This window comes from Sphingomonas lutea, from assembly GCF_014396785.1.
Classification (GTDB): Bacteria; Pseudomonadota; Alphaproteobacteria; order Sphingomonadales; family Sphingomonadaceae; genus Sphingomicrobium; species Sphingomicrobium luteum.
The window spans coordinates 2,176,046-2,228,496 of sequence record NZ_CP060718.1; the positions used below are offsets into that span (position 1 = coordinate 2,176,046).

The 52,451-nt window shown below is 65.4% G+C and carries 64 protein-coding genes, 2 tRNA genes and 5 pseudogenes (2 of these 71 running past the window's edge); 26 read left to right on the forward strand and 45 right to left on the reverse strand.

The window, feature by feature from the left end:
- Together H9L13_RS11240 and H9L13_RS11245 are read right to left on the reverse strand one after the other, a co-directional pair.
- Positions 1-8 carry the start of a PspA/IM30 family protein gene (locus tag H9L13_RS11240; protein ID WP_235091339.1) on the reverse strand. The gene continues 610 nt to the left of window position 1, outside the view, so the window shows 8 of its 618 coding nt (coding positions 1-8); the start codon lies at positions 6-8; its stop codon lies off the left edge, out of view.
- 148 nt (positions 9-156) lie between these two features.
- The gene (locus H9L13_RS11245) at positions 157-294 is read right to left on the reverse strand and encodes a hypothetical protein (protein WP_187537774.1); all 138 of its coding nucleotides are present in this window, start codon (positions 292-294) and stop codon (positions 157-159) included.
- Between the two features lie 225 nt (positions 295-519).
- Between H9L13_RS11245 and H9L13_RS11250 the strand changes: the two genes are divergently transcribed.
- Positions 520-753, forward strand: coding sequence for a hypothetical protein (locus H9L13_RS11250; protein WP_187537775.1), 234 nt, complete (start codon positions 520-522; stop codon positions 751-753).
- On the opposite strand, the gene H9L13_RS11255 is transcribed toward H9L13_RS11250, so the two are convergent.
- Complete coding sequence (locus H9L13_RS11255) at positions 714-1,010, reverse strand: DUF3297 family protein (RefSeq protein WP_187537776.1); 297 nt, start codon at positions 1,008-1,010, stop codon at positions 714-716. The two genes, H9L13_RS11250 and H9L13_RS11255, sit on opposite strands and share 40 nt — an antisense overlap.
- Before the next feature lie 129 nt (positions 1,011-1,139).
- Between H9L13_RS11255 and H9L13_RS12625 the strand changes: the two genes are divergently transcribed.
- On the forward strand, positions 1,140-3,308 hold the full coding sequence (locus H9L13_RS12625; RefSeq protein ID WP_223176448.1) for a hypothetical protein: 2,169 nt from the start codon (positions 1,140-1,142) through the stop codon (positions 3,306-3,308).
- Complete coding sequence (locus H9L13_RS12630; protein WP_223176449.1) at positions 3,257-4,537, forward strand: amidohydrolase family protein; 1,281 nt, start codon at positions 3,257-3,259, stop codon at positions 4,535-4,537. Before H9L13_RS12625 ends, H9L13_RS12630 begins: the two co-directional genes overlap by 52 nt.
- An 11-nt stretch (positions 4,538-4,548) precedes the next feature.
- On the opposite strand, the gene H9L13_RS11265 is transcribed toward H9L13_RS12630, so the two are convergent.
- Positions 4,549-5,055 (reverse strand): phosphoglycerate mutase family protein, encoded by a 507-nt coding sequence (locus H9L13_RS11265; RefSeq protein WP_187537777.1) that lies wholly within the window; start codon positions 5,053-5,055, stop codon positions 4,549-4,551.
- Between the two features lie 52 nt (positions 5,056-5,107).
- Between H9L13_RS11265 and H9L13_RS11270 the strand changes: the two genes are divergently transcribed.
- From H9L13_RS11270 to H9L13_RS11280, 3 genes are read left to right on the forward strand one after another with little or no spacing between them, the layout of a single operon-like run.
- Positions 5,108-6,373 carry a thiamine pyrophosphate-dependent enzyme gene (locus H9L13_RS11270; protein WP_187537778.1) on the forward strand — a complete coding sequence of 422 codons (1,266 nt, stop codon included), beginning with the start codon at positions 5,108-5,110 and terminating at the stop codon, positions 6,371-6,373.
- 8 nt (positions 6,374-6,381) lie between these two features.
- A complete protein-coding gene (locus H9L13_RS11275) occupies positions 6,382-7,386 on the forward strand; it encodes an alpha-ketoacid dehydrogenase subunit beta (protein ID WP_223176512.1) in 1,005 nt (334 codons plus the stop codon).
- A complete protein-coding gene (locus H9L13_RS11280) occupies positions 7,386-8,693 on the forward strand; it encodes a dihydrolipoamide acetyltransferase family protein (RefSeq protein WP_187537780.1) in 1,308 nt (435 codons plus the stop codon). Before H9L13_RS11275 ends, H9L13_RS11280 begins: the two co-directional genes overlap by 1 nt.
- Before the next feature lie 49 nt (positions 8,694-8,742).
- Here the strand turns inward: H9L13_RS11280 and H9L13_RS11285 are convergent, their stop codons facing one another.
- Complete coding sequence (locus H9L13_RS11285) at positions 8,743-9,294, reverse strand: FMN-dependent NADH-azoreductase (RefSeq protein WP_187537781.1); 552 nt, start codon at positions 9,292-9,294, stop codon at positions 8,743-8,745.
- 124 nt (positions 9,295-9,418) lie between these two features.
- On the opposite strand from H9L13_RS11285, the gene H9L13_RS11290 reads away from it, so the two are divergent.
- Positions 9,419-9,793 (forward strand): winged helix-turn-helix transcriptional regulator, encoded by a 375-nt coding sequence (locus H9L13_RS11290; RefSeq protein WP_187537782.1) that lies wholly within the window; start codon positions 9,419-9,421, stop codon positions 9,791-9,793.
- A gap of 82 nt (positions 9,794-9,875) precedes the next feature.
- Positions 9,876-10,280: a JAB domain-containing protein gene (locus H9L13_RS11295; RefSeq protein ID WP_187537783.1), complete on the forward strand. Its 405-nt coding sequence runs from the start codon at positions 9,876-9,878 to the stop codon at positions 10,278-10,280.
- On the opposite strand, the gene H9L13_RS11300 is transcribed toward H9L13_RS11295, so the two are convergent.
- From H9L13_RS11300 to H9L13_RS11315, 5 genes and pseudogenes are all read right to left on the reverse strand, one after another.
- Positions 10,277-10,819 (reverse strand): class I SAM-dependent methyltransferase, encoded by a 543-nt coding sequence (locus H9L13_RS11300; protein ID WP_342354480.1) that lies wholly within the window; start codon positions 10,817-10,819, stop codon positions 10,277-10,279. The two genes, H9L13_RS11295 and H9L13_RS11300, sit on opposite strands and share 4 nt — an antisense overlap.
- Positions 10,798-10,980, reverse strand: a complete 183-nt coding sequence (locus tag H9L13_RS12960; protein WP_342354481.1) for a hypothetical protein — start codon at positions 10,978-10,980, stop codon at positions 10,798-10,800. The genes H9L13_RS11300 and H9L13_RS12960 overlap by 22 nt, the downstream gene beginning before the upstream one ends.
- A gap of 103 nt (positions 10,981-11,083) precedes the next feature.
- Positions 11,084-12,211: a peptide chain release factor 2 gene (prfB, locus tag H9L13_RS11305; protein WP_187537784.1), complete on the reverse strand. Its 1,128-nt coding sequence runs from the start codon at positions 12,209-12,211 to the stop codon at positions 11,084-11,086.
- Positions 12,212-12,247: 36 nt separating this feature from the next.
- Positions 12,248-14,840, reverse strand: a pseudogene (locus tag H9L13_RS11310) (penicillin-binding protein 1A).
- Between the two features lie 46 nt (positions 14,841-14,886).
- A complete protein-coding gene (locus tag H9L13_RS11315) occupies positions 14,887-15,762 on the reverse strand; it encodes an N-acetylmuramoyl-L-alanine amidase family protein (protein ID WP_187537785.1) in 876 nt (291 codons plus the stop codon).
- Positions 15,763-16,174: 412 nt separating this feature from the next.
- On the opposite strand from H9L13_RS11315, the gene H9L13_RS11320 reads away from it, so the two are divergent.
- The 4 genes and pseudogenes from H9L13_RS11320 to H9L13_RS12855 all read left to right on the forward strand — a co-directional run bounded on the left by H9L13_RS11320 (position 16,175) and on the right by H9L13_RS12855 (position 20,778).
- Positions 16,175-18,631 (forward strand): Rne/Rng family ribonuclease, encoded by a 2,457-nt coding sequence (locus H9L13_RS11320; RefSeq protein WP_187537786.1) that lies wholly within the window; start codon positions 16,175-16,177, stop codon positions 18,629-18,631.
- A 59-nt stretch (positions 18,632-18,690) separates the two neighbouring features.
- Positions 18,691-20,060: pseudogene (locus tag H9L13_RS11325) on the forward strand (M48 family metalloprotease).
- Positions 20,061-20,269: 209 nt separating this feature from the next.
- Positions 20,270-20,503 (forward strand): annotated as a pseudogene (locus H9L13_RS13085) (DsbA family protein); the annotation flags it as partial.
- A 41-nt stretch (positions 20,504-20,544) separates the two neighbouring features.
- The gene (locus tag H9L13_RS12855; protein WP_244954811.1) at positions 20,545-20,778 is read left to right on the forward strand and encodes a DsbA family protein; all 234 of its coding nucleotides are present in this window, start codon (positions 20,545-20,547) and stop codon (positions 20,776-20,778) included.
- A gap of 107 nt (positions 20,779-20,885) precedes the next feature.
- Here H9L13_RS12855 and H9L13_RS11335 read toward each other — a convergent pair whose 3' ends face one another.
- Complete coding sequence (locus H9L13_RS11335) at positions 20,886-21,575, reverse strand: RlmE family RNA methyltransferase (protein WP_187540383.1); 690 nt, start codon at positions 21,573-21,575, stop codon at positions 20,886-20,888.
- Positions 21,563-22,615: a Ppx/GppA phosphatase family protein gene (locus tag H9L13_RS11340; protein WP_235090961.1), complete on the reverse strand. Its 1,053-nt coding sequence runs from the start codon at positions 22,613-22,615 to the stop codon at positions 21,563-21,565. Before H9L13_RS11340 ends, H9L13_RS11335 begins: the two co-directional genes overlap by 13 nt.
- A gap of 155 nt (positions 22,616-22,770) precedes the next feature.
- Here H9L13_RS11340 and H9L13_RS11345 point away from each other — a divergent pair.
- Positions 22,771-22,844: transfer RNA gene (locus H9L13_RS11345), tRNA-Gln, on the forward strand.
- Positions 22,845-22,864: 20 nt separating this feature from the next.
- On the opposite strand, the gene H9L13_RS11350 is transcribed toward H9L13_RS11345, so the two are convergent.
- From H9L13_RS11350 to H9L13_RS11365, 4 genes are all read right to left on the reverse strand, one after another.
- Complete coding sequence (locus H9L13_RS11350) at positions 22,865-23,425, reverse strand: GIN domain-containing protein (RefSeq protein ID WP_223176451.1); 561 nt, start codon at positions 23,423-23,425, stop codon at positions 22,865-22,867.
- 244 nt (positions 23,426-23,669) lie between these two features.
- Entirely contained in the window at positions 23,670-23,882 is a 213-nt protein-coding gene (locus H9L13_RS11355) for a hypothetical protein (protein ID WP_187537790.1), read from the reverse strand.
- Between the two features lie 10 nt (positions 23,883-23,892).
- Entirely contained in the window at positions 23,893-24,414 is a 522-nt protein-coding gene (locus H9L13_RS11360; protein ID WP_187537791.1) for a response regulator, read from the reverse strand.
- Between the two features lie 232 nt (positions 24,415-24,646).
- Positions 24,647-25,348 carry a cell wall hydrolase gene (locus H9L13_RS11365; protein ID WP_235091342.1) on the reverse strand — a complete coding sequence of 234 codons (702 nt, stop codon included), beginning with the start codon at positions 25,346-25,348 and terminating at the stop codon, positions 24,647-24,649.
- 333 nt (positions 25,349-25,681) lie between these two features.
- On the opposite strand from H9L13_RS11365, the gene H9L13_RS11370 reads away from it, so the two are divergent.
- Complete coding sequence (locus H9L13_RS11370; RefSeq protein ID WP_187537793.1) at positions 25,682-26,092, forward strand: EVE domain-containing protein; 411 nt, start codon at positions 25,682-25,684, stop codon at positions 26,090-26,092.
- Between the two features lie 68 nt (positions 26,093-26,160).
- Entirely contained in the window at positions 26,161-26,604 is a 444-nt protein-coding gene (locus tag H9L13_RS11375; protein WP_187537794.1) for a hypothetical protein, read from the forward strand.
- A gap of 6 nt (positions 26,605-26,610) precedes the next feature.
- Here the strand turns inward: H9L13_RS11375 and H9L13_RS11380 are convergent, their stop codons facing one another.
- The 3 genes from H9L13_RS11380 to typA all read right to left on the reverse strand — a co-directional run bounded on the left by H9L13_RS11380 (position 26,611) and on the right by typA (position 29,136).
- On the reverse strand, positions 26,611-26,832 hold the full coding sequence (locus tag H9L13_RS11380) for a hypothetical protein (protein WP_187537795.1): 222 nt from the start codon (positions 26,830-26,832) through the stop codon (positions 26,611-26,613).
- The gene (locus tag H9L13_RS11385) at positions 26,825-27,046 is read right to left on the reverse strand and encodes a hypothetical protein (protein WP_187537796.1); all 222 of its coding nucleotides are present in this window, start codon (positions 27,044-27,046) and stop codon (positions 26,825-26,827) included. Before H9L13_RS11385 ends, H9L13_RS11380 begins: the two co-directional genes overlap by 8 nt.
- Before the next feature lie 260 nt (positions 27,047-27,306).
- On the reverse strand, positions 27,307-29,136 hold the full coding sequence (gene typA / locus H9L13_RS11390) for a translational GTPase TypA (protein WP_187537797.1): 1,830 nt from the start codon (positions 29,134-29,136) through the stop codon (positions 27,307-27,309).
- Positions 29,137-29,261: 125 nt separating this feature from the next.
- Here typA and H9L13_RS11395 point away from each other — a divergent pair, with 125 nt between their 5' ends.
- Positions 29,262-29,486 (forward strand): type II toxin-antitoxin system RelE/ParE family toxin, encoded by a 225-nt coding sequence (locus H9L13_RS11395; RefSeq protein WP_187537798.1) that lies wholly within the window; start codon positions 29,262-29,264, stop codon positions 29,484-29,486.
- Positions 29,487-29,488: 2 nt separating this feature from the next.
- Here H9L13_RS11395 and H9L13_RS11400 read toward each other — a convergent pair whose 3' ends face one another.
- Positions 29,489-29,992: a MarR family winged helix-turn-helix transcriptional regulator gene (locus H9L13_RS11400; protein ID WP_187537799.1), complete on the reverse strand. Its 504-nt coding sequence runs from the start codon at positions 29,990-29,992 to the stop codon at positions 29,489-29,491.
- 40 nt (positions 29,993-30,032) lie between these two features.
- Here H9L13_RS11400 and H9L13_RS11405 point away from each other — a divergent pair, with 40 nt between their 5' ends.
- Positions 30,033-31,214, forward strand: coding sequence for an MFS transporter (locus tag H9L13_RS11405; RefSeq protein ID WP_223176452.1), 1,182 nt, complete (start codon positions 30,033-30,035; stop codon positions 31,212-31,214).
- Here the strand turns inward: H9L13_RS11405 and H9L13_RS11410 are convergent.
- On the reverse strand, positions 31,177-31,776 hold the full coding sequence (locus H9L13_RS11410) for a cytochrome b (RefSeq protein ID WP_187537800.1): 600 nt from the start codon (positions 31,774-31,776) through the stop codon (positions 31,177-31,179). The genes H9L13_RS11405 and H9L13_RS11410 overlap by 38 nt on opposite strands.
- Positions 31,777-31,845: 69 nt before the next feature.
- Between H9L13_RS11410 and H9L13_RS11415 the strand changes: the two genes are divergently transcribed.
- A complete protein-coding gene (locus H9L13_RS11415; RefSeq protein WP_223176453.1) occupies positions 31,846-32,223 on the forward strand; it encodes a hypothetical protein in 378 nt (125 codons plus the stop codon).
- On the opposite strand, the gene H9L13_RS11420 is transcribed toward H9L13_RS11415, so the two are convergent.
- Positions 32,220-34,307 carry a 3-hydroxyacyl-CoA dehydrogenase NAD-binding domain-containing protein gene (locus H9L13_RS11420; protein WP_187537802.1) on the reverse strand — a complete coding sequence of 696 codons (2,088 nt, stop codon included), beginning with the start codon at positions 34,305-34,307 and terminating at the stop codon, positions 32,220-32,222. The two genes, H9L13_RS11415 and H9L13_RS11420, sit on opposite strands and share 4 nt — an antisense overlap.
- 185 nt (positions 34,308-34,492) lie before the next feature.
- Between H9L13_RS11420 and H9L13_RS11425 the strand changes: the two genes are divergently transcribed.
- The 3 genes and pseudogenes from H9L13_RS11425 to H9L13_RS11435 all read left to right on the forward strand — a co-directional run bounded on the left by H9L13_RS11425 (position 34,493) and on the right by H9L13_RS11435 (position 37,391).
- Entirely contained in the window at positions 34,493-35,011 is a 519-nt protein-coding gene (locus H9L13_RS11425) for a GAF domain-containing protein (protein ID WP_187540387.1), read from the forward strand.
- A pseudogene (locus H9L13_RS11430) lies at positions 35,001-36,169 on the forward strand (acyl-CoA dehydrogenase family protein). Before H9L13_RS11425 ends, H9L13_RS11430 begins: the two are co-directional and overlap by 11 nt.
- A gap of 97 nt (positions 36,170-36,266) precedes the next feature.
- Positions 36,267-37,391: an acyl-CoA dehydrogenase family protein gene (locus tag H9L13_RS11435; RefSeq protein ID WP_187537803.1), complete on the forward strand. Its 1,125-nt coding sequence runs from the start codon at positions 36,267-36,269 to the stop codon at positions 37,389-37,391.
- Positions 37,392-37,400: 9 nt separating this feature from the next.
- On the opposite strand, the gene H9L13_RS11440 is transcribed toward H9L13_RS11435, so the two are convergent.
- The gene (locus H9L13_RS11440) at positions 37,401-37,556 is read right to left on the reverse strand and encodes a hypothetical protein (RefSeq protein WP_187537804.1); all 156 of its coding nucleotides are present in this window, start codon (positions 37,554-37,556) and stop codon (positions 37,401-37,403) included.
- Between the two features lie 134 nt (positions 37,557-37,690).
- Between H9L13_RS11440 and purS the strand changes: the two genes are divergently transcribed.
- Both purS and purQ read left to right on the forward strand, forming a co-directional pair.
- Positions 37,691-37,930 carry a phosphoribosylformylglycinamidine synthase subunit PurS gene (gene purS, locus H9L13_RS11445; RefSeq protein WP_187537805.1) on the forward strand — a complete coding sequence of 80 codons (240 nt, stop codon included), beginning with the start codon at positions 37,691-37,693 and terminating at the stop codon, positions 37,928-37,930.
- Positions 37,931-37,972: 42 nt separating this feature from the next.
- The gene (gene purQ / locus H9L13_RS11450) at positions 37,973-38,641 is read left to right on the forward strand and encodes a phosphoribosylformylglycinamidine synthase subunit PurQ (RefSeq protein ID WP_187537806.1); all 669 of its coding nucleotides are present in this window, start codon (positions 37,973-37,975) and stop codon (positions 38,639-38,641) included.
- Between the two features lie 8 nt (positions 38,642-38,649).
- On the opposite strand, the gene H9L13_RS11455 is transcribed toward purQ, so the two are convergent.
- Positions 38,650-38,967 (reverse strand): hypothetical protein, encoded by a 318-nt coding sequence (locus H9L13_RS11455; RefSeq protein WP_223176454.1) that lies wholly within the window; start codon positions 38,965-38,967, stop codon positions 38,650-38,652.
- Entirely contained in the window at positions 38,964-39,704 is a 741-nt protein-coding gene (locus tag H9L13_RS11460) for a queuosine precursor transporter (RefSeq protein ID WP_187537807.1), read from the reverse strand. The genes H9L13_RS11455 and H9L13_RS11460 overlap by 4 nt, the downstream gene beginning before the upstream one ends.
- 59 nt (positions 39,705-39,763) lie before the next feature.
- Here H9L13_RS11460 and H9L13_RS11465 point away from each other — a divergent pair.
- A tRNA-Arg gene (locus tag H9L13_RS11465) sits at positions 39,764-39,840 on the forward strand.
- 120 nt (positions 39,841-39,960) lie between these two features.
- Here H9L13_RS11465 and H9L13_RS11470 read toward each other — a convergent pair.
- A complete protein-coding gene (locus tag H9L13_RS11470; protein ID WP_235090967.1) occupies positions 39,961-41,382 on the reverse strand; it encodes an FAD-binding oxidoreductase in 1,422 nt (473 codons plus the stop codon).
- Between the two features lie 81 nt (positions 41,383-41,463).
- Here H9L13_RS11470 and H9L13_RS11475 point away from each other — a divergent pair, with 81 nt between their 5' ends.
- Together H9L13_RS11475 and H9L13_RS11480 are read left to right on the forward strand one after the other, a co-directional pair.
- Positions 41,464-42,324, forward strand: coding sequence for a class I SAM-dependent methyltransferase (locus tag H9L13_RS11475; protein WP_187537808.1), 861 nt, complete (start codon positions 41,464-41,466; stop codon positions 42,322-42,324).
- Positions 42,321-42,809, forward strand: coding sequence for a dihydrofolate reductase (locus H9L13_RS11480; protein WP_187537809.1), 489 nt, complete (start codon positions 42,321-42,323; stop codon positions 42,807-42,809). The genes H9L13_RS11475 and H9L13_RS11480 overlap by 4 nt, the downstream gene beginning before the upstream one ends.
- On the opposite strand, the gene H9L13_RS11485 is transcribed toward H9L13_RS11480, so the two are convergent.
- From H9L13_RS11485 to rplV, 19 genes and pseudogenes are all read right to left on the reverse strand, one after another.
- A complete protein-coding gene (locus H9L13_RS11485) occupies positions 42,806-43,327 on the reverse strand; it encodes an SRPBCC family protein (RefSeq protein WP_187537810.1) in 522 nt (173 codons plus the stop codon). The genes H9L13_RS11480 and H9L13_RS11485 overlap by 4 nt on opposite strands.
- A 32-nt stretch (positions 43,328-43,359) precedes the next feature.
- On the reverse strand, positions 43,360-44,013 hold the full coding sequence (locus H9L13_RS11490; RefSeq protein WP_187537811.1) for an adenylate kinase: 654 nt from the start codon (positions 44,011-44,013) through the stop codon (positions 43,360-43,362).
- 68 nt (positions 44,014-44,081) lie between these two features.
- Positions 44,082-45,449 (reverse strand): preprotein translocase subunit SecY, encoded by a 1,368-nt coding sequence (gene secY / locus H9L13_RS11495; RefSeq protein ID WP_187537812.1) that lies wholly within the window; start codon positions 45,447-45,449, stop codon positions 44,082-44,084.
- Between the two features lie 128 nt (positions 45,450-45,577).
- Positions 45,578-46,126 carry a 50S ribosomal protein L15 gene (gene rplO / locus H9L13_RS11500; protein ID WP_187537813.1) on the reverse strand — a complete coding sequence of 183 codons (549 nt, stop codon included), beginning with the start codon at positions 46,124-46,126 and terminating at the stop codon, positions 45,578-45,580.
- Between the two features lie 30 nt (positions 46,127-46,156).
- Positions 46,157-46,432: a hypothetical protein gene (locus H9L13_RS11505; protein ID WP_187537814.1), complete on the reverse strand. Its 276-nt coding sequence runs from the start codon at positions 46,430-46,432 to the stop codon at positions 46,157-46,159.
- Between the two features lie 13 nt (positions 46,433-46,445).
- Entirely contained in the window at positions 46,446-46,640 is a 195-nt protein-coding gene (rpmD, locus tag H9L13_RS11510) for a 50S ribosomal protein L30 (RefSeq protein ID WP_187537815.1), read from the reverse strand.
- A 5-nt stretch (positions 46,641-46,645) separates the two neighbouring features.
- Positions 46,646-47,416, reverse strand: a complete 771-nt coding sequence (rpsE, locus tag H9L13_RS11515) for a 30S ribosomal protein S5 (protein ID WP_235090971.1) — start codon at positions 47,414-47,416, stop codon at positions 46,646-46,648.
- Between the two features lie 2 nt (positions 47,417-47,418).
- Positions 47,419-47,772 carry a 50S ribosomal protein L18 gene (gene rplR / locus H9L13_RS11520; protein ID WP_187537816.1) on the reverse strand — a complete coding sequence of 118 codons (354 nt, stop codon included), beginning with the start codon at positions 47,770-47,772 and terminating at the stop codon, positions 47,419-47,421.
- Between the two features lie 3 nt (positions 47,773-47,775).
- Positions 47,776-48,309: a 50S ribosomal protein L6 gene (gene rplF / locus H9L13_RS11525; protein WP_187537817.1), complete on the reverse strand. Its 534-nt coding sequence runs from the start codon at positions 48,307-48,309 to the stop codon at positions 47,776-47,778.
- A complete protein-coding gene (gene rpsH, locus H9L13_RS11530) occupies positions 48,309-48,704 on the reverse strand; it encodes a 30S ribosomal protein S8 (RefSeq protein WP_187537818.1) in 396 nt (131 codons plus the stop codon). The genes rplF and rpsH overlap by 1 nt, the downstream gene beginning before the upstream one ends.
- A 10-nt stretch (positions 48,705-48,714) precedes the next feature.
- On the reverse strand, positions 48,715-49,020 hold the full coding sequence (gene rpsN / locus H9L13_RS11535; RefSeq protein ID WP_187537819.1) for a 30S ribosomal protein S14: 306 nt from the start codon (positions 49,018-49,020) through the stop codon (positions 48,715-48,717).
- A 34-nt stretch (positions 49,021-49,054) separates the two neighbouring features.
- Positions 49,055-49,573 carry a 50S ribosomal protein L5 gene (rplE, locus tag H9L13_RS11540; RefSeq protein WP_235091344.1) on the reverse strand — a complete coding sequence of 173 codons (519 nt, stop codon included), beginning with the start codon at positions 49,571-49,573 and terminating at the stop codon, positions 49,055-49,057.
- A gap of 151 nt (positions 49,574-49,724) precedes the next feature.
- Positions 49,725-50,045: a 50S ribosomal protein L24 gene (gene rplX, locus H9L13_RS11545; protein ID WP_187537821.1), complete on the reverse strand. Its 321-nt coding sequence runs from the start codon at positions 50,043-50,045 to the stop codon at positions 49,725-49,727.
- A gap of 2 nt (positions 50,046-50,047) precedes the next feature.
- Positions 50,048-50,416, reverse strand: coding sequence for a 50S ribosomal protein L14 (rplN, locus tag H9L13_RS11550; protein ID WP_126718414.1), 369 nt, complete (start codon positions 50,414-50,416; stop codon positions 50,048-50,050).
- 171 nt (positions 50,417-50,587) lie between these two features.
- Positions 50,588-50,833 (reverse strand): annotated as a pseudogene (rpsQ, locus tag H9L13_RS12860) (30S ribosomal protein S17); the annotation flags it as partial.
- Between the two features lie 14 nt (positions 50,834-50,847).
- Positions 50,848-51,072 (reverse strand): 50S ribosomal protein L29, encoded by a 225-nt coding sequence (rpmC, locus tag H9L13_RS11560; protein ID WP_187537823.1) that lies wholly within the window; start codon positions 51,070-51,072, stop codon positions 50,848-50,850.
- Position 51,073: 1 nt separating this feature from the next.
- On the reverse strand, positions 51,074-51,508 hold the full coding sequence (gene rplP / locus H9L13_RS11565) for a 50S ribosomal protein L16 (RefSeq protein WP_187537824.1): 435 nt from the start codon (positions 51,506-51,508) through the stop codon (positions 51,074-51,076).
- A 21-nt stretch (positions 51,509-51,529) separates the two neighbouring features.
- Positions 51,530-52,243, reverse strand: coding sequence for a 30S ribosomal protein S3 (gene rpsC / locus H9L13_RS11570; RefSeq protein ID WP_187537825.1), 714 nt, complete (start codon positions 52,241-52,243; stop codon positions 51,530-51,532).
- Positions 52,243-52,451 carry the 3' portion of a 50S ribosomal protein L22 gene (gene rplV / locus H9L13_RS11575; RefSeq protein ID WP_187537826.1) on the reverse strand. The gene runs 169 nt beyond the window's last position, so 209 of the gene's 378 nt are visible here — the last part of the coding sequence; its start codon lies beyond the right edge, outside the window; it ends in the stop codon at positions 52,243-52,245. The genes rpsC and rplV overlap by 1 nt, the downstream gene beginning before the upstream one ends.

Sequence of the window (52,451 nt, forward strand, 5' to 3'; positions counted from 1 at the left end):
TCGGTCATGTTCGCCGCGAAGATATCGCGAGCGCGGCTGAACACCGGGCCGCTGAGCCAGCTTGCCACCGGCGAAGTGCGCTCGGCAGGGCTCACGCGCTCGACTTCGGCGAGGCGCGGGGTGCGGACGGGGACCTGGGCTTCAAGAACTTCGAGGTTAGGCATTGACGGTAACTTTCATGGGGCTTGCAACGGCCTGGGCCGGGCCGACGGCAGCGCCAACCGCGACGGTGCTCATGGCGAGCGCCCCGGCGATGGCGACGAGGGTGCGTTGGAATTTCGAACGGCTTTGCATCTTCAGTCTCCCTTTTTGCCCGCTGGTTCGGTGTGCGGGTCGATGCCCACTCCCAATCAAGACTCGTGCCATTCCCGGAAAACTGCGAAAAACCACTTCTCGCCTACCGGTATTGGGAATTTGCGCCACCCAAGGCTTGGGACATTTCACCATCCGGCGGTTGGGAACATTCACCAGCCCCGGCGCGTCATTGCGGCAGCGTTATTTGAACAGGAGTATCGGGTGATGTTGGGCAAGATCGCAGGCGCATGGCTGGGCAGCAAAGTCGCCGGCCGCCATTCAGGCGCCAAGGGCGCCGCGCTGGGTTATGGCGCAGCGGCGCTCGCCCGCCGCGGCTTTGGTCCGCTTGCGCTTGGTGCGGGCGCTCTTTGGGGCTTCAACAAGCTGCGTGAACGCCGCGCCCGCCGGCGCGGTACGGTCTATCCTTCGGACGCGACCCCGTCGTCTCCGGACGCCTGAGCGACGTCTTCGAAATAGGGCTCGACCTTGCCGTTGAGCTTTAGCGTCATCGGCTGACCGAAACGGTCGCGGCTTTTGCCGGCCGCGACCTTGATCCACCCTTCCGAGATCGAATATTCGATCACGTTGGTCTTTTCCTGGCCGTTGAACTTGATCCCGACCCCGCGGTTCAGCACCTCCTCGTCGAAGTGCGGGCTGCGCGGGTCGAGCGACAGCCGGTCGGGCATCGCGTCGGTTTTTGGCGTTTCGTCGGTCATGGGCGTCGCGGCTAGTTAGCGCGGGCGCCAAGGTCAACCGGCGGTACGCTGGCTTCGACGAACGGCCTGAAAACGCGTTGCGATTTGGCGCGGCCCTGTCCAAGAATCCCCCACGAGGGGAGTTCATCCATGGTTCGTCGTTCGCTTTTGCTTGCCGCCACTTGTGCCTTCGCCGTCGCGGCGCATGCCCAGCCCGCACCGTCGCCGGCGCCGACCCCGCCGGTCGCGCCGCCGCCGTCCCAGACGGATACCAAGGCCGATCCGCTCCAGCCGCAAAAGGCCGAGCAGGAACCCCGCCCCGTCAGCCAGGAATTGCAGAAGCAGTCCACTCAAGGCGGCCCCGGAGCGCCCGTCGCGGCGACCCCCGATCCCAAGAAGTGGGATGTCAATGCGCGCCACGCCCCGGGCCGCGACGTTCCGATCGACACGCGCGAAGGGACGTGGATGTCGCTCGACGTCTCGCCCGACGGCAGTGAAATCGTATTTGACCTGCTCGGCGACATTTATGTGATGCCGATGACCGGCGGCGCGGCGCGCGCGCTGACCACCGGCCACGCGTGGGACATGCAGCCGCGCTATTCCCCCAGCGGCACGGAAATCGCCTTCACTTCCGACCGCGGCGGGGGCGACAATATCTGGATAATGGGTCGTAACGGCGCCGCTCCGCGCGCCATTACCGAGGAGAAGTTCCGGCTGCTCAACCAGCCGGAATGGACCCCCGATGGCGCCTTCGTCGTGGCGCGCAAGCACTTCACCGGAACGCGCTCGCTCGGCGCTGGTGAAATGTGGCTCTATCACCGTTCCGGCGTGACCGAAGGCGTGCAGATGACCAAGGCGCGCACCAAACAAAAGGACACCAACGAACCCGCCTTCTCGCCCGACGGCCGCTACCTGTATTTCTCCGACGACACGACGCCGGGCGAAATCTTCGAATATTCCAAGGATCCCAATGGGCAGATCTACGTCATCCAGCGGCTCGACCGGCAGACCAATGAGGTCGAGCCGTATGTGACGGGCCCGGGGGGCGCGATCCGCCCCACGCCCTCCCCCGACGGCAAGAGCTTGGCCTTCATCCGCCGTGACCGGTACAAGTCGACCATCTATCTGCTCGACATTGCGTCTGGCCGCGAGACGCCGCTGACCGACACGCTAGACCGCGACATGCAGGAAACCTGGGCGATCCACGGAGTCTATCCGGGGATGAGCTGGACGCCCGACAACCGCTCGATCGTCTTCTGGGCAGGGGGTAAGATCAAGCGAGTCGACGTCGCTTCGCGCGCGGTCAGCGACATCCCCTTCCACGTCACCGGCACACGCTTCGTCGAAGATGCGGTGCGCACGCCCAAGGCGGTCGCGCCGGACAGCTTCGAAGTTAAGATGACGCGCTTCGCACGCACCAGCCCTGACGGCCGCCGCGTCGTTTACGAGGCGCTCGGCCATTTGTGGATTCGCGATCTCACCGGCGGCGCGCCACGCCGTCTGACCCGCGCCAATGACGAGTTCGAGCTGTACCCGGCCTGGTCGCGGGACGGGCGCAACATCGTCTACGTCAGCTGGAACGACCAGAATGCCGGACGCGTAAAGGTGGTCGGCGCGGGCGGCGGCACCGGTCGTGCCGTCACCACGGAGCCGGGACATTATCTCGAGCCCAATTTCTCCCCCGACGGCCAGACCATCGTCTTTCGCAAGACCAACGACGGCTATCTTACGACGCCGCTGTGGGGCCGCGATCCCGGCATTTACGTCGTACCCACCCGCGGGGGTGCGGCCAAGAAGGTGCGCAAGGACGGTACGCTGCCGCACTTCGGCGCATCGAACGACCGTATATTCTTCATGGCCAATGAAGCCGAGGGCAAACGGTCGCTGCGTTCCGCCGAATTGTCCGGTGCGAAAGAAATGACGCACCTCATTTCGCAGGACGCGGCCGAGTTCGCGATTTCGCCCGACGAGCAGTTCGTTGCCTGGACTGAACGCTACCAAGCCTATGTCATGCCCTTCACGCTGACCGGCCGCTCGCTCGACGTCTCCCCAAGGGCAAGGCGGTGCCGCAGGCGCGGGTCAGCACCGATTCGGGTGATTGGGTGCATTGGTCGGGCAACGGCCGCAGCCTGTTCTGGACACAGGGGCCCAACCTGTTCCGCCGCGACCTGTCGCCGCAGAATGCGTTCGCACCTGCTGCCAAGGAGCCGGCGCCCGCCGTTAGCTACCCGCTTGGCTTCATGCAGGCGGCTGCGCGCCCGCAGGGCATGCTTGCCATCACCGGTGCGCGGATCGTCACCATGCGCGGGCAGGAGGTGATCGAGAACGGCACCGTGCTCATCGACGGCAACCGCATCGCCGCGGTCGGCCCGACGGCGTCCATCAGCTATCCCGCCGGAACGCGGACGATCGATGCCAGCGGGAAGACGATCATCCCCGGGCTGATCGATGCGCACTGGCACGGCTCGGTCGGTTCGGAAGAAATCGTGCCCCAGCAGAATTGGGTGCTGTTCGCCGGCCTCGCCTATGGCGTGACGACCGCGCACGACCCGTCGAACGACACCAGCGAGATGTTCGCTGCCTCCGAAATGCAGAAGGTCGGCATGATCGTCGGTCCGCGCCTCTTTTCAACCGGCAACATCCTTTACGGCGCAACTACGCCCTACACGGTGCAGATCGACGGTATCGACGATGCGCGTACGCACCTCCGCCGCCTGAAGGCGTCGGGCGCCTGGTCGGTGAAGAGCTACAACCAGCCACGGCGCGAGCAACGCCAGCAGATCATCCAGGCCGCGCGCGAGCTGCAGATGGATGTCGTGCCCGAAGGTGGATCGCTCTTCATGCCGAACATGACCATGATCGCCGATGGGCATACGACCATTGAGCATTCGCTCCCCGTGGCCAACATCTATGACGACGTCCTGCAATTCTGGCGCGGGTCGGGCACCGCTTATACGCCCACGCTCGTGGTGTCTTACGGCGGGCGTTTCGGCGAACATCATTGGTATGAGAAAACCAATGTGTGGGAAGAGCCGATCCTTTCGCGCTGGGTGCCGCGCCGGCTGCTCGACGCGCGCTCGCGGCGGCGCACGATGATCCCGCCCGAAGAAGAGAATCTGATCTCGATCTCGCGCACCGCCAAGCGGATCAACGATATCGGCATCCCGACCTCGATCGGCGCACATGGCCAGCGCGAGGGCTTGGGGGCGCACTGGGACATTTGGAACTTCGCGCTCGGCGGCATGGGGCCGCATCAGGCCCTGGCTACGGCAACCACCAATCCAGCGCGCGCGCTCGGCCTCGATCGGGACATCGGATCGATCGAGCCCGGGAAGCTGGCCGATCTCGTCATCCTCGACGCCAACCCGCTGGAGAATATCCGCAACACGACCAGCATCCGCTACACCGTCGCCAACGGGGTCGTGTACGACAGCAACATGGACCAGGTCGCGGGCGGATCGAAGCGTCGCCTGCCCTTCTGGTTCGAACAGTCGGCGGGGGGCAGTTACACGGCGGGCGCGACGCAGACGCTACCGCACGAAGACTAATCGCCGTCCGGTCATCTGCCCCGTTCAGGACCGGACGGGGCAGGCGACACCGGCATTGTGACGACGTCGGTGGATCCCGCCTTGACCACGTAGATCGTCCCGTAATCGGCTTCGGTCAGCGGGGCGGGTTTCGTCCCGCCGAACGCGGCGACAAGATCGGGCACGGTGTTGCTGTGACCAACCACTAGGACGTTGCCGGAAATCGCGTTCACTGCCGCCACCAGCGCCGGGACGTTGCGCGGGTCGTAGGTGGTGACGGTCAGGCCCTGCGCCCGCGCCAGCGGCTCGCCGGTTTGTGCCGCGCGCCGAGTTGCCGTGGCGAACACGGCCCTGATCCTAGAATTCGCGAGTTGTGCGGCGAGCCCATTCGCGTTTGCCACGCCTTCCGGGGTCAACACTGGGTCGTCGCCCGTCGCCTTCTGCAAGTGGCGCATCACGTAAACCACGTCCGCAGCCATTGCGGGAACGCCGAGCGCGCTCATCAGTAACAGCAGCAATGCTGCGATCGTCCTGCCCATATGGCCTCCCATTGCTCCTGCCGCCGCTCCGCTTTAAGCGCTCGCTCCAACCATGAGTGATAAAGACCCAGCGCTGCGCCGCAATGCGCCAAAGCTTGCGCTCCACGTTCCGGAGCCGAAATTCCGGCCCGGCGACACGCCCGATTTCTCCGGCATCGTCATCGCCGCCGCGGGTGAAGCGCCACGTCCGGATACCAGCGCACCCGCCGCCGAAACGCACCCCTTGGCGACATCGCTGGTACGCGTGCTCGGCGATGACCATCGCGCAGTGGGGCCGTGGGATCCGAAGCTCGACGCCGATACGCTGCGTAAGATCCTGTCCGACATGGTCACCGTGCGCACGTTCGACGATCGCATGTACCGCTCGCAAAGACAGGGGAAGACCAGCTTTTACATGAAGTGCACCGGCGAGGAGGCGATCGCCACCGCGACCGCCGCCGCCATGTCGCGCGACGACATGCATTTCCCGACCTATCGGCAGCAGGGCCTGCTCGTATCGCGGGGCTATCCGCTGGTCGACATGATGAACCAGATTTATTCGAACAAGGGCGACCGGCTGAAGGGCCGCCAGCTGCCGATCATGTATTCGGACAAGGCGCACGGTTTTTTCTCCATCTCCGGCAACCTTGGCACGCAATTCCCGCAAGCAGTCGGCTGGGCGATGGGGGCGGCGATCAAGGGTGACAGCCGCATCGCGATGGGCTGGATCGGCGACGGCGCCACGGCCGAGGGCGACTTCCACAGCGCGATGACGTTCGCCGCAGTCTACAACGTGCCCGTCATCCTCGCCGTTGTGAACAATCAATGGGCGATCTCGAGCTTCTCGGGCATCGCCGGCGCAGAGCGCGCCACATTCGCCCAACGCGCCGTCGGCTACGGCATCGCCTCGTTGCGGGTCGACGGAAACGACGCGCTAGCGGTTTACGGTGCAGTGCAATGGGCGGCGGAGCGGGCGCGATCAAACAACGGCCCCGCGCTGATCGAGTTCTTCACCTACCGCGCCGAGGGCCACTCGACCTCCGACGACCCGTCGGGCTACCGCCCCGGCGACGAAGCCAAGGCGTGGCCGCTGGGCGACCCGATCGAGCGGCTGAAGGCGCATCTCTTTGCGCTCGGCGAATGGGATGAGGACCGCCACGCGGCGCTAGCCGCCGAGGCCGACACCGCGGTGCGCGCCGCGCAAAAGGAAGCCGAAAAAATCGGCATCCTGCCGCAGCAGGGCAAGGACGATATCGGCAGCATGTTCGACGACGTTTACGCCGAGGTGCCGTGGCACATCGCCGAGCAGCGCGACGCCGCGTTGGAAGAGTCGCGCTGATGCCGACGATGAACATGATTCAGGCGCTGAACGACGCGCACAAGGTCGTCATGCGGGCCGACGAGGATGTCGTCGTCTTCGGTGAGGACGTGGGCTATTTCGGCGGGGTCTTCCGCGTCACCGAAGGGCTGCAAAAGGAATTCGGCAAGACGCGCACGTTCGACGCGCCGATCAGTGAAGGCGGGATCGTCGCGACCGCGGTCGGCATGGCCGCCTACGGCATTAAGCCGCTGATCGAAATCCAGTTCGCCGACTACATTTACCCGGGCTACGACCAAATCGTCAGCGAAGTCGCCAAGATGCGCTATCGCACCGGCGGCGAATGGACGATGCCGATGGTCATCCGCACGCCCTATGGCGGCGGCATTTTTGGCGGGCAGACGCACAGCCAGAGCCCGGAAAGCCTGTTCACCCACATCGCAGGTTTGAAGGTGGTCGTGCCCTCGACACCCTACGACGCCAAGGGCCTGCTGATTGCGGCGGTCGAAGACCCCGATCCGGTAATCTTCTTCGAGCCCAAGCGCATCTACAACGGACCGTTCGACGGCCATCACGACCGCCCGGTGACGCCTTGGTCGAAGCATCCCGCAAGCGACGTGCCCGAAGGCCATTACACCGTCCCGCTGGGTAAGGCCGTGATCGTCCGCGAAGGTGCCGATCTAACCGTGCTCGCCTATGGCACGATGGTTCACGTCGCGCTCGCCGCGGTGATAGAGCAAGGCCTGGATGCCGAGGTGATCGACCTGCGCACGCTCGTCCCGCTCGACATTGAGACGATCGAGGCGTCGGTGCAGAAAACCGGCCGCTGCCTCGTGGCGATGGAAGCGCCGCGCACATCCGGCTTCGCGTCCGAGCTGGTGACGTTGGTACAGGAACGTTGCTTCTATCATCTCGAAGCGCCTGTCGAGCGCGTGACAGGTTGGGATACGCCCTACCCGCATGCCTACGAATGGGCCTATTTCCCCGGTCCGAAGCGCATGAAAACGGCGCTAGAAAAGGTCATGGCCGACTGATGGCGAACTACGAATTCAAGCTGCCCGACATTGGCGAAGGCATTGCCGAGGCGGAGATCGTCGCGTGGCACGTCAAGGTTGGCGACGTGATCGGCGAGGACCAGCAGATCGCCGACATGATGACCGACAAGGCGACGGTAGAAATGGAATCGCCGGTCGCCGGCAAAGTCGTGAAGCTGGCGGGCGAAGTCGGCGACCAGATTCCGATCGGGTCGGTGCTGGCGGTGATTGAGACCGACGCGGCGGACGATGCGCCAGTTGCGGAAGAAATGCCGCTGGCCGACGGCGCCGAAGCCCCGACGAACGCGCAGGAAGATGCCTTGCCGACCATGGCTGTCGAGGAAGCTCCCGCATCCGTTCGTACTGAGCGGAGGGCGGAGCCCGAGGTCGAAGCGCGCCAGACAGGGATGCTCGAGGAACGCCCTTCGACCTCGCTCAGGACGAACGAAGATAGGCACCAGGTTCTGGCCTCCCCCGCCGTCCGCGCCCGTGCCCGCGATCTCGGCATCGACCTTGCCGAGGTGAAGACCGCGAGCGACCGCATCCGTCACGCCGACCTTGATGCGTATCTGCTCTACAATGGCGGCGGCGTGTCCGTGCGCGGCGCGGCGCCGCGCCAGGACGAGACGATCAAGGTCGTCGGGCTGCGGCGCAAGATTGCCGAGAACATGCAGGAGGCCAAGCGCCGCATCCCGCATTTCACCTTGGTCGAGGAGTTCGACGTCACCGACCTCGAAGACACGCGCGCGATGATGAACCGTGACCGCGGTTCGAACCCCAAGCTGACGTTGCTGCCCTTCCTCATCACCGCGATGGGCAAGACGCTGCCCGACTTCCCCATGCTCAACGCGACCTATGACGACGATGCCGGCGTCATCACGCGCCACGGCGCCCTGCATCTCGGCATGGCGACGCAGACGCCCAACGGCCTGATGGTCGCGGTCATTCGCGATGCGCAGGGCAAAAGCGTCTGGCAGCTGGCGTTCGAGGCGCTCCGCCTGGCCGATGCCGCGCGCAGCGGCAAGGCGGCGCGGGAAGAGCTTTCCGGATCGACCATCACCTTGTCCTCGCTCGGCCCGATGGGTGGGATCACCTCGACCCCGGTGATCAACCGCCCCGAAGTCGCGATCATCGCTGTCAACAAGGTCGAAGAGAAAGTCGTCGTCGTCGACGGCGAGATCGAGGTGCGCAAACGGATGAACCTGTCGCTCAGCTGCGATCACCGCGTGGTCGACGGCTGGGACGCGGCGAGCTTCATGCAGGCGCTCAAATCCTACATCGAGAACCCGCTGCGGCTGCTGAGCTAAGAGCGCTCGCGTCCTGGAGTGAGCGAAACGAGCGGGAGCGCTCGTCCGCCTAAGCGGCCAACCGCAGCGTTTCGCCGAGCGCGGCCTTGACCGACGCGTCGCGCTGCTCGGGGCCGAAGTTCAGCCCATCGGCAGCGACGAATTCGGGCGTGATTCCGATGAAATCGAACACGCCGCGCAAATAGCTTTCAAGATGCTCAAGCGCCGAAGCGGGCGAGCCGGCGTCATAAATCCCTCCGCGGGCCATGGCGACGATTACCCGCTTCCCTCCTGCCAGGCCCTCCGGGCCGTTGGCGGTGTAGCGGAAGGTCCGTCCCGCCACGAGGATTCGGTCGATCCAGGCCTTGAGCTGGCTCGGCAACGTGAAATTGTACATCGGTGCGCCGATCACCACGGTTTCCGCCGCAAGGAATTCATCGAGGGTCGAACTGTCGGCGAAATCCTCGAGGGTCAGGTGGTCGAGCGGCTGGCTTGCTAGGTCGCGGTAAATCACTCGGGCAGATGGATCGGCCCGGGTCAGCCTGCCGACAATCGTGCTCGTCAACTGGCGGCTCACACTGTTCTCACCGGTAATGCTGCTGTCGATGTGCAAGACGGTCACTATTGCCTCCTTGGTATGGAATTGTTACCGAGGCAACTTAAGTAACCACGGACGAAGCCGTCGCAAGAACGCACTTTTTTGTGGCCCGGACACAAATATGTGCTCGGGCACCTGGAGAGAACCGATGAGAGACCCCACCAACCCCGTATGCCGGACGATCAGCACGCTGCTGTCGCGGATCGGCGACAAGTGGACCGTGCTGGTGGTGCAGACGCTTGGCCAGGGGTCGCACCGCTTCAACGAGCTGCGACGCGAGATCCCCAGCGTGTCGCAGCGGATGCTCACGCTTACGCTGCGCAACCTCGAGCGCGACGGGCTGGTCAGCCGGACGGTGACCCCGAGCATCCCGCCGCGCGTCGACTATGAGCTCACCGAGCTCGGCAAATCGCTCCAGAAGCCGATCTGCGGCCTGGTGACCTGGGCAATGGACAATGTCGGGTCGATCCATGCCGCGCAGGCGCGCTTCGATGCGGCACAGGACAAGGCCGTGGCCGCCTAGCTTTCTCCGCATTGGAGGAATGCTGGGCCAGGCTCGACCCAGTTTCGGTCTCGGCACCGGCCGCCCCGGGTAATGTGGCGGCATGCGCTATCAGCGTGCCGAATCTCCGCTCAAGCTCGACGGCCTTGTCGCCGCCCGCACCTTCTTCGCGGGCTGCATTGCCGATGCGGACCCTTCCCGCGAAAGCTTGTGGGTCGCGCATGTCGACGAGCAAGCACGCTGCCTGCACGTCAGCCGGCACGACGGCGACGCAGCTTTCGCCGACTTCCCCCTGCGCGACATCGTGATTGATGCGGCAAAGCACGGGAGTGCCGGCATCGTTCTTGCGCATAACCATCCCAGTGGTGACGCTTGCCCGAGCGAGGCTGATCGGCGCGCCACCCGTCGTCTCGCCACGGCGGCGGAGGCGCTCGATTGTACTGTGCTTGACCATCTGGTTTTTGCAGGCGTGGACTGCACCAGCTTTCGTCAGATTGGATTGCTTTAGCCCGAGCGTGCGCTCCGGTCGCGGCACGGCCGGATTTGCTGTGGCGCCGGACGCGTGCGGGCGGCGCGGAAGGCGGCATAATAACTGTCCCCGCCGACCAACGCCTGGAATTTCACGGGTTCGAGACCGATTGCGGCCAGTTCGCAGCGTAACTGCCGCGGCGGAATGCCGTGGCGCCGCACCTGCCGGTTGGAATCCACCACGATCACCAAGCCGTCGGGCTTCAGGCCATCGCGCAGGTGCCACAGGAACGCGTAGGGCGACTGCACCTCATGGTACATATGGACCATGAAGATCCGGTCGAACGACCGGTGCGGTAGCAGCGGGTTGTCGGGCGTTCCCAGTTTCACGGCGACATTGTCGAGCTTTTGCCGTTGCACGCGGTCGCTGAGCGCATCACGCACGCCAGGAACAATATCTTCGGCCAAAACACGGCCGTTGGGCCCGACGGCACGCGCCAGGCGGACGGTGTAATAGCCTTCGCCCGCGCCAACGTCCGCAACCCACATGCCCGGCTTCACGCCGGCCAGCGCCAGCACCGCTTCAGCCTCCCTACCCGGTCGCGGGCATCCTCGGTCGAAAAGGCATCGCTGACGATCGGCGCGACGTCGCGCTGCGCCTTGGGGAACGGCGTTTCCTCGGGCTGCGCGCGGCACGCGGTGAGCGCGAGAACCACGAAGAGCAAGATCTTCCCCGGCACGGGGACGTGGCGAGCCGAAGGCGTGATTGAGCGGGCCCGTAAGCCGGCCCGCCGACCTATCCACCCCCTTGCGGGTGATTCCCCTCCCCGTTCCGAAGAGGATCTAATCGACATCTTCCACTTCCACCGTTTCGCCCGTGACGCGCTGCGACAGGGCCGCGGCCATGAAGCGGTCGAGGTCGCCGTCGAGAACGTCGGCGGGTGCGGTCGAGGTGACGCCGGTTCGCAAATCCTTCACCAGCTGATACGGCTGCAGCACGTAGGACCGGATCTGGTGGCCCCAGCCGATGTCGGTCTTGGCGGCGTTGGCGGCGTTGGCTTCGGCCTCGCGCTTTTGCAGTTCGGCTTCGTACAGCCGCGCCTTCAATTGCTTCATCGCCGACGCGCGGTTCTTGTGCTGCGAGCGTTCGTTCTGGCAGGCGACGACGATGTTGGTCGGAATGTGCGTGATGCGCACCGCGCTGTCGGTTGTGTTGACATGCTGCCCGCCGGCGCCGGAAGCGCGGTAGGTGTCGATGCGAAGGTCGCTTTCGTTGATGTCGATCTCGATATCGTCGTCGACTTCGGGATAGACCCACACGCTCGAAAAGCTGGTGTGGCGCCGCGCGTTGCTATCGTACGGGCTGATCCGCACCAGCCGGTGGACGCCGCTCTCGGTCTTCAGGTTACCGTATGCGTTCTCGCCCTTGACCAGGATCGTCGCCGACTTGATGCCCGCCTGCTCACCCGAATGATGGTCGATCATCTCGACCTTGTAGCCGTGCCGTTCGCCCCACCGGCTGTACATGCGCAGCAGCATTTCGGCCCAATCCTGGCTTTCGGTCCCGCCCGCGCCCGCATTGACCTCGACGTAGCTGCTGTTGGCGTCCGCCTCCCCGGCAAGCAGCGCCGCGACCTTGTCGCGCTCGGCGCGCTCGGCAAGCTCGGCCAAGCTCTTAACGGCGTCGTCGACAAGCCCAGTGTCGCCCTCGGCCTCGGCCATTTCGATCAGCTCGACGGTGTCCGCCAGCTCGGTTTCGATCGCTTGCGTGGCGCCGATCGCCTGCTCGAGCCGCTGGCGCTCGCGCATCACTTCCTGCGCGGCCTTGGGGTCGTCCCACAGGCTGCTGTCTTCGACCTGCGCGTTGAGTTCGCCGAGCCGCCGCTGCGCGCGGTCCCAGTCGAGGAAACGGCGCAGCAACGCGGTCGCGGCGTTAATCTGGTCGATATGGGCCTGCGCTTCGGCGCGCATTGTCGCAAAACCTTCGAGGGTGGGTGAAAAGGCCTATTAGACCCCGTTCTGGGTTGGCAAGTCCGCTGGCGCCAGCTGGGCCGCCGCTGGCGCGGGGCGGCGGCGGCGCACCACCGGCTGCGGCCGAACCGCGGCGATCGACTGGCCGGGCTGCGCCTCATCCTCCTCGCCATAAGGATTGGCCGACCGGCGATAGGCGCGCCGCGGTTCGGTTTGCGGCTGAAAGGCTTCCCAGATGACCGACGATTTCGGGTCTTCCTTGGTCGGGAACACGCCGAACACGCGCTTGCCGCTGGCGCGATCGATGCGCACCCAGCGGATGCCTTCGGGCGCGACAAACGGAGTCTTCGGCTGATTCTTGAGCGCGGTCTGCGCCCATTGCTTGAAGATCGGCGCGGCGATCCGTCCGCCCTGCGCGGCGTGGCCCATGGGCCGCGGCTGATCGTAGCCGATGTAGACGCCGGCGACGATGTCGGGCGTACCACCGACGAACCACACATTGGTCGGGCCCGACGTGGTGCCGGTCTTTCCGAACAGCGGTCGGCCCAGCTCTCGCAACGTGGTTGCCGTCCCGCGCTCGACAACGCCCGTGAGCACATGGACCATTTGGAACGCCGCCATCGGATCGATCAGCTGACGGGTGCGGGTTGGCGGGCGCGGCATGCCCTTGCCGTCCCAAGCGGCGGCGTTGCAATTTTCCATCAGCGCGCAGCGATTGTCAGAGCGATAAACGATCTTGCCGTTTCGATCCTGGACATAGTCGATCAGCGATGGACGCACGGAGCGGCCATGATTGGCCAGGATCGCATAAGCGTTGACCAGCTTCAGCACCGTTGTGTCGCCCGCTCCAAGCGCGATCGACAGGTAGTTGGGATAGTCGCCTACGCCGAGCTTCTTGGCTGCGGCGATCACCTTTGGCATGCCGGTTTCCGACGCGGCACGCACCGTCATCAGATTGCGCGATTGCTCGACGCCCCAGCGCAAGGTCTTCGGCCCCGAGTAGCGGCGGTCGAAGTTGACGAAGCATTTGTTGCCCAGCCCCGCGCCCTGCCAGACGCAGAAGGGCGCATCGACGATGATCGAGGCCGGGGTCATGCCGTTTTCCAGCGCGGTCGCATATACGATCGGCTTGAACGCCGAACCTGGCTGACGCTGCGCCTGAGTAGCGCGGTTGAAATCCGAGCCAACTACGTCGAATCCGCCCTGCATCGCGAGCACGCGGCCGGTATGCACCTCCTCCGCGACGAAGCCGCCGCCGATCTGCGGAACGGAGCGGAGGACGTAATTGCCCGGACCTTCTTCCTTGACGATGATCACCATGCCGGGCCGCAGATAATCGAAGGCCACGCCGCCCACGCCGCGCTTGGGCATCGCCGCTGCCGACCGCGGAAGCGTGCCTTCCGAGCCGTTGGTGAAGCCGATCGTCGCGCTCGACCCGGTCTTCGTCAGCACCACGGCCTTGCGCCAGTCGGCGAAGCCCACGCCGACCGGCGTGCGGTCCAGCCGACCGGCCCAGTCGCCCTCGATCTCGATGCTCTTTTCAAGGTCGATCCAGCCGCGGCCCGTCCCGTCGAACCGTGCCAAGCCCTCGCGCAACGCTTCGGCGGCGGCGTTCTGCATCACCGGATCCATCGACGTGCGAACCCACAGGCCGCCTGCGTACACGCTGTTGGGCCCGTCTTCCGCCTTCTCGCCGAAGTCCTTATTGTTCATCAACGTGCGGCGGACTTCCTCCATGAAATAGCCGCCCTGCTGGCGGAACTTCTCGCTGCTGCCGTATCGGATGGTGCCCAACGGCGCGGCGGCCGCCTGCGCGCGCTGCTCGGCGGTGATGTAGCCGTTATTCTCCATTTCCCGCAGGACGTAATTGCGGCGGTCGAGCGCGCGCTGGGTCGCGCGCACAGGATCGTAATTGGACGGCGCCTTGGGCAACACCGCCAGGTAGGCTGCCTCGGGCAGCGTCAATTCCGACACGTCCTTGTCGAAATAAGCGCGCGATGCTGCCTGGACGCCATAGGCAGCGGCCAAGGAAGATCGAGTTGAGGTAAAGCTCCAGGATCTGCTGCTTGGACAGTGTCGATTCCAGGCGGAATGCAAGGATCGCCTCACGGATCTTGCGCCCGATATTGTAGCTTGAATCTTTGAGCAGATATTTGGCGACCTGCTGGGTGATGGTCGATCCGCCGCGCGCCCTCCCGCCGCCAGTCACGGTCTTGGCGGCATAATCGCCGACCGCGCCGAGCAAACCGATGTAGTCGATGCCGCCGTGGCGGTAGAAAGTCTTGTCCTCCGCCGACAGGAAGGCGTTCAGCAGCAGCGGCGGATATTCGTCATAATCAAGCTCGACCCGCCGCTCGCGTGCGAACGTCTGGATCGGCGTCCCGTCATAGCCGCGAACGTTGGTCGGCAACGGCGGCTGATAAGCCAACAGCTTCTCAGACGACGGCAGTCCGCTCGCGAAATAGAGCCAAACGACGGCGAACAACGTGAACAGGCCAAGACCGGTCCACGTCCCGCGGCGGACCCATTTTCGCTGCCACAGCGGGGCGAACCGATCGCGCACCCTCGCGTTGAAGGCGACCAGATCGGGGAGCGGCAGGGCAGGAACGTTGAGACGCGCGAGCTTCATCAAGCGCCTGCTCTAGCCCTTTCGTCCCGCCGCTGGAAGTTGCGAATTAGCGTTTGAGGCGCGACGCAACGTCGGCTTCGACCGCTTGGGCGAGCGCCTGCACGATCGCGCTGCGATGCTCGGCCGAGCGCAGCAGCAGTTCGTCATCGGCATTGCTGATATAGCCGGCCTCGAACAGGACGGCGGGCGTATCGGCGCGCTTGAGGACGTGGAAGGCGGCGAAGCGATGCGGGTCGGGTCGAAGCTCGAATTGGCCGGCCGAGCGTTTGACCAGCCGTCCCGCGAAGGCCGCCGACCTTTGCATTTCCGACCGCATGGCAAGGTCGGCAAGGATCGCGCGCACCGACCCGTCGGCTTGGCCAACAAGCTGCATCGCGCCATCGCCATTTGCATTTTGCGCCGCGGAAAGCCGGGCAGCCTCTGCATCGGACGCGACGTCGGACAGGGAATAGACGGTTGCGCCGCGGGCCAGCGGATTGGGCGCGCTATCGGCGTGGATCGACAGGAACAGACTGGCGCCGAGGCGGCGCGCGACGGCCGTTCGTTCCTCAAGGGTCAAATAGCGGTCGTCTTCCCGGGTCAGGGCCACGCGCACGCGGCCGCGTTCGACCAGCCGGTCGCGCAATTCCGTGGCCAGCTGCAACGTCAATGCCTTTTCGTGCACCGCGCCGGAAACGCTCACGGCACCGGGGTCGCGTCCGCCATGTCCAGCGTCGATGACGATGATCGGCCGTCCCGCGGCATTCGCACCGCCATAGATGCGATTGGTGACGGCGGCGGGAACGTCGAGCGTCAGGCTGGCCTGACTCGCTTCGCCAAGGACGGGAGACAAGGCGCCACCGCGACCCGCAAGAGCAAGGGCCAGCGCAGCGATTGCCGCGACGCCCAGGCCGATCCCGGCCAGCGTCCGTCTGTCCCCCAACCCCGTCACTCTATCGGCCCGCCAACCCGTTGAACACAAAGCATAGTATCACGCGCAAAAGGTTAAGGTGAAATTATCCATGTTTTCCGCAGATTCGGCACCCCGCCGCAGTTGCGGGACATGTGTCGCGGTGCTACTTCATTGCGTCCCCGGCCCCTGCCGGGTTTCCACGCCGCGGCCCGGATCGGCGCGCGGCTTCACGAGGTTGACGCTCGCATGACGCCACAGAACGCCCTTCGTCCGCTCTTCGCAGAAGCGGCGAACGCGTTCCGCGCCCACAGGGACGCGATGGTCCAGCGAGCAGAGGCGCTTTCCGTAAATCCCGCCACCGATGCCGGCCACGTGCCGGCGCGGACGGCATCACATATCGCGCGGCAGCGACACGTTCCGCAGCCGCGCCGGAGAATTTTCAATGTCCATGCGCATGCTGATCGACGCGCGCCACCCGGAGGAAACCCGGGTCGCCGTGGTCAAGGGAAACCGGATTGAGGAGTTTGACTTCGAATCCGCTGAGCACAAGCAGCTCAAAGGGAATATCTATCTCGCCAAGGTAACCAGGGTCGAACCGTCGCTGCAGGCGGCCTTCATCGACTATGGTGGAAATCGTCACGGCTTCCTTGCCTTCAGCGAAATCCATCCGGATTATTACCAGATCCCCAAGGCCGACCGTGAAGCCTTGCTTCGCGAAGAGGCCGAGCATGCCGCCGAGGAAGAGCGGCTGCGCGCGGAGATCGATGCCGCCCATTATGACGACGAGGACGATGCGAACGGCGATGAACTCGCCGGCGACGAATCCGTCGGTGAGGATGGTGACTCGACGACCGAGGCCGGCACATCGTCGAGCCGATCGCCGGTCGACGAAGCCGCCGCCGATGAGCTCCGCCGCAAGCGCCAGGAACTGCGCCGCCGTTATAAGATCCAGGACGTCATCCAGCGCCGCCAGGTGCTGCTGGTCCAGGTCGTCAAGGAAGAGCGCGGGAACAAGGGCGCGGCACTGACGACCTATTTGTCGCTCGCCGGCCGCTATTGCGTGCTGATGCCCAACACCAGCCACGGCGGCGGCATTTCGCGCAAGATTTCCAATGGCGCCGACCGCAAGCGGCTGAAGTCGATCATGTCGGACTTGAAGCTGCCCTCGACCATGGGGCTGATCGTCCGCACCGCGGGCCTGCAGCGCACCAAGACCGAGATCAAGCGCGACTTCGACTATCTCGCCCGCCTGTGGGACGAGATCCGCGAGCGCACGCTGACCAGCGTCGCACCGGCCTTGATCTACCGCGACAGCGACCTCATCAAGCGCGCCATCCGCGACCTCTATCATCGCGAGATCGACGAAGTGCTGGTCGAGGGCGAGGACGGCTACAAGGCGGCGCGCGGCTTCATGAAGCTGCTGATGCCGAGCCACGTTCGCCGAGTGCAATTGCACAGCGAAACCACGCCCCTGTTCCAGCGCCACGGCGTCGAAGATCAGCTTTCCGCCATGTACCAGCCGATCGTCCAACTGAAATCGGGCGGCTATCTGGTGATCAATCCGACCGAGGCGCTGGTATCGATCGACATCAACTCGGGCCGGTCGACGCGCGAGCACAATATCGAACAGACCGCGTTCAACACCAACCTTGAGGCCGCGCAGGAAATCTCGCGCCAACTCAGGCTGCGCGACATGGCCGGGCTCGTCGTCATCGACTTCATCGACATGGAACAGAATAGCCATGTCCGTAAGGTCGAGAAGGCGATGAAGGAGGCGCTCAAGAACGATCGCGCGCGCATCCAGGTTGGCCGCATCTCCAGCTTCGGCCTGATGGAAATGAGCCGCCAGCGCCTGCGCACCGGCGTGCTCGAAGCCTCGACCAAGCCGTGCGCGCATTGCGAGGGCACCGGCCTGATGCGCACTGCCGCCTCGGCGGGCCTGTCGGCCCTGCGCATGATCGAAGACGAAGCGACGCGCGGTCGCGGCGACAAGATCCTGCTCCGCGCCGGCCGCGAAGCCGCGGTCTATGTGCTCAACAAGAAGCGCGCCGAGCTGGCCGAGATCGAGCAGCGCTACGGCGTGTCAATCGATGTCGCGATCGACGAAAGCTTCGAGGGCGCGCGCATGGCGGTCGAAAGCTCGGGCCCGCGCCCGCAGCCGATGCCGCGCAGGGAGATGGTCGCCGCCCCCGAGCCGGAAGAGCTCGAGGTCGATGAGATCGAGGAGGAGGACGAAGAGGAATCCGAAGCCGCCGAGCGTGCCGAGGGCGAAGACAGCGAAAGCGACCGCCAGGGTCGCCGCCGCCGTCGCCGTCGCCGTGGTGGACGCGGGCGCTCGCGCCGGGACGGCGACGGCCCGCGCGTCGATGACCAGGCCCCGGCCGAATTTGCCGAGGACGGCGGGCAGCCGGCCGCAGCCCCCGAGCCTGCGGCCACTCCTGAAGCGGACGCGGCGCCTGCGCCGAAGAGCGGCGACCGCCGCCGCCGCCGCTCGCGCAAGCCGGCTGCGACCAGCGAAGGCGCGGTCGAGCCCGACAGCTCGCCGATGGTCGAACGGCCGATCGATGCCGAGCCCGCGATCGCGGACACTGCGCCCGCCGAGGAAGCCGCTCCGGAGAAGCCGAAACGCCGGCGGTCGAAGAAAGTCGAGGCTATCGTTGAAGCGCCCGTCGAGCCAGCGCCCCCACCCGCGCCCGAGCCTGCGGTCGCCGACGCTGAGCCCGCACCGGCCAAACCCGCGCGCAAGCGCCGCACCAAGGCCGCTGTCAAGGATGCGGCACCTGCGGAGCCGACCGCAACAGAGCCGGTCGCCGTTCCCGCCGCCGCCAACAATGATTCGGCGTCCGACGAGATCGATGGCGAACCGCGCCGCGGCTGGTGGCAGCGAACCTTCGGCTAGAGCAACGCGGGAGCGATTTTCATCGCGCGTTCAGCCGATGGGATGGTAGACCGACCGCGATGAAAGTTTTCCTTTCGCGCGGTGCGCGCCTCGTCATGGTCGCGCTCCTCCTCACCGTTGCGGCCGTTCGTCCCGCGGCGGCGCAATCCGCGCTGCGCGATGCCGAAACCGAAAAGCTGTTCGAGGATCTGGGGCGGCCGCTGATTACTGCGGCCGGCCTCGACCCCAAGTCCACCAAGATCGTGTTGCTCAACGACCCGGAGATCAACGCCTTCGTCGCCACCGGGCAGACCGTCTATCTCCATTCGGGAATGCTGACCGCGTCGGACAATGTGAACCAGGTCCAAGGCGTCGTCGCGCACGAGCTGGGCCACGTTGCCGGCGGCCACTCGATCCGCATTCAGGACGGCATGAAGCAGGCCACGGGCGTGACCATTGCAACGATGGTGCTGGGCGCGCTGGCAATGGCCGCTGGCGCGGGCGAAGCCGGCATGGGCATCATGGCCGCGGGTCAGCAGGCCGCGCTTGGCAGCTTTCTGTCGTTCAGCCGCGCGCAGGAAACCGCGACCGACAGCGCCGGGGCCAAGTATCTCTCGACCGCGGGCATAAGCGGCAAGGGCAGCCTGGAATTCTTCAACAAGCTGCAGACGCAGGAATACCGCATCGGGGTCTATGCCAAGGACAGCTATTCGCGCACCCACCCCTTGTCCCGCGATCGCATCACCTCGCTAGAGGCGATCTATCGCAAGGATCCGGCGTGGAACAAGCCGTCCGACCCGACCTCGAAGCGCGCTTCCAGCGCGTGAAGGCGAAGCTCATCGGCTTTGTCCAGCCGAGCGAGGCGGTGAAGAAGTATCCGGAATCCAACAAGAGCATTCCGGCGCATTACGCACGCGCATATGCTTATCACGTCAGCGGTTATCCCGATAAAGCGCTGGCGGAGGCGGACGCGCTGCTCGCGCTCGTGCCCAACGATCCTTATTTCCTCGAACTCAAGGGTCAGGTGCTGCTTGAAAGCGGCAGGCCCAAGGATGCGCTCCCGCCCCTGCGCGCGGCGACGGAAAAGTCCGCCGACAACCCGCTCATCGCCTCGATGCTCGGCCATGCGCTGGTCGCGACGGAGGACCGCAAGAATTTCGCCGAAGCCAAGCAGGTGCTGAAAACCGCAGTGACTCGCGATAATCAGAACCCGTTCGCCTGGTACCAGCTGGGTATCATCTATGACCGCGAAGGCGACATTGCCCGCGCCGCGCTGGCCACGGCGGAACGCAGCAACCTTGAAGACAAGCCCAAGCTCGCGCTGGCCAGCGCGGAGATGGCGATGAAGGGTATTCCGCAAGGCTCGCCCGACTGGCTTCGCGCGCAGGATATCGCCATGGTGTCGCGCGCCGAGCTCAAGAAGAACAAGAACAAGGAAGATCGGAAATAGTGGACGAGACCAAAGCGGCGCCGCCTCCTGGGGGGAAATTGGGAGCGGCGATCGCAGGCGGCGTAATCGGCGCGCTCCTCGTCGCTGCCGCGCTCATCTTCATCGCCCCGCAATTCCTGAGCAGCCGGATCGTGCGCGAAGGCCTGTTGTCCGAACCGCAGATCCTGTCCGACGCTGCCGACGCCTTGCGCGACCAGCAGTTCGCTCCGGTGATCAACGCCCAGCGCGCGGCGATCGAAACGCCCTTCGCCAGCTCGTGGAAGGGCGCTTCCAAGCCGGACGTCACGATCGTCGAATTCTACGATTACGCCTGCCCCTATTGCAAAGCGAGCAACCCCCACGTCGACCGCCTGATCGCCGAGGATAAAGGCCTGCGCATCGTCTATCGCGAATTGCCGATCCTCGGTCCCAACAGCCTGACCGCGGCGCGCCTGGCGCTGACCGCCTCGAAGCAGGGCCGCTTCATGCAATTCCACGATGCTTTGTGGGCGGCGGGACGGCCTTCCCCGAGACCCTGGCCAGGGCCGCGGAAGCCTCGGGCATCCGTCCGGTGGCGCAGGAAGACCCGGCGATCGAGGCCGAGCTGCGCAAGAATTTCAAGATCGCCGGCGAACTCGGCGCGACCGGCACCCCGGTGTTCATCGTCGGCAACCGCGTGATGAACGGCGCGGTGGGGTATGAGGCGCTGAAGAAGGCGGTCGAGGACGCCAGAAGCTAGCGGTCAGGCCGTTTCCTTTCATCCCGCTCATCCTGAGTAGGAACGGAGCGTAGCGAAGGCCCGTATCGAAGGACGCACCACGGTCCTTCGATACGCCGCTGACGCCGCTACTCAGGATGAGTCGTGTTGGGTGTGGGATCGGCGTATGGTCGTTCGCCCTTGAACCCCTGCGCGACGACATACCACTCGCTCGACCCCTTCCGGCTCGCGGGAGGCTTGGCGTGCTTCACGGTGGTGAAGTGCCGCTTCATCGCCGCCACCAGCTGGTTGTCGGCGCCGCCCGCGAGCACCTTGGCGACATAAGCCCCGCCCGGCTTCAGCACCTCGACCGCGAAGTCCAGCCCGGCCTCGACCAATCCCATCGTCCGCAAATGGTCGGTCTGCTGATGTCCCACGGTGTTCGCCGCCATGTCCGACAACACCAAATCCGCCGGGCCGCCAAGCGCGTCCTTGAGCCGCTGCGGCGCGGCTTCGTCCATGAAATCCATTTCGAGGATCGTGACGCCTTCGATCGGATCGGTCGGCAGCAGGTCGATGCCGACGATGCGTGCCTTGGGCGTCGTGCGGCGCACCACCTGGCTCCATCCGCCCGGCGCAATGCCGAGGTCGACTACCGCCCCGACGCCTTTCAGCAAACCGAACCGTTCGTCGAGTTCGACCAGCTTGTAGGCCGCGCGGCTGCGGTAATTCTCGGCCTTGGCGCGTTGGACATACGGATCGTTAAGCTGCCGTTCGAGCCAGCGCGTCGACGAAATCTTGCGGCCCCTGGCGGTTTTGACCCGCTTCACAAGACCCAGCCGTCGCGTGCCATCAGCGAGCGCAATATGCCTTCGCGAATGCCGCGGTCGGCGACGCCGAGGTTCTTGGCCGGCCAGATCTCCATGATCGCCTCGAGGATGGCGCAGCCCGCGACGACCAGGTCCGCGCGCTCGGAGCCGATGCACGGCAGCGTCGAGCGTTCCTCATAGTCCATGCCCGCGATCATCGTGCTGATCGACTGCATCGCCTCGATTGGCACGTGAAGGCCATCAACCGCGCGCCGGTCGTAGGACGGAAGCGCCAGATGGACGCTGGCGAGCGTTGTCACGGTGCCGCTGGTGCCGAGAAGACGTATCCCCTCTTTCTCTTCGGGCAGCATGGTGGCGAAGCGGGCAAAGGCATGGCGGGCGCGTTCGCGCATGCGGCCGTAGGCGGCAACCCGGTTCGGTCCCTCGATATGCTCGCGCCCTTCGCTTTCGGTGAGCGACACGACGCCCCACGGCGCGCTCCACCAGGCGCGGATGCGCGGCGTGCCGTCTTCCTGGTCGATCAGCACCAGTTCGGTCGATCCGCCGCCAATGTCGAAGATCAGCGCCGGGCCATCACCGGGCTCTAGCAATTTGTGGCAGCCGAGAACCGCCAGCCGCGCTTCTTCCTGCGGCGGGATGATGTCGAGGACGATGCCCGTTTCATTGCGGACGCGGTCGGCGAACTTGTCCCCATTGGTAGCGCGGCGGCAGGCCTCGGTCGCGACCGAACGCGCGATCGACACATTGCGCCGGCGCAACTTGTCGGCGCAGACCGCGAGCGCGCCGACCGCGCGGTCCATCGCCTCTTCGGACAGCTCGCCAGACTGCGACAAACCCTCGCCCAAGCGGACGATGCGTGAAAATGCGTCGATGACGGTGAAGCCCTCGGCATTGGGGCGCGCGATCAATAGCCGGCAATTATTGGTGCCAAGATCGATCGCGCCATAGGTATGACGAGAGCTTTCGCGCCGCCGCGGCGGTCCTGCCGGCCTGCTGTCCCCCGGGTGACCGTGGACCAGAGCCGGCGCACTGGCCACACTCTGTGCCATGTCCCACGCCCGTTTCTGTCCTTCACCGCGCATTTCACGCGGCTGACTTGACCGGGGTTAAATCACATTCGAGGGGTTAACTGCAAGGGCGAGGGCGGAATGGACCCCGGCGTTGACACGCCGGAAGCCGATTTCTATCTCGCCCGCTCGCCGATTGCCCCGTCGTCTAATGGTAAGACTACGGACTCTGACTCCGTCAATTGAGGTTCGAATCCTCACGGGGCATCCACGCGACCTCAAGCACTCGGGTCATGATCCCGGCTGCACCGTGCCGCCACCACGCACCGCCATCGACACCGCAGGATTGCCGAGATAGCGTACGGCGCCGCCGCCGTTGACGGCGGCCTGCAAGTGACGCTGGGCGCGTACCAGGATCTGCCCGCCGCCGTTGACCGCCGCCGTCACGTTCGCGGCATTGACGGCGCGCGCGTCGATTACCCCGCCGCCGTTGACCGCTGCGGCAAGATGATCGTCGGCAAAGCCGCCCGCGGTTCGGATCGTCCCGCCCCCGCTGATCGCCAGGTCGGGCACGCGCGGAGTCTGGATCTCGACGCGAAGTCGATAGCGCTGCGGACAGCGTCCTTCGCAGACGCTGATGCGCAGCTGACCGTTTCCGTCGACACGGAAGCGTGTGATCTGGCTGCTGCCCTCGACTAAGGTCACGCGCTGCACCGGGCCGGGGCGGACGGAAACCTCGCCGCCGCCGTTCAGTTGCACGGCGCGAAAGCCGGGCACGTTGACGGTCTCGGCTGGTAGTGCGGGCGCCGCGGCGGCAAGGGCGGCGGCGAACAAGGGAAGGGTCGAACGCATGATCGTCATCCTCAACTGATACGCTACATTTGTAGCGTATGTAGCTGCGCTTGTCCAGCCCCGTTGCAAGTCTTGGCACGAATGCTCCTGCACGATCGGATGATGAGCGCCGGGACGACGATGCTTGCTGCTTTCGAGCATGTTCACGCAGCGCGGAAGATCCGACGCCGCTGCGGGGTCGCTTGCCGCCGAGGCGCCGCTGACGCTCGAGACGCGCGATGCACGACGCGCCTTGATGCAACCTTTAGTGCTTGTGGCCGGGCGCGTGCCCCGGATGATTACAGCTGGGCTTTTCGATCGGACGCGGCTTTTTGGCCTTGGCGGCCGGGGCCTTGTCGTTCGCTGCTTTCGCTACCGGTTTGGTCAGCGTGAACGGCTTCGCGTCGCACTTGATCGGCGTCGCCTGAACGGTGGACGCCGGGGCTGCAGCCAACAGGATCAACGCAAACGCCATCATTCGCAACGCTTTAGCACGCCCGTTGCGAACCACCCAGTGGGCCGGAAATCCAATGTTCGAAGCGGGTGCGGATCGACCGTTTAGACGGGATATATCCGACTTCCACCGACGCCTCGGCCTCCGCGGGCTCGTAAAGTGTGAGGTTCTCCGGAATCCGCGGGCGGAGCGTTTCACGGCCGCGCAACAGGTCCTCGGCCATCGCCAGGGACCGGTGCACGTCCTCGGCCGTGAAGGGCTTCATCAGGCATCCGAGCGCAAGGTCGGGCATCGGAAAGCGCGGCGCCTTGCCGCTGACGAACAGGCACGGCACGCCTTGCTCTGTGAGGCGCGCAGCGACGGAGAAGCCGGTCGTGCCGTGCGCCAGGTGAAGGTCAAGCAGGACCAGGTCGGGATGATGCTCGGCCGCCGCGGCAATGGCGGAGTCGGCGTCTTCGGCGCTTCCGACGACGCGATAGCGCGGATTATCCTCGACCAGATATTTGAGCGTTGCGGCCAGCTGGCTGTCGTCTTCGACGATCAGGATCTTGAGCATGTGCGAGCCTTCCCCGAACTCGGCGCCTTGGAATTCCCCCCGGAAATTCCGTCACTTGACGGTCGCACGAGACAGAGTCGCGTGCGAATCCCCCGTGAACGAAGTTTACGACGAACCGACTCCGCCCAACGCCAGGACGAGAAAAAGGCCGGGATCGCCCCTCCGCGCCCCGGCCCCTCCCCTCACCTGAACCTGCGCCCCCGCAGGTCCCGGCTTCTGCAACGCCCGATTATCAGGCGCGGTAGAAGATGTGCGTACCGATCTTCTGCACAAAGCTCAGCCGGCGGCCCCATGAAGGTGCAACATAATCCGCATGGTACCACAGGACGTCGTTCGACAGCGTCGGCACCGCGTTCGCGACAGCCAGCTTGGTGATCGCCACAGCCTTGCGCCATGCGTTGCTGTTGGTGTCGGTGTAAGGAAACGCTCCGCTGCGCGGATTGACGAACGAAAACTGCCAGGGCTGCTTCACCGTGGCGCACCAGCTGGACGGATATTTGCCCGAGGCGGCGCGGTTCATGATCACCTTCGCGACCGCAAGCTGTCCTTCGAGGTTCTCGCCACGCGCTTCATGATACACCGCGACCGCGATGCACCGCGACTGCTCGTCGAGCGCGTCGCCCGTGTCCGCAAACCGATCGACCAGCGCGTAGAGCTGCCAGCCGGCGCTGCGCAGCCAAGCGGCTTCGCTCGCAACATTGTTGAGCTTCACGGTGACCGAAGTTGCAGGCTGCGACTGGTAGATGGTGCCGTTGCCAAGCGTGACCGCAGTCGTCGTCGCGACGGCCTTCTGCAGCACCGCGCCGGCCTGGGCCAGCGACGGCTTGCCGGCCGCTTCGGCCTCCACCGCCTTGACCGCCGCCGAGACATTCAGCCCGGAAATGCCCTGCGCATTGGCTCCGCTCGAGCCGACCGCCAGCATGAATACTCCCATCACCGCGGACGCGCCGCGGTTACCCAGAAACTTGATCAAACCTTTTGCCCTCAATGGCGGACGAGAGACTGAGCCTCGTGATCGTCCGTCTTGCTCTCGAGCCCGCGGCGTCTAAACGCGCCCTTGCGGCCCACTCGCTTCGTTCTGTGCGAGCGCCAATATGTTAACCCGTTAAACCCGCCAAGCGTTTGGCGGTAAACGGTTGGAGTCGTGCGGTAGAATCCGGAACTCTTTCATTTTGTTCAGTTTTTCGCCTCTTACTGCTCAACTCAACGCGGCTGGCACTCGGTTCACCGGCACGGCTATCGCATTTAACGAGAGGGGTGTCCCGGCATGGCACATTGGCTGATGAAATCGGAGCCCGAGAGCTACAGCTGGGCCGATCTTGAGCGCGACGGCGCGACCGAATGGGACGGCGTGCGCAACAATGCCGCGCGGCTGCATCTTCGCGCGATGCAGCCGGGCGACGAGGCCTTCTTCTATCACAGCATGTCCGACAAGGCGGTGGTCGGCGTGATGCGCGTAACGCGCGCCGCTGAGCCCGATCCCAAGGCGCCCGACTGGGTCCGCGTCCGCGTCGAGCCGATCCGCAAGCTGGCGCGGCCGGTGACCCTGGCCGAGATCAAGGCCGAGCCCGCGCTGGCGAAGATGGAGCTGATCCGCCAGTCGCGCCTCAGCGTCGCCCCGGTCCGGGACGCGGAATGGGTAAAGGTACTAAAAATGGCGGACCACCCACGAAAATAGTGCGACGTCAGACACTTGACATCGGTTCGGCTGCAATCGAGCGTGCCTGCCGAAGGGGTGGGGGTTTCATGGACAAGAGTTTGATGGCGTGCGCCGTGGCCGTGGGCGTGTTGGTGCAGGGCTGCTCGTCGCGGCCGCGCGAGTTCACGCCGGCGCTGGCTGCGGCGCCGGTCGACCAGGCCAGGTTCAACGCCGACCTTGCCGAGTGCCGCGAGCTTCTCGTCGCGGGCAAGCTCGACGGCAACGGCCGGTTAGGCTCGGCAGGCGCCGGCGCCGCGGCGGGGGCAGCGACGATGGCGGGCGGCGCCGCACTGGCGACCAGCGCCGGGCTCTACACCGGCGCCGCGATCGCCAGCGCCACCGTCGTCGCCATCCCGTTCGTCGCCATCGCCGGGGCGATCGGCATGGCCAAGGCCAAGCGCAACAAGAAGGAGCGCGCGATCCAGCAGGCGATGGCCGGCTGCCTCGAGCAACGCGAGTACCGCGTCACCGGCTGGGACCGCGCGAAATAGGCAGACCTACCGCCCCAAGAGGTCGAGCGTCGCCATCACCGCCGCAACTGCGCTGGCGCCGACCGCCATCGCCAGCAGCCGCGACGCAAGCTTAGCCCGATCCTCGTTGACGACCGAGCCGTCGAGCCGACGCAGCGCCGGCCGGCGAAAAATCCGCGCCCAGGCCGCGACGGCGATGATCAGGACGACTCCCGCGGCGACGGCGAGGATCCGCGCGCCCTCAAGCATCGTCGCTCTCCGTGGCGGCCGCGCGGGGCATGATCGCGAAAATCGGCGGGGGCAGCGAATCCACCAGGTCGACCGCGCGCAGGGACGCGGTCGCCGCCTTCACGCTGTAGCGCCCGGCGAGGTCGAAATGGATCAGCCGCGCTTCCGAGCTTGCAGCGTCCGCCGCCGACTTGAGCGAGGCCCGCTTGCGGCCGAGCCAATAGGTCTGTTCCATCGATCATCTCCCTCGCGAGCGAGAGCAGTGCGTGTCTCTCTGTCACAGGGCGCTCGGATGTGTCGGCTCAGGTGATGCGCCGGTATGGCGCAGCGGTGATGAATGAGGTGTGGACGTGGGGCCGAATGCGGAGGACGGTGCGCGTTTGGCCTGCTACGCGGGCTCGCGGCGCGAAAGGTCACGGAAAGTCGCACCCGCTTCTCGCACAAGGCGACACCATGGCGTCGTACTCACCCGCCCGCGATTACGACTTCGCCCAGCTACGCCGCCTCGAGCTTCCGCGCGTTCTTTTTCCGCTCATGCGGGTCCAGATACCGCTTCCGGATCCGCACCACCTTGGGCGTGACCTCGACCAGCTCGTCGTCCTGGATGTAGGCAATGGCCTGTTCGAGGCTCATGCGGCGGGGCGGGGTCAGGCGGATGCCCTCGTCCTTCGGTCCTGACGCGCGGAAGTTAGTCAGTTGCTTGCTCTTGAGAGGGTTCACCTCCAGGTCCTGGGGCTTGGCGTTTTCGCCGATGACCATACCTTCGTAGAGCATCTCGCCCGGCGAGATGAACAGCACGCCTCGGTCTTCCAGCGCGCTCAGCGCGTAAGCGACGGCGGCGCCTTTTTCCATCGAGATGAGGACGCCGTTCTGGCGGCCGGTGATCGTGCCCTTGTAGGGGCCGTAGCGTTCGAACAGGCGGTTCATGATGCCCGTGCCGCGCGTGTCCGAGAGGAATTCGCCGTGATAGCCGATGAGGCCGCGGCTGGGGGCGCTGAAGGTCAGGCGGGTCTTGCCGCCGCCACTCGGGCGCATGTCGAGCATTTCCGCCTTGCGCAGCGCCATCTTGTCGATGACGGTGCCCGAGAATTCGTCGTCCACGTCGACCACGACGGTTTCGTACGGCTCCTCGCGGCCATTGGGGCCGTCACGGAACAGAACGCGCGGGCGGCTGATCGACAGCTCGAAGCCTTCGCGGCGCAAAGTCTCGATCAGCACGCCGAGCTGGAGCTCACCGCGGCCGGCGACTTCGAAGCTGTCGTTGTCGGCGGCCATGGTGACGCGGATCGCGACATTGCCCTCGGCCTCGCGTTCCAGGCGCTCGCGGATGACTCGGCTCTGCACCTTGTCGCCGTCGCGACCGGCATAGGGGCTGTCGTTGACGGCAAAGCTCATCGCCAGCGTCGGCGGATCGATCGGGCGGGCCTTCAGCGGCGCCTGCACAGACGGGTCGGCGAAGGTGTTGGACACGGTCGCCTTGATAAGGCCGGCGATGGCGACGATCTCGCCCGCTTCGGCGCTGTCGACGGGCACGCGCTCGAGCCCGCGGAAGGCGAAGACCTTGGTCGCGCGTCCTTCCTCGACCAAGTTGCCGTTCACGTCGAGCGCCTTGATCGGCATGTTGGTGGTCAGCCGCCCGCTTTCGATGCGGCCGGTGAGGATTCGGCCGAGGAACGGGTCACGGTCGAGCAGGGTAGCGAGCATGCGGAACGGACCGGCGTCGACGCGCGGCGGGGGGACGTGGCGGACGATCGTTTCGAACAAGGGCGTAAGGTTGCCTTCGCGAACATCGTCGGTGAGGCCGGCATAGCCCGCGCGGCCGCTGGCGTAGAGCGTCGGGAAATCGAGCTGCTCATCACTGGCCTCGAGGTTGAGGAACAGTTCGAACACTTCGTCGAGCACTTCGGCGGCGCGCGCGTCGGGGCGGTCGATCTTGTTGACGACGACGATCGGCTTGAGGCCGAGGCTGAGCGCCTTGCCGGTGACGAACTTGGTCTGCGGCATCGGACCTTCGGCGGCATCGACGAGCAGGATGACGCCGTCGACCATGCTAAGGATCCGCTCGACCTCGGCGCCGAAATCGGCGTGGCCCGGCGTGTCGACGATGTTGATGTGCGTGGCTTGGCCGTCATGCTCCCATTCGACGCTGGTGCATTTGGCGAGGATGGTGATCCCGCGCTCCTTTTCCAGGTCGTTCGAATCCATCGCGCGCTCTTCCACGCGCTGGTTGTCGCGGAAGGTGCCCGACTGGCGGAACAGCTGGTCGACGAGGGTCGTCTTGCCGTGGTCGACGTGCGCGATGATTGCGACGTTGCGCAGATTCATGTCTTCGATGTCCTGAGAAATTCGAGCCGCCCCGTAACTCAAACCGGCACATGCTGCAATGCAGCATGGCAACGGCGAGACGGGACGCGCGTTTTAGCGGCGGCCCCATGTGTAGGAGATGAACCATGCCCAAGGGCGCGTACACCGCCAAGCAGGAGCGCAAGGCGGACCATATCGCCGAAGGTTACGAGAAACGCGGCGTGTCGAAGGACGAGGCCGAGGAGCGCGCGTGGCGGACGGTCAACAAGCAGGACGGCGGCGGCAAGAACGACGGCGCGGGCCGCAGCCGGAGCCGCAGCGCGGCGGCGAAGAAAGGCTGGGAAACGCGGCGCAAGCGCGGCAACGCCTAAAGCTAGGTCGAGCGTTCGAGGATTTCGATCGCACGCTCGATCGCGCGCAATTCGCTGTGGGCGAGGCGTTCGAAGCGGATGGCCACGCCCGAGCCGCTGGCGGGCTGATCGGCGAGTTCCTCACGGCCGCGTGGCGTGAGGCTCAGCTGGAGGCGGCGGCGGTTGTCGGGATCTTGCAGCCGCTCCACCAGCCCCGCGCGAACCAGACTGTCGACCGAGCGGCTGACCGCCGGCGCGCCGCGCCCGGCGCGTGCGGCGACTTCACCCAGCGTGCAAGGCTCGTTCGAGCCGATGGCGGCGAGCAGCTTGCGCCGCGCGCGTTCGGCACGCTCGGCGGGGCCGTCGGCGATCCACTTCTGGGCCAGCGACGCAAAGCGAGCGGCGAGCGCCCCGGGTGACGATCCCCCGAACATCGCTTGCAGGTTAGAAAATGTTTTGCGGCATTCAATATTGTTGTTTGCAGCGGTGATTGCCTGCGCAGCGAAGCAATCGATGAACCGCCGCAATTGGATTGCTTCGTCGCTACGCTCCTCGCAATGACGGGTTGTGAAAGCCGGTCCGCCCCTGCCCCGCAACGTCTGGATCCTTGGCTTCGTCAGCCTGCTGATGGATCTGTCGAGCGAGATTTATCATGCCCTGCTGCCGGCGTTCGTGACCGTGTTCCTGGGGCTCCCGGCGACGGCGCTCGGCGCGATCGACGGCGTCGCGGAGGGCACCGCCAATTTCGCGAAGCTGGCGTCGGGGCGGCTGTCGGACGTAAGCCGCCGGCGCAAGCCGTGGGTGGTCGCGGGATATGGGCTGGCAGCGCTGTCGAAGCCCTTGTTCCCGCTGGCGGGCAGCGCCGCGGCAGTGATGGGCGCGCGCTTCGCCGACCGAGTCGCCAAAGGCATCCGCGGCGCCCCGCGCGACGCGATGATCGCCGACGAAACCGCGGCGGAGCAGCGCGGGCGCGCCTTCGGGCTGCGGCAGGCGCTCGACACGGTCGGCGCGCTGCTTGCGCCGCTGGTCGCGATCGGCCTGATGTGGTGGCTGGCGAACGACATCCGACTGGTGTTCTGGATCGCGGTGATCCCGGCGGCCTTGTCGCTGCTGCTGGCGTGGGTCGCTCTGCGCGAACCCGCCCGGCATGAGCCGTCGGGAAAGCCGGCGCCGCTGTTCGCCGGCTTTCGCGAGCTTGCCGCGCCGATGCGGCGGCTGCTCGCGGTCGGCTTCCTGTTCACTCTGGCGCGTTTTTCGGAAAGCTTCCTGATCCTCAAGGGAATGGAGATCGGGCTTAGTGCCGCGTTGTCGCCGCTGACGCTGGTGATCTTCAACCTCGCCTTCGTCGCGCTTGCTTACCCGGCGGGATCGCTCAGCGACCGCTTCAGCCCGAAGGCGATCCTGGGCGCGGGGATGGCCCTGCTGATCGCGGGCAATCTGATTCTGGCGCAGAGCCAGGGACTGGCCGGGCTGATCGCGGGCGTGACTTTGTGGGGCGCGCACATGGCGCTGACGCAGGGCATCTTCGCGCGAATGATCGCGGACCTGGCTCCGCCGCACCTGCGCGCGACCAGCTTCGGCGCCTTCTGGTTCGTCAGCGGCATCGGCGCACTGCTCGCCAGCCTTGCCGCCGGCTTGCTGTGGGACCGCGACGGAAGCAGCGCGACGTTCATCGCCAGCGCCATGATGGCCGCTGTCGCGCTAGCGATGCTTAGCTTGCTACCGGCGGCGCGCGATCGCTCTTCCTGAACGGCGGCATCCGGTCGGCGACGTTGGTGTCCGAACGGAACTGGTTCCACAGCGCTGCGCCGACGTGCAGCACGACCAAGGCGAGCGTCGTGAACACCAACACGACGTGCCAGTCGCCAAACGGACTTTCCGCGGGAACGCCGGGGATCGCCGGCAAGGCTAGGCCGAACTTAAGCGGGACCCAGCCGCCCTCAGCGCGGCCCGAGACCGCCAACAATCCGGTCAGCGGCAAGGCGATCAACAGGAAATAGAACATCCGGTGGTTCCACACTGCGACAAAGCGCTCCCACCGAGGGAAATTCTCCGGATAGGGCGGCGGCGGGTTCATCAGCCGGACGGCGAGGCGAACCAACGCGAGGACGAGGATCAGCGCGCCGATGGTCTTGTGCCAGGCGAACAGCTCCATCCGTTCCGGGCTGCCTTGCTCGGCAAAGCGGTGAAAGCCGAAACCGAGGATCACCTGCGTGACCACAACCAGCGCGGTGATCCAGTGGATCCAGACCACGATCGTTTTGTAACGGACAGCGGTCTGCCCGGTACTCTGTTCGACCATGTCGTCCATGAGCGCCTCCCGAATCGCTTGAGAAGCCCCAACGGCGCAGTCCGCCCCGCGTTCCGCCCGGACGGCCAAGTGGGGACGCCGGCCGACGGGCGTGGTATCCTGTCGCCTATGCATCGCCTCTATCTGGGCCTGGCGTTTCTCATCATGCTCATCGGCGTCGTGCATCTCGGCGCGACGACCCAGCTATTCGACGAGCTGAACAGCCGCGCTCTATGGTTCGCGAGCGGTGGCCTGCTTCTCATCCTGACCGGCGCGCTGAACCTGCTCAACCGCGCGCACGGCGCGATTATTCGCGATCTGCGCTGGATGACGGTCGCCACCAATGTCGTGATGACCATCTTCGCAGCGGTCGCCGGCGTAGTCGGCGCCGCATCCGGCGCGCAGCTCGCTGTGATCGTCAGCATCTTGGCCGCGACGACCTTCGTGTCGCTGAGGCCGCGCGCTTAGCGCGTGAACTTCTCCCCGCGCTCGGCCTTGTCGAGGAGGAGCTGGGAGAAGCTGAAGTCGCTGCCCATGCGCTGCTCCTGGCGCTTCAGGCCCTCGACGATCTTGGGCAGACCTTCGGTATCGGCCCAGAACATCGGGCCCCCGCGATAGACCGGCCAGCCGTAGCCATAGACCCACACAACATCGATGTCCGACGCGCGCTGGGCCATGCCTTCTTCGAGGATCTTCGCGCCTTCGTTGACCATCGTGTAGAGCGTGCGCTCGATGATTTCCTGGTCGGAGATCTCGCGGCGCTCGACGCCTTCCTTGGCGGCGAAATCTTCGATGATCTGCTGCACCTTGGGCGACGGTGAGGGGCGGCGCTTGTCGTCATAATCGTAGAAGCCCGCGCCCTTCTTCTGGCCCCAGCGGTCGATCGCGCATAGCGCGTCGCGGACATTTTCGATGCGGCTGGGGTCGCGGTGCCAGCCGATGTCGACGCCAGCAAGATCGGCCATCTGGAATGGACCCATCGGCATGCCGAATTCGACATGGACGCGATCGATCTGTTCGGGCGACGCGCCTTCGAGGAGCAGCTTGGTCGCTTCGACCTGGCGCGGCATCAGCATGCGATTGCCGATGAAGCCGTGGCACACGCCCGCGACCACCGCGACCTTCTTGATCTTCTTGGCGAGGCCCATGACAGTGACCAGCACGTCCGGCGCCGTCTTCGCGCCGCGCACGACCTCCAGCAGCTTCATGATGTTGGCGGGGGAGAAGAAATGCATGCCGACAACGTCGCCGGGGCGCGAGGTGCTGGCGGCGATTTCGTCGATGTTGAGGTAGGAGGTGTTGGAGGCAAGGATCGCGCCGGGCTTGGCGATCGTGTCGAGCTTGCCGAAGATCTCCTTTTTTACGTCCATATTCTCATAGACCGCCTCGATGATGAGGTCGCAGTCGGCGAGCGCTTCGAGCTCAAGCTTGGGCGTGAGCAGGCCCATCGCCTGTTCGACCTGATCGGCCGTCATGCGGCCCTTGGCCGCGGTCGCTTCGTAATTCTTGCGCATCACGCCGGTACCGCGGTCGAGCGCGTCCTGCGCCATTTCGACGATGGTCACGGGGATGCCGGCGGACAGGAAGTTCATCGAAATGCCGCCGCCCATGGTGCCGGCGCCGATGACGCCGACCTTCTGGATCGAGCGCGGGCGCGTGTCATCGGGGAGGCCGTCGATCTTGGCCGCCTTGCGTTCGGAAAAGAAGAAATATTGCTGCGCCTTGGCCTGCGTCCCGCTCATCAGCTCCATGAACAATTTGCGTTCGTCGAGCACGCCTTCGGCATAGGGTTTTTCGGTCGCGACCTTGACCGCCTGGATGTTGGCTTCGGGCGCGTCGAAGCCGCGGAACTTGCGGCCGTGATCCTTGCGAAACGCATCGAACACGCCCGGATCGGTATCGGCGATCCGGTCCTGCCGCTCGGACGATTTGGGCAGCGGCGTCACGTCCCGCACTTCCTCGGCATAAGCGACGGCGTGCGGGATGAGATCGCCTTCGATCAGCCGGTCGACGAGCCCACAGTCGAACGCAGCCTTGGCGCCGATCGGATTGCCGGTGGCGCACATTTCAAGCGCCTTTTTGACGCCGACGACGCGCGGCAAACGCTGCGTCCCGCCGGCACCCGGGAGAAGGCCGAGCTTCACTTCGGGCGTGCCGAATTTGGCGGTCGGGACGGCGACTCGATAATGGCAGGCGAGCGCGACTTCGCAGCCGCCGCCGAGCGCGGTGCCGTGGACCGCGGCGACCACCGGCTTGGTGCTGTTTTCGATGATGTCGACGACCTGCGGCAGCATCGGCTGCGCGAACGCCTTGGGCGTGCCGAATTCACTGACGTCCGCGCCGGCGAAGAAGGTCTGGCCTTCGCAGGCGATGACCACCGCCTTGACGCTGTCGTCACCCTGCGCCTGCTCGATCGCGGCGACGAGGCCTTCGCGCACCGCGTGGCCGAGCGCGTTCACCGGCGGGCTGTTCGACAGCACGATCAGCACATCGCCATGCTTGCGGGTCGAAATCGGGCTGGTGGTGGCGGGGGTGTCGAGAACTTCAGTCATGGTGCGTCCTTCGATACGGGCTTTCGCTGCGTTCAATCCCTACTCAGGATGAGCGGACTCAGGTGCATTCGGGCGCGGTGGCTAGGCCGCTGCTGACAGGCTTGCAAGTGGCTCGGCCGGCGCAGAGTGATGCGAGCTAAAGGCCGTGATTGCATCCGCCGCGAAATTGTTGACACTTGGACCGGATGACCGCGCCCGACCTTACCAACCTATGTGTCGCCTTAAGCGACGACGCGCGTGTTCGGGAGATGCTGAACGAGGTTTGTGCGGTCACCGGCATGGGCTTTGCCGCCGTCGCGCACGTCACCCACCATCGCTGGATCGCCTGCCAGGTCGAGGACCGGATTAGCTTCGGGCTCAATCCCGGCGACGAGCTGAAAATTCACGAGACGATCTGCGACGAAATTCGCGATCATGGCGAAGCGGTGGTGATCGACGACGCCAGCGACGACATCAAATGGTCGCGTCATCCCGTGCCGGTAATCTACGGGTTCAAAAGCTATTGCTCCTTCCCCGTCTATCTCGACGACGGGTCTTTCTTCGGCACCCTGTGCGCGATCGACCACGCGCCGCGCAAAGTCAGCGACGAGGAGATCGTCGCGATGTTCACCGACTTTGCCAAGCAGCTTGGTCATATCCTAACCGAACGGCTGCAATCGTTGCCGGAGCAGCCGATAGCCGGGGGCAGCCCGCATGAACGGTGATCTCGAGACGTTCCGAAGCGAGACACGGGCGTGGCTCGAAGCCAATTGCCCAGCGGAGATGCGCACCCCGATCCGTTCCGAGGACGATCTTTGCTGGGGCGGGCGCAACTGGACCTTCGAATCCGATGCGCAGCGCGCGTGGCTCGAAGCAATGGCTGGGCGCGGCTGGACGGTTCCCGACTGGCCTAAGGATTATGGCGGCGGCGGGCTGTCGGCGGACGAGAACCGCATCCTCAAGCAGGAGATGGCGCGATTGGGGGCGCGGTCGCCGCTGACCAGCTTCGGCATTTCGATGCTCGGGCCCGCGCTGCTGGCGTTCGGCAGTGAGGAGCAGAAGCGCCACTATTTGCCGCAGATCGCGCGCGGCGAGATCCGCTGGTGCCAAGGCTATTCGGAACCGGGCGCGGGCAGCGACCTGGCGGGCTTGCAGACCAAGGCCGAAGACAAGGGCGATCATTGGCTGGTCAACGGGCAAAAGGTTTGGACCAGCTATGCCGACAAGGCCGACTGGATCTTCTGCCTGGTGCGCACAAGCAGCGAGAGCAAGCAGGGCGGGATCAGCTTCCTGTTGTTCGACATGGCGAGCCCGGGCGTATCGACTAAGCCGATCCTGCTGATCAGCGGCAGCTCGCCTTTCTGCGAGACTTTTTTCGACGATGTGACGGTGCCCAAGGACCAGATCGTCGGCGAGGTGAACAAGGGTTGGAACGTCGCCAAATATCTGCTCGGCCACGAACGCGAGATGATTGCGGGCATGGGGCTTGGCGGGGGGCTGAGCGGGGGGACGGCGCGGTCGCTGGGCGCGGCGCTGAAGCCGGCCGATGCGCTGCTGCGTGCCGAGATTGCCGCGTTCGATGTCGATGCCCTCGCGTTCGGCACGATGGCCGAGCGCTTCGCAAAGATGTGGAAGGCGGGCGAGGCGCATCCGGCAAGCCCGTCGATGATGAAATATGCCGGCACCGAGCTCAACAAGCGCCGCAACGAATTGGTGATGGCGGCGGGCGGGTCGGACGCGCTCGAGTGGGACAGCGGGCGGTCGAAGAACGGCGCCGCGCCGCGCGACTGGCTACGGTCGAAAGGCAATTCAATCGAGGGGGGACGAGCGAGGTGCAGCTGAATATCGTCGCCAAGCATATTTTGCAGTTGCCGGGCACCTAAGCGCCCACCTCGTTCGTGCTGAGCGAAGTCGAAGCGCGCAGCACGGGCGGTCGAGCCGACGCCCTTCGACAAGCTCAGGACGAACGGAAGTTTTCGAATGGCCTTGCTGAACGACGACCAGAAGATGCTGCAGGAGACCGCGGCGTCCTTCCTGCGCGACGAAGGCGGGCCGGCCAAGCAGTTGCGCCACTGGCGCGACACGGGGTGTAAGGACGGCTTCGGGCACGATTTGTGGAAGCAGTTCGGCGCGCTTGGGCTGACCGGGATCGCCATTCCAGAAAGCCACGGCGGGCTTGGACTGGGCGCGACCGAGGCGGCGCTGGTGCTCGAGGAGATCGGGCGCAATTTGACGCCATCGCCGTTCCTGATGTCGGGCGTGGTGGCGGCGCGCGCAATCGAGGGGAGCGCGCACGGCGAGGCGTGGTATCCGCGGTTGCTGGCGGGCGAGGCGGTGCTGGCGCTGGCGATCGACGAAGGGCCGCGCCATGCGCCCGAAGGGGTTGCACTCAAGGCTGAGCGGCAGGGCAACGGCTTTCTGCTAAACGGCACCAAGCAGTTCGTCGTGCAGGGCGGTTCGGCGGACATGATCGTCACCGCCGCGCGCACCAGCGGACAGCCCGGCGACGCAGGCGGGCTGACCTTGTTCGCGGTGCCGCGCAACGCACTGGAGGTCGAAAATGTCGCCTTGGTCGACAGCTCGAAGGCGGCGCGGTTCCGGTACGACAATGTCGCGGTCGATGCCGATGCGGTGATCGGCGAGGTCGATGGCGGCTGGGCGCCCCTCGCTCGCGCGCTTGCCGCGGGGCAGGCGGGCGCGGCGGCGGAGCTGGTCGGGGTGGCGGCGGGCGCGACCGCGCTCACCATCGACTACCTCAAGCAGCGCAAACAATTCGGGCGGCTGATCGGTGAATTCCAGGCGCTTCAGCACCGCGCCGCTCATCTCTATGGCGAAATCGAGATCGCCCGCGCCGCCGCTTTCAAGGCCGCGGCGCTGATCGATTCAGGCGATGCGCGCGCCGAACTTTTCGTGTCGGTGGCCAAGGCCAAGGCGGCGGACGTCGCACTGCTCGCCACCCGCGAAGGCGTGCAAATGCACGGCGGCATCGGCATGACCGACGAGCATGATATCGGCCTGTTCATGAAACGCACCGCGACGCTCGGCGAACTGTTCGGCGATGTGCATTATCACCGCGGGCGAGTCGCGGCGCTCAGCGGTTATTGATTACCCCGGCTATTCGCCGCGCGATTTGAAGCCGCCGATGATGCCGAGGATGAAGCTGGTGGCGAGCGCCAGCTGGACCTTGCCCTGCGGATCGCTCCAGCCGAAATAGCCGGCGCCCCACCCGAACAGGGCGATGAACATCGCAATCGCGATCCCGACAACCATGCGAACCCTCCCCCGCCACTCGTCCGGCTTTGCGGCAAGAATGCGCCCGCGAAGGTAAACAGATGGTAAAGCTTGCTGCTTGCAAGCGTCGCCGCCATAGGGGCGGCACCTCCGCAATCTCGACAGGCAGGCCCATGAAAGCGCGCGTTTTCGTCACCTTGAAGCCCGGGGTTCTCGACCCGCAGGGCAAGGCCATCCACCATGCGTTGGAGGGGCTTGGCTTCGCCGGCGTCAACGACGTGCGGGCGGGCAAGCTGATCGAGCTCGATCTCGCCGACGGCACTGACGATGCGGCAATCGAGGAGATGTGCCGCAAGCTGCTGGCCAATACGGTGATCGAGAATTTCCGCATCGAGAGACTTGCGACCGCATAGGCTGCCAAATTTCCCGCATATTTGGTGCGTAGAGCGAGAGCCATGAAAACCGCCGTCATCGTCTTCCCTGGATCCAATTGCGACCGCGACCTTGCCGTCGCATTGGAGCAGGTCACCGGCGCCAAGCCCGAGATGGTCTGGCACCGCGAGACCGCGCTTCCGCAAGGCGTCGACTTCATCGGCGTGCCCGGCGGCTTTTCCTATGGCGACTATCTGCGGTCGGGCGCGATGGCGGCGCGGTCGCCGATCATGGGCGCGGTCAAGGATGCCGCCGCGCGCGGCGTGCCGGTGATCGGCATCTGCAACGGCTTCCAAGTGCTGACAGAAGCGGGGCTTCTGCCGGGCGCACTGATGCGCAACGCGGGTCTAAATTTCGTCTGCCGTCCGGTGCCGCTCAAGGTCGAGAACAGCCAGAGCCTGTTCACGGCGCAATATGATGCGGGCGAGCAGGTCACGTTGCCCGTCGCGCACCACGACGGGAATTACCAGGCCGACACGGCAACACTTGACCGCCTGGAAGGCGAAGGGCGCGTGGCGTTCCGCTACCTCGACCAGGTCAATGGATCAGCGCGGCAGATCGCGGGCATCCTCAACGATGCGGGCAATGTCCTGGGCCTGATGCCCCACCCCGAGCGCGTGATCGAACCCGCACATGGCGGGACGGACGGCCGGCGGCTGTTCGAAGGCTTGCTGGGGACGGTTTCGGCCTGACGCGGCCGCTAATGCCGCCTGAGCATCGCCGTGTGGCGGGCAAGCAGCATCAGCACGGTCGGCCAGATGATGGTGTTGATCACATCCTTGAGGTTGGCGGCCAGCCGGATCGGCGAGTCGTAGACCAAGCTGTCGCGCAAGTCCCAGGCTTCGCCCGCAAGCGCCCCGGCGAGCGCCACCAGCCACGGCCGCCAGCTGCTCAGGGGCCACCGCAGCAGCGCCGCGCTGGTCAAGAACAAGGTCAGGCCGACGTAAACGTGCAGCGCATCCTTGGCGATGCCGAGCTGATCGACGATTATCAGCTTGGACGTTTGGAGCGGGCTCACGGACCGACCGCGAACGGCGTGAAGGCGGTCTCACGGTCGTACACGTCAAAGCCTTCGCGGCGTTTGAGCCAGCCGACGACGGCGTAGGTGACCGGCGTCAGGATGACTTCCCATGCAATCTTGAGCGCCCATTGCGTGAGCATCACCTTGAGCACCAGATCGGTCGTCCAGCCGCTCGCACCCCAGAAAGCGAGAGGGTAGAAGATCAAACTGTCGACCCCCTGCCCGGCCACCGTCGAACCGATCGTGCGCGTCCACAAGTGCTTGCCCTGCGTCCAGACCTTCATCCGGGCGAGCACGACGCTGTTGACGAATTCGCCGGCCCAGAAGGCGAGCATCGAGGCGGAGACGATGCGCGGCACCTGCCCGAAGATTGCTTCATAGGCGGGCTGGTTGGTCCAGCTGGGGTCTGGCGGCAGATTGACGACGACCCAGCTCATGAACGCCAGGAACAGCAGCGCGGCGAAGCCCGTCCAGATCACGCGGCGGGCGCGGGCGAAGCCGTACACCTCGGTCAGGATATCGCCGATGACGTAGGAGATGGGGAAGAACAGGATGCCCGCGCCGAACGGCCAGGCGCCGATGCCAGGCAAAGTGATGGTCGCCACCTTGCCCGCGCCAATGACGTTCGACAGCACCAGCACGGTGACGAACGCAGCCATGACGAAGTCGAAATAGCGGAAGCGGCGGTGCGCCACGTCCTGCGCTTCGACATGCTGCAGATCGGCCCCCGCCATGGCCCGAAGGCTAGCGCGGTTCACTCGCGGGTCAATTGGCGTTAGTCCGGCATAGACGCGCGCCCGTAGCTCAGTTGGATAGAGCACGTGCCTTCTAAGCATGAGGCCGCAGGTTCGAATCCTGCCGGGCGCGCCAAGCTTGCAGCACCGAGCGCAGCGAAAGCTGCGCGAGAGATGCGGAAAGCCGGACGGCCTGCGCGCCGGAGCGCGACAGGACCGACGGCGCGGATTTACTCCGCGCCCCGGCCCGGCCGGCCTAAGGGACCAGCTTCCCCGGGTTCATGATGCCGAGCGGGTCGAGCCCCCGCTTGATCGCGCGCAGGGCGGCAATGCGTCCGGGGGGCGCGAGGCGGGCGAGTTCCTCGCGCTTAAGCTGGCCGATGCCGTGCTCGGCGGAGATCGACCCGCCCGCGGCGGTGACGAGGTCGTCGACCAGGCGCGTGATCGCCTTGCCTTCGGCGTCGTACCAATCGCCCGCGGTGCGGGCGCCGGCGCGGACGTGGAAGTGGATGTTGCCGTCGCCGAGGTGGCCGAAGCCGCTGGCGACGGTGCCGGGATAAGCCGCCTCGACCTCAGCCGCGGCGTGTAGGATGAAACCCGGCATGGCATCGACGGGCACCGAGATGTCGTGCGCGAGCGTCAGGCCCTCGGCGCGCTCGGCCTCGGAGATGGTGTCGCGGATCTTCCACAGCGCCTCGGCCTGTGCCTCGTTCGCGGCGATGACGGCGTCGCCGATGATGCCCTGGTCGACAGCGGCGGCGAACAGACGCTCGACCTCCCCGGCAAGGTCGTGTTGCCGGTCGGCGGTCGTCGCCTCGACCAAGGCATGCCAGGCGTGGGCGCCATCAAGCGGAGGGCGGGTGCCGGGGACGTGCTTGAGAACGAGGTCGAGCGAATCCTGCGGCACCAACTCAAACCCCTCGACCGCGCCGGTGCGGGCTTCGAGGAAGCGCAGCAGCGCCAGCGCTTGCACGGGGCTTTCGACCCCCGCCCAGGCAACGGTGCGTGCGGCGACGGCGGGGACGAGCCGAAGTGCGGCGGCGGTGACGATGCCGAGCGTCCCTTCGGCGCCGATCAGCAATTGATCGAGGCTGTAGCCGCGATTGTCCTTCTTGAGGCCCGACAGGCCGTCATGGATCGAGCCGTCCGGCAGGACGGCTTCGACCCCCGCGACCAGCGCGCGCATCGTGCCGAAGCGCAGTACCTGCGTTCCCCCGGCATTGGTCGAGACGAGCCCGCCAATGGTGCAACTGCCGCGTGCGCCCAGCGTCAATGGGAAGCGCATGCCGATTTCGCCGGCGCGGTCGTGCAGCGTTTCGAGGATGACGCCGGCTTCGGCGATCGCCGTGCGACTGGCGGAGTCCATCGTGCGGATGCGGCTCATGCGGCGGAGCGAGAGCAGAAGCGCGCTGCCGTCGGCGGGCGGGGTGGCGCCGGCGGCCATGCCAGTATTTCCGCCCTGGGGGACGAGCGGGACGCGATACTCGCCGGCCAGCCGCACGATCTCCGCCACCTCGGCGGTGCTGCCGGGCGCGAGAAGCGCGTCGGACTGGCCGTGCACACGCCCACGCCAGTCGCTTAGCCAGGGCGCGAGGTCGGCGGGATCGGTCAGGACCGCCTTGGGGCCGAGGCGACGCTCGACCTCGGCGATCATTTCGGCTCGGCGCTCGCGGCTCATCGACCGTCCTTTAGCGCGGATCGGCGGACTTGGCATCGGCGGCGGTTCCGGTCAAACGCAAGGCAGCAAGGGGAATATGCAGTGGCGGGATGGTTGTTGGGATTGGGCGTGGCCGCTGCGGCCGCAGGCATTGCCGCGGGATCGACGCATATCGCACGGAAACGGCTGCAGCGTGCTCGCGCCGACCACGGCAACCGGCCCGCCTTGTGGAATCGCTTCTACGCCATCGACTGGGGTGAGACCGCGACGAACAATTACGGGTTCTCGCCTGCCGATGGCGACCATCCGCAACGCTTCCAGCACCAGATGTATCGCGAGATGCTGAAGCGGCTGACGGCAAAGCGCGCGCTGAGCGATGACCTGCGCTTGCTCGAGGTGAGCTGCGGGCGTGGCGGCGGGCTCAACGCCCTGGTCGAGGCCGCGGGCTGCAAGATCCGGGCCACGGGCCTCGACGTCGCGGCGAGCGCGGTGGCCTTCTGCCGCAGCTCATACGACAAGCCCAACATGGATTTCGTCGAGGGGAGTGCGCTCGACCTGCCGTTCCCCGACGCAAACTTCGACGTGGTGCTGAACGTCGAGGCATCGAACGATTATGGCGACCGCCCGCGCTTTTTCCGTGAGGTGGCGCGCGTGCTCAAGCGGGACGGAATCTTCCTCTACACCGATAGCTTCAAGACCGCGCAGGTGGCGCAGATGAAGGCCGACCTGGCCGCTGCGGGGTTTGCGGCGGAGTTTGACGACATCACCGCCAACGTCATCGACGCCTGCCGCGCGGACACGCCGCGCCGGCGGGAGGTGGTGCGCCGCCACGCGCCGCTGCCGATCCGCCTGCTGCTGGGCAAGAGCCTGGACAACTACACGGCGATGGAAGGCAGCACCAAGTTCGACGCCTTTGTCAGCGGCAAGCGCACCTATTTGATGACCGCCGCAACGCGCGCATGAGCGGGGCGATCACCATCGTCGTTGCGCGCGCCCGGAATGGCGTCATCGGCCGCGACGGCAAATTGCCGTGGCACTTGTCGGAGGATTTGAAGCGCTTCAAGCGGCTGACGATGGGCAGCGTGATGGTCATGGGGCGAAAGACGTTCGACAGCCTGCCGGGGCTGCTGCCAGGCCGCCGGCACGTCGTCCTGACCCGCGACCCGGCGTGGAGCGCGCCGGGCGCGGATACCGCGCGCACGGTTGAAGAGGCGGTCGCGTTAGCCGAGGGCGAACCCATTTCCGTGATTGGCGGCGCGGAGATTTTCGCGCTGTTCCTGCCGCTAGCAGACCGGATCGAGCTGACCGAGGTGTTGGCCGACGTTGCGGGCGACACGGTCATGCCCGACCCGCGCGATAGCGGCGGATGGCGGGAGGTGGAGTGCGAGGATCATCCGGCCAAGGAGGGCCAGCCGCCTTATCGCTTCGTCACGCTGGAGCGCGCCTAGGTCCGCGGGCGGGAAACGGCGAAGGCGCGGTAGCGCCGCAGCTGATCGGCAAGCACCTTGTCCACGAGCGGCGCGCTGGCGGCGGCGTTGCCCTTGGCAAAACCGGCGGCGCGGTAATTGAGCGTCAGTTGCGACCCGCCCGCTTGCGACTTCACCTGAATGTCCATGACTCCGCTGGTCGCGTCATAGAGCAAGGGGCCGAGCGAGCCGGTCATGACGATCCGCTTACCGGGATCGACATAAGTGACGCGCATATGCTCGATCCCGCCGCCCTTGGGGAAACGCTCGCAAAAGCAGCCGCCGGGGTTGAGGGCCAGGCTGAGGTTTTTTGAGTCGCCGCTGTAAGTGTGATCGGCGTTCCACCACGCGGGCACGTTGGCGAAAGCGCTATAAGCGACATCCGGTTTGACCGTCAGGTTGACCGTGTAGGCGAGTTCGAAGCCATTGCTCGACGCGCCGACCACGTCGGCCGAGGCCGGAGTGGCGACGAGCATGGCCAAGCCCGCAAGATAGCGCATGAGTCCCCCCTTTTGCGGAGAAGATGGCGCGATCAGGCCGGGCCGTCCAGAATGGCGTCGATTTGCGCCGCGACGTCTTCCACAGACGCCATGCCGTCGATGCGACGGACGAGCCCGCGTTCGTCGTAATAGGGCAGGATCGGTGCGGTCTTGGCGCGATATTCGGCCATGCGCGTGCGCACGGTCTGTTCATTGTCGTCGGGCCGCCGTTTGAAGTCGGTGGAGCCGCACACGTCGCAGACATTTTCGACCCGGGGGCGCTTGAATTCGTCGTGATAGGGGGCGCCGCAGCGGCCGCAGGTGAAGCGACCGCAGATGCGCGTGACCAGCGCCTCCTCGTCGACCGCCAGCTCGATGACATGGTCGAGGGTCCGACCCCGCTCGGCAAGCAGGATCTCAAGCGCTTCCGCCTGGTGCTTGGTACGGGGGAAGCCATCGAAGATCGCGCCGCTTTGCGATGAGCCGTCGAGATGCTCGCCGATCAGGGCGCTGACGATGGCGTCGCTGACCAGTTCGCCTTTCTCCATTACCGCCTTGGCCTTGAGGCCGACGGGCGTGCCGTTGGCGACCGCCTGGCGAAGCATGTCCCCCGTCGACAGCTGAACCATGCCCCGGTTTGCCTGTAGGCGCGCCGCCTGCGTGCCCTTTCCGGCGCCCGGCGGGCCCAGCAGGATGATATTGAGCATAACTGTCCTTCGATACGCGGCTATGACAGGCTCAATCGCTACTCAGGATGAGCGGTTTTGAGAAGCCGCTAGCGCCGGCGCGGCGAAGTCTTGAGCTTCGCCTTCTTGATCAGGTCGCCATATTGGTGTGCGATCAAGTGGCTCTGTATCTGGCTGACGGTATCCATCGTCACGTTGACGACGATGAGCAGGCTGGTGCCCCCGAGCGCCAGCGCCAGCCCGGACTGGGTCAGCAGGATTTCCGGAATGAGGCAGATCAGCACCAGATAAGCGGCACCGACAACCGTGATGCGATTGAGGAGATAGTCGAAATATTCCTCGGTCGCCTTGCCCGGGCGGATGCCGGGGATGAAGCCGCCGTGGCGCTTCAGATTCTCGGCAGTTTCCTCGCTGTTGAACTGCACCGCGGTGTAAAAGAAGCAGAAGAAGGCAATGCCGAGGCCGTACAGCGTCAGATAGACCGGCGACCCGTTTTGCAGATAGCTGCTGGCCGTGATCAGCCAGTCGCCGGCGCCGCCATCGGGCGAGGCGCTGCTGCCGGCCCATTGCAGCACCGTCAGCGGCATAAGCAGGAGCGACGAGGCGAAGATCGGCGGGATGACGCCCGCGGTATTGAGCTTGATCGGCAGGTGCGAGCGCTCCTGCTGCATCCCCCGTGCGGTCTGGCGCTTGGGATATTGGATCAACACGCGCCGCTGGGCGCGTTCGACAAAGCAGATGAAGAGGACGAGCACGGCCGCAAGCACGACGAGGCCGACGATGAAGGTGGCGCTAAGGGACCCCGTTCGCCCCCCTTCGAGGAGCTGCGCAATGCCCTGCGGCAGGCCGGCGACGATCCCGGCCATGATGATCAGCGACACGCCATTGCCAATCCCGCGGCTGGTGATCTGCTCACCGATCCACATCAAGAACATGGTGCCGCCGACCAAGCTGATGGTGCCAGCAACGACGAACAGGGTGCCCGGCATGACCACCGCCTGGATGCCTTGCCGGACCGACTGGGTTTCGAGGCCGCGCACCGCCAGATAGCCCTGCACGAGCGTGATCGCGACGGTCAGGTAGCGGGTATATTGGTTGAGCTTCTTGCGCCCCGTTTCGCCTTCCTTGCGCAGCGCCTGCCACGGTCCGTAGAGCGTGGCGCCGAGCTGCACGACGATCGACGCCGTGATGTAGGGCATGACGCCAAGCGCGATGATCGAGAAACGTTCGAGCGCGCCGCCGGAAAAGGTGTTGAAGACGTCAAGGATGCCGCCGCTTTGCGTCTGGTAAAGCGATTGCATCGCGGCCGGATCGATGCCCGGCACGGGGATAAACGACAGCAAGCGGAAGAGGATCAGCGCGCCGAGCGTGAACCACAGCCGTTTCTTGAGCTCGGTCGCCTTGGAGAAGCTTGAAAAGCTGATGCTGGAGGCAAGTTGTTCGGCTGCGGATGCCATGTGTTCGTGATCCCCTAGGCTCTGCGGCTCATATAAGCCGCAATGCCGTCATTGCGAGCGCAGCGAAGCAATCCAGACGTTTGCGCTGTTGGATTGCTTCGTCGTTGCGCTCCTCGCAATGACGGTCTTCAGGCCTTCGCGCCCTTCGCGGACTGGCCGGCCAGGCGCGCTTCGCGGACCTTGCCCTTCTTGGCCGCGGCGAGTTCCGCCGGATTCTTGCGCTCGATGATTTCGACCGAACCGCCGGCCTTTTCGATCGCTTCGCGCGCGCCCTTCGACGCGCCGGCGACCTTGAGGTTCAGCTTGGCCTTGAGCTCGCCCTTGCCGAGCACGCGAACGCCGTCCTTGCCGCCGCGCGCCAGGCCGGCAGCCTTGAGCGCGTCATGGTCGAGCGTGCCCTTGGCGTCGAGCTTGCCGGCGTCGATCATCTTCTGGATCGCGCCCAGGTTCACCTCAGCATAATCGCGCGCGAAGATGTTGTTGAAGCCGCGCTTCGGGATGCGCATGTGGAGCGGCATCTGGCCGCCTTCGAAGCCGGCGATGCTGACGCCCGAGCGCGACTTGGCGCCCTTGTAGCCACGGCCCGCGGTCTTGCCCTTGCCCGAGCCGATACCGCGGCCGACGCGCATCCGGCCCTTGCGGGCGCCATCATTGTCCTTGAGTTCGTTCAGTTTCATGTTCGTGCACTCGCTTTCGCTTTTGTCGCGCTATTCCATTTCAAAGAATGTGAAGCCAGCTTGGACCTCACCGTCTTCGAGCTCATTCGCCGGCTCGATCTCCTCAAAGTGGAGCGATGCTGGCGGATCGTCTGGGGACGAATTCGGCTTCAGTGACTGCAGCCTTTCATCCCCGCGGAGCAGGTCGAGCGCGACTTGCTCCGCATGTTCCTTGTCCTGCGCCTCCACAACTCGCGTGGTGTAAAAGCCAAGCAGTTGCCGGGCGCCCTCCACCTGCCCCGGGAAATTGTCCCCCGGATCAGGCATCGGAAATAGGGCACTAAGCTCCCTCGACGGTCAACAGGTGCGCTACCTTACGCACCTGCCCCATAACTTCGGATGTGGCCTCCACCTCCACCGTGCGGTGCAGCTTGTTGAGGCCGAGACCGACGAGCGTCGCGCGCTGCGTCTTGTCGCGGCGGATGGGCGAACCGGTCTGCGTGATCTTGATCGTCTTGGCTTTTTCCTGGGCCATCACTCTTACTCCACCGTCGCTTCGGCCTGAGCCTCGGCTTCGGCAACGCTGGCGCCGCCGCGGCCGAGCAGGTCGGCGACCTTCTTGCCGCGCCGCTGCGCAACCGCGCGCGGGCTGGTCTGATCCTTCAAGGCCTCGAAGGTCGCGCGGATCATATTGTAGGGGTTGGATGTCCCGACCGACTTGGTGACCACGTCGTGGACGCCAAGGCTTTCGAAAATCGCGCGCATCGGGCCGCCGGCGATGATTCCGGTCCCCGCCGGCGCCGTGCGGATCGTCACTCGGCCCGCGCCGAAATGGCCAAGGCCGTCATGGTGCAGCGTGCGGCCGTCGCGCAGCGGAACGCGGATCATCGCCTTCTTCGCCGCGGCGGTCGCCTTACTGATCGCTTCCGGCACTTCACGCGCCTTGCCGTGACCGAAGCCGGCGCGGCCCTTGCCGTCGCCGACCACGACGAGCGCGGCAAAGCCGAAGCGCTTGCCGCCCTTCACGGTCTTGGACACGCGATTGATGTGAACGAGCTTTTCGATCAGCTCCTCACCGCCATCGTCGTCGCCGCCACGGCCGCCACGGCGATCGTCACGACGGCCGCGGCCGCCACGATCACCGCCGCCACGGCCACGCCCGCCGCCGGGCCCACGAGGACCGCGCGGACCGCGTCCACGCGGCTCTTCGGCCTGGACCGGCTGTTCGGCCTGCACCTGCTCGGCAGCAGCCGGAGCCGCGGTTTCGGCCGTTTCGGTGCCGGCGTCCTTGGTCTGCGTTTCGTCTTGCATTCTTAAAACTCCAGTCCGCCTTCGCGCGCAGCTTCGGCGAGGGCCTTCACCCGGCCATGGAACAGAAAGCCGCCACGATCGAACACGACGCTCGACACGCCGGCCTTCTTCGCCCGCTCGGCCAGTGCCTTGCCGACGGCGGCAGCCCCGTCACGGGTCGCACCGGTCTTGCCCTTGAGATTCTTGTCGAGGGTCGAAGCCGCAGCGAGGGTCTTCCCCGCGGCGTCGTCAATGACCTGCGCGTAGATGTGCCGGCCCGAACGATGGACGGACAGCCGCGGCTTGCCCGAGGAACGCGCACGAAGCGCGGTCCGGACTCGGCGGCGGCGGCGATCGAAGAGGGAGAGGTTGGCCATGGCTTACTTCTTCTTGCCTTCTTTGCGGAAGATGTACTCGCCGCGATACTTGATGCCCTTGCCCTTGTACGGCTCGGGCTTACGCCACCGGCGGATTTCGGCCGCGACCTGGCCGACCTTTTGCTTGTCGATGCCGCTGATCTCGACCGTATTCTGGTCGGGGGTCTTGACCTCGACGCCGTCCGGCACCGGGAAGTTGACGTCGTGGCTGTAGCCGAGCTGCAAGCGCAGGTTCTTACCCTGGGCCTGGGCGCGATAGCCGACGCCGGTGATTTCCAGCACCTTGGTGAAGCCCTCGGTGACGCCGACGACGAGATTGTCGACCAGCGTCCGCTGCATGCCCCAGAAGGCGCGCGCTTCCTTGGTCTTGTTGGCCGGCTTCACGAGGATGCCGTCGTCGCCGATTTCATAGGCGATTTCGTCGCGCATCTGCAGCTGAAGGGTGCCCTTGGGCCCCTTCACCGACAGGATTTGCCCTTCGGTGGTGGCCGTCACGCCCTGAGGCAGCGGCACCGGGCGTTTTCCGATACGGGACATTAGAATACCTCCGCCAGCACTTCGCCGCCGACATTCTGCTCGCGCGCCTCGGCGTCCGACAGCACGCCTCGCGGGGTCGACACGATGATCGTGCCGAGGCCGTTGCGGATGTGCGGCAGCTCCTTGGCGGCCGAATAGACACGGCGACCGGGCTTCGACACGCGCGCCAGATGATGGATCGCGGGCTGCCCTTCAAAATATTTGAGCTCGATGCGAAGGCCCTTCTGGCCGGCCAGCTCTTCTTCCGTATAGCCGCGGATATAGCCTTCGCGCTGAAGCACATCGAGCACGTTGGCGCGCAGCTTCGACGCCGGCGTCAGGATCGAATCCTTCTTCGCCGACTGGCCGTTGCGGATGCGGGTGAGCATATCGCCCAGGGGATCGGTCATTGCCATAAACTTGCCCCTACCAGCTCGACTTGGTCACGCCGGGGATCAGGCCCTTGTTGGCCAGTTCCCGAAGCATGATCCGCGACAGACGGAACTTGCGGTAATATGCGCGGCTGCGGCCGGTCAGCTCACAGCGGTTGCGGACGCGCGTCGGATTCCCGTTGCGGGGAATCTCCGCCATCTTCAGCCGCGCGATCAGCCGCTCGGTATCGTCCGCCGACTTGTCGTCCGCGACCGCCTTCAGCTTCGCGTACTTCGCCGCGTGCTTCTGAACGAGCTTCTTGCGCCGCTCGTTCTTATTGATCGAACTCAGTTTCGCCATGACTTAAGTTCTTCTCCTCATCGCAGGCACGCCCTTAGGCGGCCTGCTTTTCCTCTGCTTCCACGGGGAACGGAAAGTTGAACAGGCGCAGCAGTTCGCGCGCTTCTTCATCCGTCTTCGCGGTGGTGGTGACGATCACATCCATGCCCCGGACCTTGTCGATCTGATCGTAGTTGATCTCGGGGAAGATGATCTGTTCCTTGAGGCCCATGGCGTAATTGCCACGGCCGTCGAACGACTTAGGGTTGAGCCCGCGGAAGTCGCGAACGCGCGGCAGCGCGATCGTGACCAGCCGGTCCAGGAATTCGAACATGCGGTCGCGGCGCAGGGTGACCTTGCAGCCGATCGGCATGCCTTCGCGCAGCTTGAACTGGGCGATCGACTTCTTGGCCTTGGTGATCACGGGCTTCTGGCCCGAGATCTGCTGCATTTCGGCAGCCGCGGTCTCGACCTTCTTCTTGTCCTGGGTCGCTTCGCCAACGCCCATGTTGATGACGATCTTTTCGAGCCTGGGAACCTCGAGACGGTTCTTGTAGCCGAACTTCTCGGTCATCGCCTTGACGATGCGAGTTTCATAATCGGCCTTGAGGCGCGGCGTGTAGGACGAATCCTGCTTCGCCTTGCCGGCCTTCTTCTCGGCAGCCGGCGCCTCCGCAGCCGCGGTATCGACCGCGCTATCGGCTTCCGGGGCCTTCTTTTCCTTATCAGCCATGGATCAGCTCTCCAGACTTGGCGGCGACACGGACCTTCTTGCCGTCACGCTCTTCAAAGCGGACGCGGGTCGCCTTGCCCGACTTGGGGTCGGCAATGGCAACGTTGGACACGTGAAGCGGTGCTTCCTTGCGCTCGATCCCCCCTTGCGGGTTGACCTGCGACGGCTTGCGATGGCGCGCGTGGACGTTCACGCCCGACACGACGACCTTCATTTCCTTGGGCATCGAGCGGATGACTTCACCCGTCTTGCCCTTGTCCTTGCCCGACAGGACGACGACGCGGTCGCCCTTGCGGATCTTAGCGGCAGCCATGGTTACAACACCTCCGGTGCAAGGCTGATGATCTTCATGTGCTTGCGGGCGCGAAGTTCGCGCACCACCGGGCCGAAGATACGGGTGCCGATCGGCTCCTCGTTCTTGTTGACCAGCACAGCGGCGTTGGAATCGAACCGGATCACCGAACCGTCGGGACGGCGGATATCCTTGGCCGTACGGACGATGACCGCGCGATGCACGTCACCCTTCTTCACGCGGCCGCGCGGCGCGGCTTCCTTGACGCTGACGACGATGATGTCGCCAACGCCGGCAACGCGGCGCTTGGAGCCGCCCAGCACCTTGATGCACTGGACGCGCTTGGCCCCGCTGTTGTCAGCGACGTCCAGGTTGGACTGCATCTGGATCATTGTTCGACCCTACCCTCTATCTAAACTTGCTCAGGCGTCCGCTTCGACGACGTCGTCGGCCTTGGCCTTCTTCGTCGACTTCTTGGCGGTCTTCTTGTCGGCTTCGTCCGTTGCCGCCGGCTTGGCCGGGGCATCGGGGGTGAGGTCCGGCTCGGCGATCTCGACCGCGACCGCCTTGGCCGCGCCGATCCGCTCGACGACTTCCCACGACTTCAGCTTCGAAATCGGGGCGCATTCCTGGATGCGCACCTGCTCGCCCGCCTTGTAGGCGTTGCCATCGTCATGGGCGTGATACTTCTTCGAGAGCTTGATGATCTTGCCGTACAGCGGGTGCTTCACCCGCCGCTCGACGCGGACCACGACGGTCTTGTCACCCTTGTCGGACACCACGGTGCCGGTGAGGACGCGCTTGGGCATGTTCCTATATCTCCTTACGCGCCGGCGGCTTGCGACTTGGTGCGCTGGTGCTGAAGCGTGCGGATGCGGGCGATGGTGCGGCGCACCTCGCGCACCCGGCTCGGCTTCTCGAGCTGGTTGGTCGCGGCCTGGAAGCGTAGGTTGAACTGCTCACGCTTGAGCTCGATCAGCTGCGACTGCAGCTGGTCGTCGGTCGCGACCTTCAGGTCGTCCTTGGTCTTGGCCTTCTTGGCAGCCATCTTACTTTTCCTCTCCCGCCAGGGTCTCGCCGAGCCGGGCGACGACCTTGGTCTTGATCGGCAGCTTCTCCGCCGCCCGCTCGAACGCGGTCTTGGCGAGATAGCCGGGGACTCCGTCGAGCTCGAACAGGATGCGGCCCGGCTTGACGCGGGCGACCCAGAATTCGGGACTGCCCTTACCCGAGCCCATGCGGACTTCGGCGGGCTTCGACGACACGGGCACGTCCGGGAAGATGCGGATCCACAAACGACCCGAACGCTTGATGTGACGCGTGATCGCGCGACGGGCCGCTTCGATCTGGCGCGCGGTGATCCGCTCGGGCTCCATCGCCTTGAGGCCGAAGGCGCCGAAGTTGAGCTCGGTCCCGCCCTTGGCGTTGCCGTGGATCCGGCCCTTGAAGGCCTTGCGGAATTTGGTGCGCTTAGGCTGCAACATGATCGACTATCCTCTTAGCGCTTACCGGTTGCCGCGTTCTTCGCGCGCCGGACGGACGCCGGAGGTCTGAGCCTCCATCATCAGCCGGTCCTGAGCGAGCGGGTCATGGCCGAGAATCTCGCCCTTGAAGACCCACACCTTGACCCCGCAGACACCGTAAGCGGTGTGCGCGGTGGCTTCGGCATAATCGACGTTACCGCGCAGCGTGTGCAGCGGAACGCGGCCCTCGCGGTACCATTCGGTGCGCGCGATTTCCGCGCCGCCGAGACGGCCGGCACAGGTGATCCGGATGCCTTCGGCACCGAGGCGAAGCGCTGACTGGACCGCGCGCTTCATGGCGCGGCGGAAGGCGATACGACGCTCGAGCTGGTCGGCGACGCCCTGGGCGACGAGCTTGGCGTCGACTTCGGGCTTGCGGATCTCGACGATGTTCAGGCTCACTTCCGAGCTCGTCATGCGGCCGAGCTCTTTCTTGAGCTTCTCGATGTCCGCGCCCTTCTTGCCGATGATCACGCCCGGGCGCGCGGCATAGATGGAAATGCGGCAGGTCTTGGCCGGACGCTCGATCACCACCTTCGAGATCGCCGCCTGGGGCAGCTTGTCGATGATGAAGCGGCGGATCTTGAGATCTTCGAGCAGCAGGCGGCCGTAATCCTGGCCTTCCGCGAACCAGCGGCTGTCCCAGGTACGGTTGATCTGCAAACGCAGCCCGACAGGAGAGGTTTTCTGACCCATTATGCTTCTTCCTGCTCGCGCACGACGACGCGGATGCGGCTGAACGGCTTGACGATGCGCGACGAGCGGCCGCGCGCACGGGTGGCGAAACGCTTCATCGAGATCGACTTGCCGACACTCGCCTCGGCGACGACGAGGGCGTCGACGTCGAGATTATGATTGTTCTCGGCATTGGCGACGGCCGACGCGAGCACCTTGTAGACATCCT

Bases quoted from the DNA above. Each gene is read 5' to 3' on its own strand.
- H9L13_RS11355 (WP_187537790.1), bottom strand. From the start codon at position 23,882: ATGATGGCGTTTGCGTTGATCCTGTTGGCTGCAGCCCCGGCGTCCACC.
- H9L13_RS11265 (WP_187537777.1), bottom strand. From the start codon at position 5,055: ATGGGCAGGACGATCGCAGCATTGCTGCTGTTACTGATGAGCGCGCTC.
- typA (WP_187537797.1), bottom strand. From the start codon at position 29,136: ATGAATCTGCGCAACGTCGCAATCATCGCGCACGTCGACCACGGCAAG.
- H9L13_RS11255 (WP_187537776.1), bottom strand. From the start codon at position 1,010: ATGACCGACGAAACGCCAAAAACCGACGCGATGCCCGACCGGCTGTCG.
- H9L13_RS11380 (WP_187537795.1), bottom strand. From the start codon at position 26,832: ATGCTTGAGGGCGCGCGGATCCTCGCCGTCGCCGCGGGAGTCGTCCTG.
- H9L13_RS11270 (WP_187537778.1), top strand. From the start codon at position 5,108: ATGAGTGATAAAGACCCAGCGCTGCGCCGCAATGCGCCAAAGCTTGCG.
- rplP (WP_187537824.1), bottom strand. From the start codon at position 51,508: ATGTTGCAGCCTAAGCGCACCAAATTCCGCAAGGCCTTCAAGGGCCGG.
- H9L13_RS12630 (WP_223176449.1), top strand. From the start codon at position 3,257: ATGCTTGCCATCACCGGTGCGCGGATCGTCACCATGCGCGGGCAGGAG.
- H9L13_RS11275 (WP_223176512.1), top strand. From the start codon at position 6,382: ATGAACATGATTCAGGCGCTGAACGACGCGCACAAGGTCGTCATGCGG.
- rpsC (WP_187537825.1), bottom strand. From the start codon at position 52,243: ATGGGTCAGAAAACCTCTCCTGTCGGGCTGCGTTTGCAGATCAACCGT.
- H9L13_RS11505 (WP_187537814.1), bottom strand. From the start codon at position 46,432: ATGCCTGATCCGGGGGACAATTTCCCGGGGCAGGTGGAGGGCGCCCGG.
- rpsN (WP_187537819.1), bottom strand. From the start codon at position 49,020: ATGGCGAAACTGAGTTCGATCAATAAGAACGAGCGGCGCAAGAAGCTC.
- H9L13_RS11435 (WP_187537803.1), top strand. From the start codon at position 36,267: ATGGCCTTGCTGAACGACGACCAGAAGATGCTGCAGGAGACCGCGGCG.
- H9L13_RS11485 (WP_187537810.1), bottom strand. From the start codon at position 43,327: ATGCGCTATCTTGCGGGCTTGGCCATGCTCGTCGCCACTCCGGCCTCG.
- H9L13_RS11340 (WP_235090961.1), bottom strand. From the start codon at position 22,615: ATGGCACAGAGTGTGGCCAGTGCGCCGGCTCTGGTCCACGGTCACCCG.
- rpmD (WP_187537815.1), bottom strand. From the start codon at position 46,640: ATGGCCCAGGAAAAAGCCAAGACGATCAAGATCACGCAGACCGGTTCG.
- rpsE (WP_235090971.1), bottom strand. From the start codon at position 47,416: ATGCAAGACGAAACGCAGACCAAGGACGCCGGCACCGAAACGGCCGAA.
- H9L13_RS11365 (WP_235091342.1), bottom strand. From the start codon at position 25,348: ATGGGAGTATTCATGCTGGCGGTCGGCTCGAGCGGAGCCAATGCGCAG.
- H9L13_RS11420 (WP_187537802.1), bottom strand. From the start codon at position 34,307: ATGACTGAAGTTCTCGACACCCCCGCCACCACCAGCCCGATTTCGACC.
- rpmC (WP_187537823.1), bottom strand. From the start codon at position 51,072: ATGGCTGCCAAGAAGGCCAAGACCAAGGACGACCTGAAGGTCGCGACC.
- H9L13_RS11460 (WP_187537807.1), bottom strand. From the start codon at position 39,704: ATGGCGGGGGCCGATCTGCAGCATGTCGAAGCGCAGGACGTGGCGCAC.
- H9L13_RS11490 (WP_187537811.1), bottom strand. From the start codon at position 44,013: ATGCTCAATATCATCCTGCTGGGCCCGCCGGGCGCCGGAAAGGGCACG.
- rplR (WP_187537816.1), bottom strand. From the start codon at position 47,772: ATGGCCAACCTCTCCCTCTTCGATCGCCGCCGCCGCCGAGTCCGGACC.
- H9L13_RS11360 (WP_187537791.1), bottom strand. From the start codon at position 24,414: ATGCTCAAGATCCTGATCGTCGAAGACGACAGCCAGCTGGCCGCAACG.
- H9L13_RS11250 (WP_187537775.1), top strand. From the start codon at position 520: ATGTTGGGCAAGATCGCAGGCGCATGGCTGGGCAGCAAAGTCGCCGGC.
- rplX (WP_187537821.1), bottom strand. From the start codon at position 50,045: ATGGCTGCCGCTAAGATCCGCAAGGGCGACCGCGTCGTCGTCCTGTCG.
- H9L13_RS11290 (WP_187537782.1), top strand. From the start codon at position 9,419: ATGAGAGACCCCACCAACCCCGTATGCCGGACGATCAGCACGCTGCTG.
- prfB (WP_187537784.1), bottom strand. From the start codon at position 12,211: ATGCGCGCCGAAGCGCAGGCCCATATCGACCAGATTAACGCCGCGACC.
- H9L13_RS11395 (WP_187537798.1), top strand. From the start codon at position 29,262: ATGCCCAAGGGCGCGTACACCGCCAAGCAGGAGCGCAAGGCGGACCAT.
- H9L13_RS11440 (WP_187537804.1), bottom strand. From the start codon at position 37,556: ATGGTTGTCGGGATCGCGATTGCGATGTTCATCGCCCTGTTCGGGTGG.
- H9L13_RS11425 (WP_187540387.1), top strand. From the start codon at position 34,493: ATGACCGCGCCCGACCTTACCAACCTATGTGTCGCCTTAAGCGACGAC.
- purQ (WP_187537806.1), top strand. From the start codon at position 37,973: ATGAAAACCGCCGTCATCGTCTTCCCTGGATCCAATTGCGACCGCGAC.
- rpsH (WP_187537818.1), bottom strand. From the start codon at position 48,704: ATGGCAATGACCGATCCCCTGGGCGATATGCTCACCCGCATCCGCAAC.
- H9L13_RS11480 (WP_187537809.1), top strand. From the start codon at position 42,321: ATGAGCGGGGCGATCACCATCGTCGTTGCGCGCGCCCGGAATGGCGTC.
- H9L13_RS11375 (WP_187537794.1), top strand. From the start codon at position 26,161: ATGGACAAGAGTTTGATGGCGTGCGCCGTGGCCGTGGGCGTGTTGGTG.
- H9L13_RS11370 (WP_187537793.1), top strand. From the start codon at position 25,682: ATGGCACATTGGCTGATGAAATCGGAGCCCGAGAGCTACAGCTGGGCC.
- H9L13_RS11320 (WP_187537786.1), top strand. From the start codon at position 16,175: ATGTCCATGCGCATGCTGATCGACGCGCGCCACCCGGAGGAAACCCGG.
- secY (WP_187537812.1), bottom strand. From the start codon at position 45,449: ATGGCATCCGCAGCCGAACAACTTGCCTCCAGCATCAGCTTTTCAAGC.
- rplE (WP_235091344.1), bottom strand. From the start codon at position 49,573: ATGACCGAGAAGTTCGGCTACAAGAACCGTCTCGAGGTTCCCAGGCTC.
- H9L13_RS12625 (WP_223176448.1), top strand. From the start codon at position 1,140: ATGGTTCGTCGTTCGCTTTTGCTTGCCGCCACTTGTGCCTTCGCCGTC.
- rplF (WP_187537817.1), bottom strand. From the start codon at position 48,309: ATGTCCCGTATCGGAAAACGCCCGGTGCCGCTGCCTCAGGGCGTGACG.
- rplO (WP_187537813.1), bottom strand. From the start codon at position 46,126: ATGAAACTGAACGAACTCAAGGACAATGATGGCGCCCGCAAGGGCCGG.
- H9L13_RS11410 (WP_187537800.1), bottom strand. From the start codon at position 31,776: ATGGACGACATGGTCGAACAGAGTACCGGGCAGACCGCTGTCCGTTAC.
- H9L13_RS11295 (WP_187537783.1), top strand. From the start codon at position 9,876: ATGCGCTATCAGCGTGCCGAATCTCCGCTCAAGCTCGACGGCCTTGTC.
- H9L13_RS11245 (WP_187537774.1), bottom strand. From the start codon at position 294: ATGCAAAGCCGTTCGAAATTCCAACGCACCCTCGTCGCCATCGCCGGG.
- H9L13_RS11385 (WP_187537796.1), bottom strand. From the start codon at position 27,046: ATGGAACAGACCTATTGGCTCGGCCGCAAGCGGGCCTCGCTCAAGTCG.
- H9L13_RS11350 (WP_223176451.1), bottom strand. From the start codon at position 23,425: ATGCGTTCGACCCTTCCCTTGTTCGCCGCCGCCCTTGCCGCCGCGGCG.
- H9L13_RS11470 (WP_235090967.1), bottom strand. From the start codon at position 41,382: ATGAGCCGCGAGCGCCGAGCCGAAATGATCGCCGAGGTCGAGCGTCGC.
- purS (WP_187537805.1), top strand. From the start codon at position 37,691: ATGAAAGCGCGCGTTTTCGTCACCTTGAAGCCCGGGGTTCTCGACCCG.
- H9L13_RS11280 (WP_187537780.1), top strand. From the start codon at position 7,386: ATGGCGAACTACGAATTCAAGCTGCCCGACATTGGCGAAGGCATTGCC.
- rplN (WP_126718414.1), bottom strand. From the start codon at position 50,416: ATGATCCAGATGCAGTCCAACCTGGACGTCGCTGACAACAGCGGGGCC.